We start from the raw sequence: 55,450 nt of genomic DNA on the forward strand, positions 1-55,450 counted from the left end.
TCGGGCTGTGCGCGAGCACCAGCGTGGGCGACTTGCCGAACTCGCGCGCCAGCACCAGCTTCTGCGCATTGCCGCCCGACAGCAGCGCCGCCTTCTGCGCCACCGAGCGCACGCCCTGCACGTCGAAGGCGCGCACCGCTTCCTGCGTGTCGGCCTGGATGCGGCCGCGCCGCAGCCGCCATACCGGGCCGTAGCGGCCCGTGTGCACGCGGCCGATGGCGTAGTTCTCGGCCACCGACAGCCCGCTCGCGAGCGCGAGCCCGTAGCGGTCGGCCGGGATCGCCGCGATGCCGAGCCCGCGGCGCGCCGCGGCGGCCATCGCCTTCAGGTCACCATGGCCCTCGAGCCGGATCTCGCCCTCGACGGCCTCGCCCGGCAGGCCGAGGATCGCGCCGGCCAGCTCGCCCTGGCCGTTGCCGCCGACGCCGGCCAGGCCGTAGATCTCGCCCGCGTGCAGCGCGAGGTCGACGCCGTCGAGCACGCGGCGTCCCTCGGGCGAGGCAGGGGTGCGCAGGCCGCGCACCGACAGGCGCACCGCGCCGCGCGCCGAGGGCGCGGGCCGGAAGGCCGAGGCCGCGACCGCCTCGCCCACCGTGAGCTTCACGAGCTCGGCGACCGACGCGTCCTGCGGGCGCAGCGTGGCCACGGTACGGCCGCCGCGCATCACAGTCACGCGGTCGGCATAGGTCTTCACGTCGGCCATCTTGTGCGTGACCAGCACCACCGCGGCGCCGCCGCGCGCGAGCCCTTGCACGGTCTGCAGCAGTCGCGCGGCCTCCTGGTCGGTCAGCACGGCGGTGGGCTCGTCGAGGATCAGGATGCGCGCGCCCGCGAGCAGCACCTTGAGGATCTCCACGCGCTGCTGCTCGGCGATCGAGAGCGTGTCGACGCGGCGCATTGGGTCGATGTCGAAGCCCAGCGCCGAGGCCTTGTTGCGGATGTCGCGCGCGATGTCGCGCAGCTGCTCGCCATGGCTTCGGAATTCGGCCGAAGGCGGCGCGGTCAGCAGGATGTTCTGCGCCACGGTGAAGGGCCGCACCAGCTTGAAATGCTGGTGGACCATGCCGATGCCCTGGCGCGCCGCATCGCGCGGGCCCGCGAAGCGCACCGCGTTGTCGTCGACCAGCAACTGGCCCGCCTCGGGCGCATAGAGGCCGGCCGCGATGTTCATCAGCGAGGACTTGCCCGCGCCGTTCTCGCCGAGCAGCGCATGCACCTCGCCCCAGCGCGCGGCGAAGTGCGCGTCGGTCAGCGCCGCGAAGCCGTCGAAGGATTTGCGGATGCCGGTGAGTTCGAGCGCGTTGGGCATGGGGGCGGAATTCCTCGCGGCCTACTTCTGCGTGACCACGCCCTTGACGAACCAGTCCATCTTCCAGAGGTCGGCATCGGACAGCACGGCGCCCTTGGCCACGCGCTCCTTGCCGTCGCGGTCGGCCAGCGGGCCGGCGTAGATCTGCTTGCCCTTCATGAGCGCGTCGCGCTCGGCCGTGATCAGCGCGGCCTTGTCCTTGGGCACGGCCGGGCCGAAGCCCGCGATGTCGGTGCCGCCGTCCTTCATCGAAATGAAGGCGCCGTACTCGGCGGGCTTCCAATTGCCGGCCATGATCTTCTTGAGCTCGGGCGTCAGGAAGCGGTCCCACACCCAGACCGAGGAGCACAGCGTGGCCTTGGGCGCGAACTGGCGCAGGTCGCGGTGGTGGCCGGTGCCGTAGACGCCGCGTTCCTGCGCGACGATCTGCGGCGTGGGGCTGTCGACGTGCTGGCCGATCACGTCGGCACCCTGGTCGATCAGCGCGGCGGCGGCCGCGCGTTCCTTCACGGGGTCGTTCCACGCGCCGGTGTAGATCACGTTGACGGTGGCGTTGGGGTTCATCTTCTGCGCGCCGAGCGCGAAGGCGTTGATGGTCCAGTTCACCACGCCGAAGGGATTGGCCGCGACGAAGCCCAGCTTGCCGCTCTTGGAGGCCGCGCCCGCGGCCATGCCGCACAGGTACTGGCTCTCGTAGGTGCGGCCGTAGAAGGATTCGAGGTTGCGGCCGTTGGTGGTGCCCGAGCCATTGAGGAAGGCGACGTCGGGGTACTTGGCGGCCAGGTCCTTGAAGCTGTCGGAATAGCCGAAGGCCGTGCCGATGACGATGTTGGCACCGCGCTGGATGAACTTCTCGGCCGCGGGCTTGATGGCCGAGGCGTCCTCGGGCACGTTCTCGACGAACTGGATCTTCTGGCCGAGTTCCTTCTCGATCTTCACGCGCGCCTCGTCGAAGGCCTGGGTCCAGCCGCCGTCGTTCTTCGGGCCGAAGTAGAGCATCGCGATCTTGGGCTTGTCCTTGAGCGTGAAGCCGTCGGCGGCGGCCGCGGGCAGCGCCGCGAGGGACGCCGCGCCCGCCGCGAAGGCCAGGGCGAGGCAGGAAACGGGAGTGCGCGACATGGAGCAACCTTTCGAGAGAGGCATGGCGGAAGGGGCCGGAAAGAAGAAGGAGAGCGAGCAGGCGCGAGGAGGCCGCGGGCGCGTCACAGCATGAAGTTGATGCGGAACACGTTGCCCTCGGGATCGAGCAGCACCGACTGGTACCAGTCGTAGTAGGTGCGGTAGGGCGGCTTGACGAGCGTGGCGCCGGCCTCGAGCGCGATCGGCACCATCCGGTCGACCTCGTCCTGGCTGTCGACGTCGATGTTGAGCAGGAACTTCACGCCGCGCGTGTCGGAGAACTCGGCGAGCTGCAGCAGTTCGTAGGCATCGAGCGCGTTGAAGCCCAGGCTCGACTTGCCGGTGTCGAGGCCGCGGAAGATCGGCGAGCGGATCGCCTCGATCTCGGGGAAGCCGAACACGCGCTGGTAGAAGCCGCTGAGCGCGACCACGTCCTTCGCGAAGACGTTGACGTAGGACAGGTGAGCCATGTTCGCTACGCCGTCACCTTGGTGCCGCCGAAGGTCGTCTGCTTGACGAACTTCGAGGTCAGGTGGTCGCCCGAGGAGATCGGCGCGTACTTCGGCTGTTCGCCGGGCGCGAGGCAGCTCGGCAGGCACTCGACCATCGCGTCGTAGTTGGGCTGGTGGAAGAACACCAGCGACTGCCGGCGGTTGGTGCTCGCCACCTCGAAGGGCGGGTTGATCACGCGGTGCAGCGTCGACACCCACTGGTCGTTGGTCCACTGCATCATCAGGTCGGCGATGTTGACGACCAGTCCACCCTCGACCTGCGGCACGTCGACCCACTGGCCGGCCTTGTTGAACACCTGCAGGCCCTTGTCGTCAGGCAGCACGATCGTGAGGCTGCCGTAGTCGCTGTGCGCGCCCGCGCGCAGCTGGCCCGGCAGCGGCTGCTCGCGCTGCGGCGGATAGCTCAGCACGCGGAACATGCTGATGTGGCGGTCGATCTTGTCGTCGAAGAAGCGCTCGGGCAGCGCGAGGCCGAGCGCGAACACGCGCATCAGCGAACGCGAGAGATCGCTCATCGCCTCGAAGTAACCCTCGTAGGCTTCGCGGAAGCCCTCGATCGGCGGCCAGCTGTTGGGCTCGAAGTGCGGGCCGGCCGCGGGACCGCGGTGGTAGTTGTCGTCGGGCACGTTCGAGGGGCCGATCGAGAACGACTCCTTGAGGTCGCCCGGTGCCGCTTCCTCGAGGCTGTACGAGAGGCCTTCCTCGCCGACCGCGCTGTAGCCGCGCACCGCGTCCTCGCGCGGGCGGTCGACCTTGCGCTTCTCGGCCAGGGGCAGCTCGAAGAAGCGCCGCGACAGCGAGGCCACGCGCGCGATCAGCTCGGGTGCGATGCCGTGGTTGGTGATCACGAGGAAGCCGATGCTGCGGCAGGCTTCGTCGACTTTGTGCGCGACCTCGGCCTTGCCTTCGGCGGTGCCGGCGAAGTACGGTGCGAGATCGATGATGGGAACGGACAGCAGGGTCATGGCGAATGGCTCCATGGGCTTGGCATGCCTTTCGCCATGCAACGTCTGTGCCAGTTGGACCAAATGGACAAATCGCTTTCGTCGCGTCAGCATGGTGCGCCGCGAGGCCCTAGCGAACACCGGCGCGGCGCAGTGCGATGCATCGCGGCCTTACAGTGGTGCGCGTTCCGAACCAACGACCGACGAAGACAGAAAGAGCGAGGGAAGATGCCGAAGACCAAGGCGCTGGCCGCGGCCAGCCACAGCGAGAAGCCGAGCCGCAAGCCCGCCGTGCGCAGCGCGTCGGCGGTGAACCGGCGGCTGCGCCAGATCGAGAACAAGCGCAGCGCGATCCTGGGCGCGGCGCTCGGGCTGTTCTCGCGCTTCGGGCTGCATGGCACCTCGATCGACCAGGTGGCCGCGCGCGCCGACGTGTCGAAGAGCAACCTGCTCTACTACTTCGCGAACAAGGAGGAGCTCTACGTCAACGTGCTGCGCGACCTGCTCGCGCTGTGGCTCGAGCCGCTGCGCGGCTTCAGCGCCGAGCAGGATCCGCGCGAGGCGATCGGCGACTACATCCGCCGCAAGCTCGTGATCTCGCGCGACCGGCCCGATGCCTCGCGCCTGTTCTGCCTCGAGATGATCCAGGGCGCGCCGCTGCTGCGCGACGAACTCGATCGCGAGCTGCGCACGCTGGTAGAGAAGAAATCCGAAGTGATCCGCGCCTGGGTCGAAGCTGGCAAGCTCGCGCCGGTCGATCCGCCGCACCTGATTTTCGCGCTGTGGGCGATCACGCAGCACTACGCCGACTTCGGCGTGCAGGTGCAGGCGCTGTCGGGTCACACGCTGGAAGACGAGGGCTTCTTCGAGCGCACCGTGGAGAACGTGCAGCGCATCGTGCTGCAGGGCATCGAGCCGCGTTGAGTTCGCGGCTTCAGTGCGGCGGCGCCGCGATCTCGTGATAACGCCGATCGAAGTAGATCAGCCCCTGCGCCGCGCCACCGATGGCGATGGCCACGGCTTCGCAGAACAGCACGTCGTGCGTGCCCGCGCTGGTGGCGTGCATCACGCGGCAGTCGAAGGAGACGGCCGCGTCCTCGAGCATCGGAGAGCCGGTGGCATCGCGGCGCCAGCGGCCGGCGGCGAAGCGCTCGTCCATCGGCGTGCGGCCGCCGAACAGCGCGGACAGCGACTGGTGGCCCGCGGCGAGCACGTTCACGCACAGCACGCCATTGGCCTTGAAGGCCGGGTACACCGAGGCCGAGCGGTTCAGGCACACGAGCAGGGTCGGCGGCTCGTCGGTCACGCTGCAGACGGCCGAGGCCGTGAAGCCGGCGCGGCCCGCGGGACCGTCGGTGGTGATGATGTTGACGGCCGCGCCCAGTCGCGCCATTGCGTTGCGATAGTCGCTTTTCTGCAGACCGGGCGGCAACCCGGCGGGCGTCGGAATGGAGGCCATGGCGTGTTGCATGCCGAGGGCTTTCAGGCCAGCACGCAGGCCTCGTCGAAGCCCAGGCGCGGCAGGCGCCCGAACAGCTTCGACGCGTCGCCGTGGCCGAGGTTGATGAGGAAGTTGACGGTCCAGTCGCTGCCCTCGAAGAAGGCGGCGTCGACCTTGGCCTTGTCGAAGCCCGACATCGGGCCCGCGTCGAGCCCGAGCGCGCGCGCCGCCAGCAGCAGGTAGCCGGCCTGCAGGCTGGCGTTGCGGAAAGCCGTCTCGTGCGCGGCCTCGGGGCTGCCGGTGAACCAGCTGCGCGCATCGGCATGCGGGAACAGCGTGGGCAGCCGGTCGTAGAACCTGCGGTCCCAGGCGGCGATGACGGTGACGGGCGCGCTCATCGTCTTCTCGAGGTTGCCCTTGGACAGCGCGGGCGCGAGCCGGGCCTTGCCCTCGGGCGTGCGCACGAACACGAAGCGCGCGGGCGAGCAGTTGGCCGAGGTCGGCCCGAGGCTGGCGAGCGCGTGCAGCTGGCGCAGCTGCGCGTCGGAAACCGGTTCGGCGGTCCAGCCGTTGTGGCTGCGCGCGGCGGTGAAGAGCAGCGCGAGCGCCGCGTCGTCGAGCGAAGAGGAAGTGGTCATGCGATGGCTGCGGGTGCGGCGACCCGCGAGAGGAAATCGAGCAGGCCGCGGTTGAAGGCCTCGGCCTGGGTCACGCTGTGGGCATGGCCGCCGTGCGCGACGAAGTCGAGCGTGACGTCGCGCAGGCCGTCGGCGAGATGCTGCGAGCAGGTCCAGGGCACGAGCACGTCGTCCTTGGCGGCCGCGATCAGCGCGGGCGCGGCGATCTCGCCGAGGCGCGCGGCCACGTCGAAGGCGCGCAGCGCGCCGATGCGCGCGCGCATGTTGGCCTCGCCCGGAAAGTGCGCGAAGGCATGGTCTACCTCGTCGGCCACGCGCTGCGCATGCTCGGCGGCCCAGGCCGCGGGGTACAGGAAGATCGGCTGCGCCTCGACGTAGGCGCGCGCACCGCAGGCACCGAGCAGCGCGAGCCGTGCATCGAAGCAGCGCGCCGAATGCGGATTGGGTCGGGCCCACGCGTTGACGAGCACCAGGCTCGCGATGCGCGCGGGTGCGTCGAGCGCGAGCTGCAGGCCCACGAGGCCGCCGAGCGCGTGGCCCGCGAAATGGCACTGCGCGGTGTGGGTGGCATCGAGGATCTCGAGCACGTCGCGCGCCATGTCGGCGATCGCATAGGCCTCGGGCAGCGCGGCGGGGCTGCGACCGGTGCCGCGTTGGTCGTAGGCGATGACGCGGTGGCCCGCGGCGACCAGCGCGCCGAGCTGCGGCTGCCAGAAGCCGGCCGAGCCGCCGAGGCCCGACGACAGCAGCACGGTGGCCGCGGCATCCGAAGGGCCATGCACCTCGTAGTGCAGGGTGCTCATCGAGCTCAGGCCTTCCGGCCCACGTGCGCGATCGAGGCGATCTCGATCAGCGCGTCGGGCTTCACCAGGCCGCACTGGATGCAGAAGCGCGCCGGCTTGGTGCCGGGGAAGAACTCGGCATAGACCGCGTTGATCTTCGCGTAGTCGGCCCAGTCCTTGATCATGATCTGGTTGAAGGTCACGTCGTCCATGGTGCCGCCCGCGGCCTCGACCACGCCCTGGATGGTGGCGAGCACATGGCGCGCCTGCGCGGCGGCGTCGCCGACATGGACCACGTTGTTGTCCTGGTCGAAGGGCAGCGTGCCCGAGACGTAGAGCACGCCGTCGGCGAGCGTGCCGGGCACGTAGGGGGCGAGCGGCACGCCGGTGCCGGGCGGGATGATGGCTTGCTTGGGCATGGAAAGGCTCCTGGAGAAAAGAGGATCAGGCGGTGGCCGTTTCGGCCGGGGCGGGTTGCGACAGCGCGGCCGGCGCGAAGCTGCCGCAGAAGTGGTCGACCGAGGAAACCCAGCCGAAGAAGGTCTCGATGTTGTAGACCGAGGCCTGCTGGATCGCGGGCCCGCCGAGCTCGTGCGTGGCGTCCTCGAGCATCACGGCGAAGTACTCGAGGTGGAAGGCGTCGCGCAGCGTGGATTCCACGCAGACGTTGGTCGCGATCCCGGTGAACACGAGGTGGCGGATGCCGCGCGAGCGCAGCGTGCTGTCGAGCGTGCTGTTGAAGAAGCCGCTGTAGCGCGTCTTGGGCACGACGATGTCGCCGGGCTGCGGCTTCATCTCGTCGATGAGCTCGTAGTCCCAGCCGCCCTTGGCGAGGAAGCGGCCCTGCAGCTCGGGCCGCGCGCGCATGGTCTTGAGCGCGTTCGACTTGTGCCAGTTGGGCGAGCCGGGGCCGCCGGCCTCGACATAGCCGGCGTCCCAGCCGTTCTGCAGGAACACGACCAGCAGGCCGGCCGCGCGCGCCGCGGCGATGGCGCGCACGATGCCGGCGATGGTGCCCTGCGCGCCCGAGATGTCGAAGCCGGCCGAATCGACGTAGCCGCCGAGCGAGGCATAGGCGTTCTGCATGTCGACCACGACGAGCGCGGTGTCGCTCGCATGCAGCGCGAGCGGCTCGGGGCGCGCGGGCAGGATCAGCGGGGCGGGCGCGCCCGCGGCGCGCGGCGCGCCGACGGGCGTGGTCGAGGTGAGGGTGGCGTTGCGGGCCGGTGCGTTCATGGCGTGCTCCGGGTCAGGCCGCGAGGCGTTCGGGTTCGACGCGCGAGGGCACCGGGCTCGGCACGTTCGCGCGGCTCTTCATCAGCGGCTGGATGCGCTCGCCGAAGGCCTCGACGCCCGCGAGGAAGTCGTCGAAGGTCAGCAGCACGCCCTCGGTGCCGGGCACCTCGGCCACCTCGTCGAGCAGGCGCGCCACGGTCTCGTAGGAGCCCACGAGCGTGCCCATGTTGATGTTCACGGCCGAGGTCGGGTCGGCCATCTGCCGCACGTTGGTGTCGGCACCCGATTTGGTGTCGGCTGCGCCCTGCGCGCCGAGCCAGGCGATGGCCTCGCTGTCGGCGCCGGCCTTGTAGTGCTCCCACTTGGCGCGCGCGGCCTCGTCGGTCTCGTCGGCGATCACCATCATCAGCACGTAGCTGGTGACGTGGCGGCCCGTGGCGGCGCTGGCCTCGATCAGCTTCTCGGCCGCGGGCGCGAAGGCGCGCGGTGTGTTCACGCCCTTGCCGAAGCAGAAGTTGTAGTCGGCGTACTTGGCCGAGAACGCCATGCCGGCGTCGCTCTGGCCGGCGCAGATCACCTTCATGTCGGCCTGCGGGCGCGGGCTCAGGCGGCAGTCGTCCATCTGGAAGTGCGCGCCCTTGAAGTCGCAGCGGCCCGTGCCCCAGAGGTCGCGCAGCACCTGGATGTATTCGGACAGGTATTCGTAGCGCGTGCCGAAGAACTGGTCGCCGGGCCACATGCCCATCTGCGAGTACTCGGGGCGCTGCCAGCCGGTGACGAGGTTGAGGCCGAAGCGGCCGTTGGAGATCGAGTCGATGGTCGAGGCCATGCGCGCGACGATGGCCGGCGGCATGACCAGCGAGGCCGCGGTGGCGAACAGCTTGATCTTCGTGGTGACGGCCGCGAGCCCGGCCATGAGCGTGAAGGACTCGAGGTTGTGGTCCCAGAACTCCGTCTTGCCGCCGAAGCCGCGCAGCTTGATCATCGACAGCACGAAGTCGACGCCGTAGTGCTCGGCCTTCAGCGTGATCGCCTTGTTGAGCTCGAAGCTGGGCTTGTACTGCGGGGCGTTCTCGGACAGCAGCCAGCCGTTGTTGCCGATGGGAATGAAGATGCCGACGTTCATGGAAGGGCTCCGGTTGCGGGATGGCGAGGCTCCTTGCATGCGGCGTGCCAGTCGAAAAAGTCCTTTCAAATCAATGGTTTGATGATTTTTGTGGTCGTTGTTTTGTCCAAATGGTCCAAAGTGGAGCGGTCGATCGCCCGGGGCTGCGGCGGCACGGTGCGCGCCGTGCCAAAGCAGTGCAGCGCCCGCGTCACGCACGGCGCGGCAGAATCACGCCCATGCCCAAGTCCCCACTCCGCACCGCCGCGGCCATCGGCGGCACCGCCGACGACATCGAGGCCGCCTTCTACGAGGCGCTGCAGCGCGGCGACATCGACGCGCTGATGGCCTGCTGGGCCGACGAGGACGAGGTGTTCTGCGTCCATCCGGGCGGTCCGCGGCTGGTGGGCACGGCGGCGATCCGCTCGGCGTTCGAGCAGATGTTCGGCAACGGCGCGATCCACGCCACGCCCGCGCACGTGCGCAAGATCGACTCGATCGCGAGCGCGGTCCACAACGTGCTCGAGCGCATCGAGGTGCTCACGGTCGAGGGGCCGCGCCATGCCTTCGTGCTGGCGACCAACGTCTATCACAAGACCGCGCAGGGCTGGCGCATGGTGGCGCACCATGCGAGCCCGGGCAGCGCGCGCGAGCCCGACGACGCGAACGAGCTCCCGCAGATGCTGCACTGAGCGCCGGCGTCCTCTTCCTTCGTTCGATGTCCGCGTTCCTTCCTTCTTCCTTTCCCTCCGGCACGCCCGACGCGCCGACGCCGTCCGCGATGGACTACCTGGCGCCACGCTGGCTGCCGGGCGGCAACCTGCAGACGATCTGGGGCGCGCTCTATGCGCGCCGCTTCGAGGGCGCGGCGCCGGTGTACCGGCGCGAGCGCTGGACCGCGCCCGACGGCGACTTCGTCGACGTGGACTTCGCCGATGCGCCCGGTTCGCGGGGCGAGTCCGGCGGCCGGCCCCTGCTGGTGCTGTTCCATGGCCTCGAAGGCTCCTCGCGCAGCCACTATGCCGAGGCCTTCGCCGACTTCGCCGCCGCGCGCGGCATGGACTTCGCGGTGCCGCATTTCCGCGGCTGCAGCGGCGAGATGAACCTCGCACCGCGCGCCTACCACTCGGGCGACTTCGAGGAGATCGGCTGGATCCTGGCGCGCATGCGCGCGAGCCGCAAGGACGGCGCGCCGGTGCTCGCGGCCGGCGTCTCGCTCGGCGGCAACGCGCTGATGCGCTGGGCCGGCGAGGCCGGCGAGAGCGCTTCGCGGGTGGTGAGCGCGGTGGCCTCGGTGTGTTCGCCGCTCGATCTCGCGGCCGGCGGCGACGCCATCGGCCGCGGCTTCAACCGGCTGGTCTACACCCGCATGTTCCTCGCGACCATGAAGCCCAAGGCGCTGGCCAAGCTGGCGCAGTTCCCGGGGCTGTTCGATGGCGCCCGGCTCGCGGCCGCGCGCGACCTGCGGACCTTCGACGATGTCTTCACCGCGCCGCTGCACGGCTTCGTCGACGCGGACGACTACTGGCGGCGCGGGTCGGCCAAGCCGCACCTGGGCGCGATCCGCGTGCCGGCGCTGGCGGTGAATGCACGCAACGACCCCTTCATTCCCGCGGCCAGCCTACCGCGGCCCGGCGAGGTCGGCCGCCACGTCACGCTGTGGCAGCCCGCGCACGGCGGCCACGTGGGCTTTCCGATGGGGCGGCCGCCGGGCCATGTGCGCGGCATGCCCGAGCAGGTCGGGCGCTGGCTCTGCCGCCAGGCCGGCGTGCCGGCCGACGCGGTGCGCGCCGTGCCGCGGGGACAATGAGGCCATGGACGACATCGTCAGACAGGCCCTGGCCAAGTGGCCCCACGTTCCGCACTGCTACGGCTGGCTCGGCCTCGACGCGCGCGGCAACTGGTACATGCGCGACGACCGCACCCAGGCCCAGGGGCCGTTTCCGGCCGCCAAGGGCTCGATGCTGCGGCACGACAAGCTGATCGACTTCATCCACCGCAACTACGAGCACGACGACGAGGGCCAGTGGTTCTTCCAGAACGGGCCGCAGCGCGTCTACGTGGAGCTGGAGGCGGCGCCGCTGATCTGGCGCATCGCCGAGACCGGCTTCGCGGTGACGGCGCACACGGGGCAGGCCGTCGAGGTCACGGGCTGCCTGCTCGATGAGCACGGGCACCTCTATCTGTCGGCGGCGCCCGGGCTGGGGCTGGTTCACACGCAGGACGTGGGTCTCGCGGCCGATGCGATCGAGCAGGGGCTGTGGACGCCCGAGACGGTAACGGCGGCGGAACTGCCGGCGCGCTTCGGGCATGTGCTGAGCCCGGCCGAACGCCATGCCACGCAAGCCTGAATTGCTATCTAAAGCGTAGCAAGCGAACGCAAAAAAGCCGGCGCGAAGCCGGCTTTTTGCTGGGCGGACGCGGCGCGCGGGCCGCGATCCTCTGCGAAGAATTATTTGCTGGCGCTGGCCGCCGGAGCGGCAGGCGCCGCGCCAGACGCTGCGGGGGCCGCGCCCGAAGCCGCGGGTGCCGCGGCCGCCGAAGCGCCATCGGCCGGGGCTGCCGCCGCCGGACGGTCGGGCACCGGGAACTTGGCGCCGCCGGCATTGGCCATGTAGACCACGGCACGGCCGATCTCGAGGTCTTCGAAGTCGCCGCCACCCTGGGCCGGCATCGCGCCCTTGCCCTTGAGCGCATGCTCGAGCAGCGTGGCGTAGCCCTGGCCGATGCGCGGGCCCCAGGCGGCCGCGTCGTTCAGGTGCGGTGCGCCGGGAATGCCGGGCGCGCCGTGGCAGGTCACGCACTGGGCCTTGAACACCGCTTCGCCGGCCGCCAGCGGGCGGTTGGCATCGCGGATCTCGATCGCGCCGATCTTCTTCAGGCGATCGGCCACCTCGCGGTCGCGCGCTTCCTGGGTGACGCCGTAGAGCGCCATGTTGTCGCCCTCGGCGGTACCGGCCGGCTTGTTGCCGGACACCACATAGGCCACGAGGCCCACGATGATGAAGATGGGTGCGAGGAAGGAGAAAAAGACCGCCAGCAGCAGTTGCTTGGGATTCTTGATCGGACCGGTGTGGGCTTCTTCGGTGGCCTGGTAATGCGGGTCTGCGCTCATGGCGTCCTCAAAATCGGGGGCTCGTCGGGGGGCGTTTTTCGAATCAACCGACGATTATAGAGAGGCCCTTCGCCGCAAGGCGAAGGGCCGGTCGCATGAGCGTGCGCGGATTTGCGCGCAAACAACCTTCGAAGCGGGTTCAGCCCTTGCGGCGGATGACGACGGCGGGCGGCGTCGAGGCCGCGCCGGTCGTGGCCGCGGGGGCCGCGCCACCGCTCGTGCCGCTGGTCGCGGTGCCGGCCGCGGCCGCATCGCGCGAGGCCCAGCCGCCGCCCAGCGTCTTGTACAGCGTGACCTGGTTCTGCAGCAGTTGCAGCTGCGTGGTCACGGCCGACTGCTGCGCCGTGAACAGCGAGCGCTGTGCGTCGAGCAGGTCGAGCGCGCTGGCCACGCCGTTGCGATAGCGCAGGTCCGAGAGCTTGAAGCGCACCGCCTCGGCATCGGCCTGCGCGCGCTGCGCGCGTGCCTGCTCGCCGAAGGTGGCGCGACCCGCGAGCGCGTCGGCCACTTCGCGGAACGCCGTCTGGATCGACTTCTCGTACTGCGCCACCGCGATCTCGCGCCCGGCCTTGGCCGAGTCGAGGCCCGCGATGTTGCGGCCCGCGTCGAAGATCGGCAGCGTGACCGTGGGCGCGAAGCTCCAGGCCTTGGTGCCGCGGTCGAACAGGTTCGAGAACTCGCTGCTCGCGGTGCCGATCGAGGTGGTCAGCGAGACGCGCGGGAAGAAGTTCGCGCGCGCCGCGCCGATGTTGGCGTTGGCGCCGATCAGCTGCTGCTCGGCCGCGCGGATGTCGGGCCGCTCGGCCAGCAGGTCGGAGGGCAGGCCCGCGGGCACGTCGGGGATCGGGCGGATGCCGCCCAGGCCCTTGGCGCCCGCGAAGGCGCTGGCCGGCACCGGCGCGCCCAGCAGCAGCGCGAGCGCGTTCTCGTCCTGCTGGCGCGTGCGCAGCTGCTGCGCATAGGCGGCGCGCGCGGTCTCGGCCAGCGAGTTGGCGGCCTGGAAGTCGAGCTCGGACGACACGCCGTTGTCGAAGCGCAGCTTGGTCAGCCGCACCGATTCCTCGCGCGTGCTCAAGGTCTGGCGCGTGATCTCGAGCAGCTCGTCGTCGGCCAGCACCGTGAGCCAGCCGTTGGCGACCGCGGCGATCAGGCTGATCTGCGCGGCCTTGCGCGTTTCGTCGGTCGCGAGGTACTGCGCCAGCGCCTGGTCCTTCAGCGCGCGGATGCGGCCGAAGAAGTCGATCTCCCAGGCGGTGATGCCGAGGTTGACCGAGTACTGCGACGTCACGCTGCCCTGGCTGCTGTCGATCGCCTGGTACGGGTTGGGGCTCGAGCGCGAGCCGTTGCCCGACAGGCCCAGCGCGGGGAACAGGTCCGCGCGCTGGATCTGGAACTGCGCGCGCGCCTGCTCGATGTTGAGCACCGAGACGCGCAGGTCGCGGTTGTTGGCCAGCGCGGTCTGGATCAGGCCCGCGAGGCGCGGATCGGTGAAGAAGTCCTGCCACGGGATCGACGAGGCGGCCGGCCCGGCCGGCTGCGCCGGATCGCCCGGGTAGGTGGTGGGCACCGGCGCCGCGGGGCGCTCGTAGGTCGGGATCAGCGAGCAGCCGGCCAGCAGCAGCGCGGCCGCCAGCGCGGTGGGAATCAGTTTGTTATTGAGGTTCATGTTTTTCCTCCGTGATGCCGGCGGCTTGCGCATGCCGCTTGTTGGCTTCGCGCTGGCGCTCGCTGCCCTTGAACAGCGTGCGCACCACCACGAAGAAGACCGGCACGAAGATCACCGCGAGCAGGGTGCCCGTCACCATGCCGCCGAGCACGCCGGTGCCGATCGCGCGCTGGCTCGCCGAGCCGGCACCCGAGGCCGTGAACAGCGGCACCACGCCGAGGCCGAAGGCCAGCGAGGTCATGATGATCGGCCGGAACCGCAGGTGCGCGGCCTCGAGCGCCGACTCGATCACGCCGCGGCCCTGCGCCTGCAGGTCCTTGGCGAACTCGATGATCAGGATCGCGTTCTTCGCCGACAGGCCGATGATCGTGATCAGGCCCACCTGGAAGTACACGTCGTTCGAGTACGAACGCAGCAGCGTCGCGAGCAGCACGCCGATCACGCCGAGCGGCACCACCAGGATCACCGACAGCGGGATCGACCAGCTCTCGTACAGCGCGGCCAGGCAGAGGAACACCGCCAGGATCGCGAAGCCGTAGAGGATCATGGCCTGCGAGCCGGCGAGCTTTTCCTCGCGCGACTGGCCGGTCCACTCGAAGCCGAAGCCTTGCGGCAGCTGCGCGGCGAGCTTTTCCATCTCGGCCATCGCGGCACCGGTGCTGTAGCCGGCCGCCGCGTCGCCGCTGATGCGCATCGCGGGATAGCCGTTGTAGCGCACCGTCTGCGTCGCGCCGTTGACCCACTTGGTGGTCGCGAACGCGCCCAGCGGCACCGGCTGGCCCTGCGTGTTGGTGGCATTGAGCTTGAGCATGTCCTCGGGCTGCATCCGCGCCGGCGCATCGGCCTGCACCACCACGCGCTGCAGGCGGCCGCGGTTCGGGAAGTCGTTGATGTAGCTCGAACCCAGCGCGGTCGACAGCGCGCCATTGATCGCGTCGAAGGTCACGCCCAGGGCGTTGGCCTTGTCGCGGTCGATGTCGATCTGCAACTGCGGTGCGTCTTCCAGGCCGTCGGGACGGACCTGCGACAGGATCTTGCTCTGCGAGGCCATGCCCAGCAGCTGGTTGCGTGCGTTGACCAGTGCCTCGTGGCCCGCGCCCGCGCGGTCCTGCAGCCGGAAGCTGAAGCCGCTGGCGTTGCCCAGTTCGGGAATCGGCGGCGGGCTCAGCGGATAGATGAAGGCGTCGCGGATGCCCGAGAGCGCGCCGAAGGCACGGCCGGCGAGCGCGCTGGCCGAGTTGCCCGGGTCCTTGCGCTCGTCCCAGTCCTTGAGCGTCACGAAGGCGAGGCCCGCGTTCTGTCCCTGGCCCGAGAAGCTGAAGCCCATCACGCTCACGATGCTCTGCACTTCGGGCTGCTTCATGATGAAGCCCTCGACCTGCTGCATCACCGACAGCGAACGTTCCTGCGTCGCGCCCGGGGGCAGCTGCACGTTCACGATGATGTTGCCCTGGTCTTCCTGCGGCAGGAACGAGCTCGGCAGATGGGTGTAGAAGTACACCACCGCGCCGATGATCGCCGCGTAGATGATCAGGTAGCGCGCGGCGCGGCGCAGGATGCGCGCGACGATGCCTTCATAGCCCTTGGCGGTGCGCGAGAAGCCGCGGTTGAACCAGCCGAAGAAGCCGCGCTTCTCGTGGTGGTGGCCGGCTTCCACCGGCTTGAGCAGCGTGGCGCACAGCGCCGGCGTGAGCGACAGCGCCATGAAGGCCGAGAAGCCGATCGAGGCCACCATCACCGCCGAGAACTGGCGGTAGATGTTGCCGGTCGAACCCGCGAAGAAAGCCAGCGGCACGAACACCGAGATCAGCACCACGGTCACGCCGATGATGGCGCCCGAGATCTGCTGCATCGCCTTGCGCGTGGCCTCCAGCGGCGAGAGCCCTTCCTCGCTCATGATGCGCTCGACGTTCTCCACCACCACGATCGCATCGTCCACCACGATGCCGATCACCAGCACCATGCCGAACATGGTCAGCACGTTGATCGAGAAGCCTAGAGCGAGCAGGGTGGCGAAGGTACCGAGCAGCGCGATCGGCACCACGATGGTCGGGATGATCGTGTAGCGCCAGTTCTGCAGGAACAGGAACATCACGAGGAACACCAGCGCGATGGCTTCGAACAGGGTCTTCACCACCTCGGTGATCGAGATCTGCACGAAGCGCGAGCTGTCGTAGGGGATGTCCCATTTCACGCCCTTGGGGAAGTAGCGTTCGAGCTCGCCCATCTTCGCGCGGATGGCCTTGGCCGACTTCAGCGCGTTGCCGGTCGGCGTGGGCTGCACGCCGACGCCCACCGCGGGCACGCCGTTCAGGCGCGCCGAGGTGGCATAGCTCTGGCCGCCGAGCTCGACGCGCGCCACGTCCTTCAGGCGCACGGTCGAGCCGTCGGTGTTGGCGCGCAGCACGATCTCGCGGAACTGCTCGACGCTGGTGAGCTGGCCGTTGACCGTCACCGTGGCGGCGATGGCCTGGCCCGGCACGTTCGGCAGGTCGCCGAGCGTGCCCGAGGACACCTGGGCGTTCTGCGCGCGGATCGCGTTGTTGACGTCGGCCGGCGACAGGTTGAAGCCCTGCAGCTTGGCCGGATCGATCCAGATGCGCATCGCGTTCTCGGAGCCGAACAGCTGCACCTGGCCCACGCCGGCGATGCGCTGCAGTTCCGGCACGATGTTGCGCGCGGCATAGTCGCCGAGCGCCACCGGGTCGACGTCGGGGTTGTCCGACGAGAGCATCGCGAACAGCAGGAAGTTGTCGCGCGACTTGTCGACGCGCACGCCCTGCTGCGTCACCGCCGAGGGCAGCCGCGGCGTGGCGCGCGAGAGCCGGTTCTGCACGTCGACCTGCGCGAGGTCTTCATTGGTGCCGGGCTCGAAGCTGATGGTGATCGCACCGGTACCGTCGGCCTGCGCCACCGATTCCATGTAGATCAGGCCGGGCGAGCCGTTCATTTCGCGCTCGATCACGGACAGCACGCTGTCCTCGAGCGTCTGGGCCGAGGCGCCCGGATAGGCCACGTTGATCACGATGGCGGGCGGCGCCACCGGCGGGTACTGGGCGATCGGCAACTGCGTGATGGACACGCCGCCGAGCACGAGGATGAACAGCGCGATCACCCACGCGAAGATGGGTCGATCGATGAAGAATTTGGCCATTGCGGGCGCGCTCCTTGATTACTTCTTCTCGGCCGGAGCCGAGGCTGCCTTCTGGGGGGCGGGTGCCGCGCCAGAGGCTGCCGGCGCGGCGGCGGGCGCCGCACCGTTGGGATTCGGTTTCGTCCACGGGACCGCCTTCACGGGCGTGCCCGGCGGCATCATCTGCAGGCGCTGGAAGCCGTCGACCATCACCTGTTCGCCGGCCTTCAGGCCTTCGAGCACCACCCACTGGTTGTCCTTGGCGGCGCTGATCTTCACCGTGCGCTGGCTCAGCTTTCCGTCGGCGCCCACCACCGTGAGGTGGTCACCCTGCTGGGTGCGCGTGACCGCCTGCTGGGGCACCGTGATCGCGTTGCTGGCCTGCGCCTGCTCGAGCTTCACGCGCACGTACAGGCCCGGCAGCAGTTCGCCCTTGGGGTTGGGGATCTCGGCGCGCAGCGTGACCTGGCCGGTGGTGGCGTCGACCGTGAGGTCGGAGAACAGCAGCTTGCCGTCCTGGCCGTACTCGGTGCCGTCCTCGAGCACCAGCCGGATGCTGGCGGCGTCCTCGCCGCCGGCGCGCTTGTACTGGCCCGCGGCGACCGCGCGGCGCAGCTTCAGCACGTCGGAGGCCGACTGCGTGAAGTTCACGTACAGCGGATTGATCTGCTGCACCACGGCCAGCTCGGTGGCATCGCCCTGGCCGACCAGCGCGCCCTCGGTGACCAGCGCGCGGCCGATGCGGCCCGCGATCGGCGAGGTCACGTCGGCGTAGCCCTGGTTGATCTTCGCGGTCTGCAGCGCGGCGCGGCTGGCGGCCACGTCGGCCTCGGCGGTCTTCTGCGAAGCCACCGCGTTGACGTATTCCTGCTTGCTCACCGCATTGGCCTCGACCAGCGGCTTGTAGCGGTCGGCCAGTGCCTTGGCCTGCGCGGCATTGGCTTCGGAGCGGGCCAGCGCGGCCTGCGCGTTCTGCGTGGCGGCCACCAGCGGTGCCGGATCGATGCGGAACAGCAGCTGGCCGGCCTTCACGTCGCTGCCTTCGCGGAACTCGCGCTTGAGCAGGATGCCGGCGGCGCGGGCGCGCACCTGGGCGACGCGCGAAGCCTCGAGGCGGCCCGGCAGTTCGGTCACCAGGCCGACGTCGGTCGGGGTCGCGACGATCACGCCCACTTCGGGGGCGGGATGGGCGCCGCCACCGCCGCCCGCGCCGGCACCGGCGGGGGCATCGCTCTTCGAACAACCCGCGATGACCAGCAACACGACGGCAGCCACGGTCGCGAGGCGCGGCGAAAGAAACGATGGGCGCGAAACATGCAGGAGAGGCATGCGATTCCTTTGAAGCGAAGACGGGAGACGGCGATTTCTGCGGCCGCGCCGGAAAGCCAGCACGGCCAGGTGGGCCATCGGGAAGGGCGACAGTTTACATACATTCATGGATGTATAGTGACATCCACGCAATGGCCCCACGATATGCAAAGGGCGTTGCCTTTACAAATCAGGAGACTTGGTGGCACGTCGTACGAAGGAAGAAGCACTGGCGACGCGGAATCGACTGCTCGATGCCGCGGAACTGCTGTTTCAGGCGCAAGGGGTCTCCCAGACCACGCTGCAGCAGATCGCGCAGCAGGCCGGGGCGACGCGGGGCGCCATCTATTGGCACTTCAAGGACAAGGCCGATCTTTTCAACGCGATGATGGAGCGGGTCATCCTCCCGCTCGAGGCACCGCCGAAGGCCGCGGCCGTCGGCCACGACGACCCGCTGGCCGAGATCGAGGAGGGCATGGTGCATGCGCTGACCCTCATGACCACCGACCCGCAGGTGCGCCGCGTGTTCGACGTGGCGACCCACAAGGTCGAATACACCCACGACATGGCCTCGGTGCAGCAGCGGCATCTCGATGCGCGCAATGCCTGCGTGGGCGATTTCGAGAAGGCCCTGCGGCTGGCCGCGCGCCGCGCCCGCATCAGGCTGCCGGTGCCCGGCAGCGTGGCGGCGCAGGGGCTGCATGCGCTGATCAGCGGACTGATCCAGAACTGGCTGCTCGATCCCGCAGCCTTCGACCTCGTGCCCACGGGCCGGCGCACCTTCCGGGTGTATCTCGCGGGCCTCGGTTTCGCGCGGCAGACGGGGGCGAATGGCGCGGCCGCGCACGAAGCCGAAACGGCGGCCGCCTGATAGGCGATAATGCGAGGCTCCGGTTCGACCGGAAACCCATTTCTCGCTGTATTTCAACGGATAGAATTCGGCCCTCCGAAGGCTGAGATCCAGGTTCGATTCCTGGCGGCGGGACCAGACACACGGCAAAAAGGCCGGAAGCTCCAAGGGGCTTCCGGCCTTTTTCATTGGGAATGCGGCCCGATCGATGGCTGCTTCAGACCCGGCAGTCGGGCGCCAGCCGGTCGAGCGTCTGCACGATGCGCATCGACAGCCGCTGCGAATAGGCGCCGGCCGGATGCAGGATGTCGGCCATCTCGGCGGCCCTGAATTCTTCCGCGCCCCAGTCCGCGAAGCCCGCGCCGGTCTCCAGCGCCACCTTGCGGATGGCCGCGTCGTACTGGTCGCGGCCCGGCACCGGGATGCGCTGGCGCGACAGCCCCGTGACGATCACGACCCGGCCTTCGCGCACCGCGGTGGCGATCATGCTGCGCAACGGTGCCTCCACCGGCAGCGAGAGCGCCGCGTCGTTGAGGCCGTGGGCGATGACGACGAAGCGCGCGGCGCGCTTCTCGTTCGCGAAGCCCGCCGCGCGCGCGGTGGCCGTCTCGCCGTTGGCGCTGCGGTCGTCGACCGTGTAGCGCGGCCGCAGCCGCTTGAGCGCCGCCGCCGGCGGCTCGGCCAGCCGCAGGTTGCCGCCATAGCCGCCGTGCAGGATCGAGTCGCCATAGAGCACCACGCTGCAATGGGAGGCCGCGGCCGTGGCGCCAGGGAGCGCGGCGGCTGCCGCCGCTGGAGCGGCTGGGGCGGCCGGCGCGGTCGCCGTCGGGGGCGGCGGCACGGGAGCGCGCGGGGTGTCGGGCTTCAAGAGACCGCAGGCCGCGAGCATGCCAATGCACAGGAAGGCGATGACGCTTCGCGGCGCGCGCGAAGCTTCGCGCGCACCGCGATGCGCTGCTTGAAAAGGGGGCATGGGGAGGGAGGGGAGTCGGGTTCCGTGAGCCCCGATCTTGCGAGCGCAATGTGGAGCAACTGTGAAGATCGTACCGCCGGCATGGCCTTCCTTGCTTTTGCGGGCCGCGGCGCAGCCAATGGTCCCGGACCCGCCACGGGCGCCGCCGCGCGCGGCATCATCGGCATTCATCATGAGAATCGGCATCCGGACCAAGCTCTTCTTCTTCGTGCTGGTGGCCTGCGCCGCCGTGGTGGTGGTTCAGGCCAGCGCCATGCGCTTCGTGTTCGCGCGCGGCTTCCTCGGCTACCTCAACCAGCAGGGCCGTGCGCATGTCCAGGAGATGGTGCCGCGCGTGGCCGCGGCTTATGCGGCGCACGGCGACTGGCAGTTCCTGCGGCAGGACTTCCGCAACTGGATGGAGCTGGTGCTGCCGATCGCGCGCGAGCCCGGCGTGGATCCGGCGCCGCAGCTCGCCTCGTCCGACCAGACCGGCGCCCTCGCGCGCATCGGCCTGCTCGATGCGCAACTGCGCCGCGTGGTGGGCAATCCCTCGGTCGGGCCGGACTCGATCCGGCTGCCGGTGTCGGTCGACGGGCGCATCGTCGGCTGGGTGGCGATGGTTCCCTTCGAGGACGTGCTGCCCAAGGACGACGCGCGCTTCCTCGAGCGGCAGTTCAAGGCCCTGACGCTGATCGGCCTGGGCTCGATCGCGGTGGCGGCGCTGCTGACCTTCGTGCTGTCGCGCGCGCTGCTGCGGCGGGTGCGCGGCATGGCCGGCGCCACGCAGCGGCTGGCGGCCGGCGACTACGCCTCGCGCATCGAGGTCGGCTCGAACGACGAGCTCGGCCATCTCGCGAAGGACTTCAACCGCATGGCGCAGACGCTGGAGCACACCGAGCGCGCGCGCCGCACCTTCATGGCCGACATCTCGCACGAGCTGCGCACACCGCTGGCGGTGCTGCGCGCCGAGCTCGAGGCGATCCAGGACGGTATCCGTCCGACCACCGCGCAGTCGGTCGATGCAATGCACGCCGAGGTCGGCCGGCTGGGCAAGCTGGTCGACGACCTGCACGACCTCTCGCTGACCGACATCGGCGCGATGACCTACCGTCGCACGCCGATCGACGTCGCCACGGTGTTGCGCACGGCGGTCGGCGGCATGCAGGGCCGGCTCGAGGCCGAGGGCCTCGAGCTGCGCGTGCATGTCGCGCCGTCGCCGCTGTCCATCAGCGGCGACGAGCGGCGGCTGCAGCAGCTGATCGCGAACCTGCTCGAGAACTCGCTGCGCTACACCGATCGCGGCGGCGTGGTGCAGCTGCGCGCCGATCGTCACGAGAGCGGCGTGCGCATCGTGGTCGAGGACAGCGCGCCCGGCGTGCCGCTCGACAAGCTCGAGAAGCTGTTCGAGCGCTTCTACCGCGTCGAGGGATCGCGCAACCGCGCCAGCGGCGGTAGCGGGCTGGGCCTGGCGATCTGCCGCAACATCGTCGAGGCGCACGAGGGCCGCATCCAGGCCCAGGCCTCGCCGTTCGGCGGGCTGCGCATCGTCATCGACCTGCCGGGGATCGATGCATGAGCGCCGCGCCGGGCCGCCCCAGGCAAGCTCGCACCGCAGTGCGAAGCACGAAGGTCTTTCAATGAGCACCGGCCTTCCGGCCCAGGGCCATGTGCTCGTCGTCGAGGACGAGCCGCGGCTGGCGGCCGTGCTCGGCGACTACCTCGCGGCGGCCGGCTACACGCACCACTGGGTCGCCGACGGCAACGCGGCGCTGCCGGCCTTCCATGCGCAGCGGCCCGACCTCGTGCTGCTCGACCTGATGCTGCCCGGGCGCGACGGCGTCGAGATCTGCCGCGACCTGCGGCGCATCGGCACGGTGCCGGTGATCATGGTGACCGCGCGCGTCGAGGAGGTCGACCGCCTGCTGGGTCTGGAGATCGGCGCCGACGACTACGTGTGCAAGCCCTTCAGCCCGCGCGAGGTGGTGGCGCGCGTGGGCGCGGTGCTGCGGCGGCATCGCGCCGCGAACGCGAGGCCCTCGGCCGCGCCCTTGCCCGCGCAGGCCGCATTGCTGGTGGTCGATGCCGCGGGCCGTGCCAGCGTGCGCGGCTGCGAACTCGACCTCACGCCGGTCGAATTCCGCCTGCTGGCCGTGCTGCACGGCGCGCTCGGCCGCGCCTTCTCGCGCGACCAGCTGCTCGGCCGCATCTACGACGACCGGCGTGTCGTGACCGACCGCACCATCGACAGCCACATCAAGAACCTGCGCCGCAAGCTCGCCGAGGCCGGCGGTTCGGAGGACTGGATCAAGTCGATCTACAGCGTCGGCTACCGCATGGAGCTCTGAGCGCCGGCATCCGCGAAGTGCGAGGGCGGGCGGCCCAGCGCGCGGCGGAACATGGTCGAGAACGCCGCCGGACTGTCGTAGCCCAGGTCGAGCGCCACCGCCGTCACCGTGTCGCCGGACGCCAATCGCGACAGCGCCAGCAGAACGCAGGCGCGCTGGCGCCACTGGCCGAAGGCCATGCCGGTCTCGCGGCCGAAGCGGCGACTGAAGGTGCGTTCGCTCACGTGCAGCCGCGCGGCCCATTGCGCCGGCGTGGCATGGATGTCGGGCGTGCGCAGGAAGTCCAGGCACAGCGTGGCCAGCGCCGGCTCGCGCGGCAGCGGCAGATGCAGCGGCAGCGCCTCGGCGCGCGCCAGTTCGTGCAGCGCGAGCCGCATCAGCAGGCCGTCTCGGCCCTGGCGTTCGTATTCGGCGGGCACCTCGACGGCCGCCAGCAGCAGCTGGCGCAGCAGCGGCGACACCTCGAGCACCTCGCACTGGCGGCCATGGCGCGGCGCCTCGCGCGGCTCGATGTAGAGGCTGCGCGTGCTCACGCCCAGCATGCGCACGCGGTGCGGCTGGCCCGCCGGTATCCACACGCCGCGCTGCGGCGGCACCACCCAGGCGCCGTCGTCGGTGCCGACCTCCATCACGCCGGTCGCGCCGTAGAGGAACTGCGCGCGCCGATGGCTGTGCGTGGGCAGCAGCTGGCCCAGCGGGTAGTCGGTGCCGATCGCCAGCACCGGGCGGGCGATGGCGTCGACGGCATCGATCGGGACATTGCGCATGAGGGAAAGAAGTGGCCTGGCCGGAACGAAAACATCATTGTCCGGCTTGCGCGGGCGCGCCGCACGGCAGCGGCCTATCTTCGAGGCCTGTCTTCGTTCTCCTGGAGTGCCTCTCGTGTGGATCTATCTCCTGCTCGCGGTCTTCGGCGGCCTCGCGGGCGTCACCACCGTGCTGTTCGGTTTCGGTGGCGGCTTCGTCGTGGTGCCGCTGCTCTACCGCGTGCTGCTGCTCGCGCATGGCGAGCACAGCGCCACCGGCCGCGCGGCCATGCACATCGCCGTGGCCACCTCGACCTGCGTGATGATCGCGAGCGCGCTGCTCGCCACGCGGCGCCACCAGCGCGCCGGCACCATCGACTGGCCGCTGATCCGGCCGCTGCTCGGTTTCATCGGGCTCGGCGCCATCGTCGGTGCCGCGGCCGCCGTGCGGGCCGATGGCGAATTCGTGCGGCTGGCCTTCATCGTCTACCTGGGCGTCACCCTTCTCGACTGCCTGTTGCGCCCGGGTTTCATCGTGCGCCGAGCCGCGGCGACGGCGGCCATCGCGCCGCTCTCGCGCGGCATCGCCACCGCGGGCAGCTTCGTCATCGGCCTGATCGCGGCCTTCCTCGGCGTCGGCGGCAGCGTGATGACCGTGCCGCTGATGCGCCGCCGCGGCATCGACATGACGCGCGCCACCGCCATGGCCAATCCGCTGTCGCTGCCCATCGCGCTGGCCGGCACCGCCACCTACATGGCGCTGGCCTGGCGCTCGGGCGCGGCGCTCGAGGGCTGGCACCTCGGCTACGTGGACCTGCCGGCCTTCGCCGCGCTGGTCGCGGGATCGCTGCTGGGCGTGCGCGCCGCCGCCCCGCTGATCGGCCGCCTGCCCGACCGCGTGCATGCCTGGGGCTACCTCGTGCTGCTGGTGGCGGTGCTGCTGGGCATGCTGCTGCGCTGAGCGGTTTCGCCGAACGCGCGCCTCCTTGTCATCGAAGTTCCACAGTTCGCTGCCGGCGGTTGCGGCGCCGCGCCGGGCCTGCCACCATGGCCACATGCCTTACCAACTTCACTACTGGCCCACCATCCAGGGCCGCGGCGAATTCGTCCGGCTCGCGCTCGAGGCCGCCGGTGCCGACTATGTCGACGTGGCGCGCGAGCGCGAGGACGAGGGCGGCGGCGAGGGCGCCCTCGGCCGTCGCCTCGCCGATCCGCTCGCGACGCGGCCGCCGTTCGCGCCGCCCTTCCTCGTCGATGGCGACATCGTCGTCGGCCAGACCGCCGCGATCCTGCTCTACCTGGGCCCGCGCCTGGGCCTGGCCGGCGTCGGCGAATCGGACGGCCTGTGGACGCACCAGCTGCAGCTCACCATCGCCGACGCGGTGGCCGAGGCGCACGACACGCACCACCCGATCTCGACCGGCGACTACTACGAGGACCAGCGCGACGCCGCGCTGGCGCGTGCGAAGGCCTTCCGCGAGCAGCGCATCCCGAAGTTCCTCGACTGGTTCGAGCGCGTGCTGCGGCGCAATCCCTCGGGCGACCTGCACCTGGTGGGCGACGTGCTGACCTATGCCGACCTGTCGCTGTTCCAGCTGGTCGACGGACTGCAGTACGCCTTTCCCAAGGCCACCGCGCAGGCGCTCGCGAAGACGCCGGCGGTGGCGAAGCTGCATGCCAACGTTCGGCGCCGCCAGCGCGTGCACGACTACCTGCAGAGCCCGCGCCGCATCGCCTTCAACGAGGACGGCATCTTCCGGCGCTATCCCGAGCTGGACGCCTGATTCAGCGCACCAGCGCCGCCGCATCGCGCCATGCGGGCAGCGGCACCAAGCCGGCCATGGCCACGGGCCTGGCCTGCGGGCCGAACAGGTAGCGCTTCGGCACGATGCCTTCGAGATGGCCCAGCACGTCGCTGCGGTCGTCGATGAAATGCGTGATGCCCAGTTCGCGGCAGTGGTCGGCCTTCTGCGGACGCTGCAGGCAGAAGCGCAGGTTGCCGGGCGCCATGCCCGTGCGTTCGAAGAAGCGGTGGTGCGCGAGCCAGGCGCGGCTCTTGGCCTGCACGCTCGGCCCGCACTTCGACACCAGCCAGACGCGGCCCTCGAAGCGATCGACCAGCGGCGCGACGGCCTCGAACATGCCTTCGTAGGGCGGCGTGTCGAGCGCGTCCCGCAGCGAGCCGCCGATGAAGGCGGTGTCGCCGCCGTCGGCCCGTTCGGCCGCGATCAGCACGCGGCCGATGTCGATGCCCAGGCGCGGGAAATGTTGCGATGCGTTCTTCATGTCGTGTTCCTTTCTCTTGTGTGCGGTGGATCGTAGGAACGAAGGCCATCACCAGGAACTACCGATATGCGATGGGCTATCCATAGAATGGATAGGTGGACATCCCCCGCACCAACCTCGACGCGCTGCAATCCTTCGCCGTGTTCGCCGACACGCTGAACTTCAGCGAGTCGGCGCGCCTGCTGCACATCAGCCAGCCGGCCCTGCATGCGAAGGTGCGAAAGCTGTCGGAGCAGCTCGACGCCAAGCTCTACCTGCGCGTGGGCAGCGCGCTGCAGCTCACGAGCGCGGGCGAGCAGGTGGCGCGCCATGCGCGCGAGTTGCTGTTGCTCAACCAGCGCTTCGTGAAGGGGCTCGCGCAGGGGCAGGAGCAGGCGGTGGTCAGCCTCGCGGCCGGCGAGGGCGCCTACCTCTACCTGCTGGGCAAGGCGCTGTCGCAGTTCTCGGGGCCGGGTGCCTCGCCGCACCTGCAGCTGCTCACGCGCAACCGCGACGCCTCGGTGCAGGCGGTGCGAGCGGGCCAGGCCCAACTGGGCATCGCGCCTCTGGGCGCCGTGCCGGCCGATCTGCATGCGGTGCGGCTCACGGTCGTCGGCCAGGTGCTGGTGCTGCCGCGCGCGCATGCGCTGGCCTCGCGCCGTTCGGTGCGCCTGCGCGATCTGCAGGGGGCGCAACTGATCGTGCCGCCCGCGGGTCGGCCGCACCGCGAACTGCTCGGCCGGCTGTTGCAGGCCGAGTCGGTGTCGTGGCAGCCCTCGCTCGAGGCCGATGGCTGGGAGCTGATGCTGCGCTTCGCCCAGCTCGGCTTCGGGCTGACGGTGGTGAATGCCTGCTGCCGCATTCCCAAGGGGCTGGTGGCGGTGCCGCTGCAGGGCTATCCGCCGCTCGAGTACCACCTGTTCCGCGCGGCCGACCGTCCGCCGTCCGTGCATGCGCAACGCCTGTGGAACGCGCTGCTCGCGCAGGCCGATCATTGGAAGAGCGCATGACGCCCGAGGACGCGAGCCGGTTCATCGCCTACGTGCTGCGTCATGCGCCCGAATCCATCGGCCTCGCGCTCGATGCCGAGGGTTGGGCCGAGATCGATGCGCTGGTGACCGGCGCTGTGGCCTCGGGCCGCGCGCTCACGCATGCGCAGGTCGTGCAGGCGGTCGATGCCGGCGCGAAGAAGCGCTACGCGCTGTCGGCCGACGGCCGCTGCATCCGCGCGCTGCAGGGCCATTCGACGCCGCAGGTCCGCCGCAGCTTCGAGCCGGCGGAGCCACCGGCCGTGCTCTTCCATGGCACGGCCACGCGCTTCCTCGCATCGATCCGTGCCGAAGGCTTGCGGCCCGGCACGCGGCAGCATGTGCACCTGTCGGCCGACGAGGCGACCGCCGTGCAGGTCGGGCAGCGCCATGGCAAGGCGCATGTGCTGCGCGTTGACGCAGGCGGAATGCAGGCGCTGGGCCATGCCTTCCATCGCGCGGAGAACGGGGTCTGGCTGACGGAGGCCGTGCCGCCGCGATTCCTGTCGGGCTGGCCTTCGTCCGTCTGAGCTACGCGCCCGAGCGCTGGGTGGTCGAGCGCGAACGCGAGCGCTTGCGGGTGCTTCGGGGTTCGGCGGCGGGCTGCGCCGCGGCGCTGCGCAGGTCCTGGTTGCGCTGGTGCGCGCCCGCGATCACGCGGCGCAGGCCGCGCTCCATCGACTCGAGCTCCGAAGCCGTCATGTGCTCGTTGAACATCTCGTGGATGAGCTTCTGGTAGGGCGGCCACATCCTGCGGCGCAGCGCGCGGCCCTGCTCGGTCAGCACCGCGACGCGGCCGCGCCCGTCGGTCTCGTCGACCTCGCGCACCACCAGGCCCTCGGCCTCGAGCGTGGTGACGATGCGCGAGATGAAGCTGCGGCTGTAGACCGCGCGCTCCGCGAGCTCGTGCATGCGCATGCGGCCGTTCGGCGAGGCGTCGAGCAGCCACAGCACGTCGTACCAGGTCAGCGGCGGCAGGCCTTCCTTGCGGAAGCTGTCCTCCATGAAGTCGAGCACCAGCACATAGGCGCTGATGAAGGAGGCCCAGGTGGAGGTGCCGCGCACGGCGGTGGAACGGGGCGTTGCCATACGGGGGAGAGCGTTTTCGAGAGTGGACCTCGATTCTCTCTCCGCCGCCACGGCGCGCATCGTCAGGGCAGCGCCGCGTACCTGGCTTCGGGGTCGATGCCGTAGAGCGACAGGGCCCGCGCCGGCAGTTCCGCGTCGACCGTGCCGTCGTCGGCCAGTGCCTTGAGCGCCGCGAGCGCGACGTGATGGCGGTCGACCTCGAAGAAGGCGCGCAGCGCTTCGCGCGTGTCGGAGCGGCCGAAGCCGTCGGTGCCCAGGGTCACGAAGCGGCGCTCCCCGACGAAGGGGCGGATCTGGTCGGGCACGATCTTCATGTAGTCGGTGGCGGCGATCGCCGGCCCGTCCTCGCCAGCCAGGCACTGCGCGACGTACGAAGCGCGCGGCGCCTGCGCCGGATGCAGGCGGTTCCAGCGCTCGGCTTCGAGGCCGTCGCGGCGCAGCTCCGAGAAACTCGTGACGCTCCAGATGTCGGCGCTCACGCCGAAGTCGCGCTGCAGCAGCGCAGCGGCCGCGATCACCTCGGAGAGGATCGCGCCGCTGCCCATCAGCTGCACGTGCGGCGCGCCGGCGGCACGGGCGCCCCGCTTCAGGCGGTACATGCCTTTCACGATGCCTTCCTCGGCACCCTCGGGCATCGCCGGATGCGCGCTCTTCTCGTTGATCAGCGTGAGGTAGTAGAAGACGTCCTCCTGCGGCTCGCCGTACATCCTGCGCAGCCCGTCCTGCACGATGACCGCAATCTCGTACGAGTAGGCGGGGTCGTAGGACACGCAGGACGGGATCACCGACGACAGCACGTGGCTGTGGCCGTCGTCGTGCTGCAGGCCCTCGCCCTCGAGCGTGGTGCGGCCCGAGGTCGCGCCCAGCAGGAAGCCGCGCGCGCGGATGTCGCCGGCCGCCCAGGCCAGGTCGCCCACGCGCTGGAAGCCGAACATCGAATAGAAGATGTAGAACGGGATGGTGGCGACGCCGTGCGTGCTGTGCGCGGTCGCCGCCGCGATCCAGGACGACATCGCGCCCGACTCGTTGATGCCCTCCTGCAGGATCTGCCCCTGGCGGTCCTCCTTGTAGAAGCTCAGCTGGTCGGCGTCCTGCGGCGTGTAGAGCTGGCCCACGTGCGAGTAGATGCCGACCTGGCGGAACATGCCGTCCATGCCGAAGGTGCGCGACTCGTCGGGCACGATCGGCACCACGCGCGGGCCCAGCACCGGGTCCTTGAGCAGTTGCGCGAGGATGCGCACGAAGGCCATGGTGGTGGCGTACTCGCGCTCGCCGCTGCTTTGCAGGTGGCTCGCGAAGGCCGCGAGCGCGGGCGTTGCCAGCGGGCCCGGTCCGCGCGAGCGTGACGGCAGGAGCCCGCCGGCGCGCTGGAGGCCAGCCTCGAGGCAGGCGGCTTCGGGGCTGCCGGGCGCGGGCTTGATGTACGGGATCTCCTCGAGCCGTTCGTCGGGCACCGGGATCGCGAAGCGGTCGCGGAAGGCACGCACGGCCGGGTCGCCCATCTTCTTCAACTGGTGGTTGATGTTGGCCGCTTCGCCGGCCGCGCCCATGCCGTAGCCCTTCACCGTCTTGGCGAGGATCACGGTCGGCTGGCCTTGGTGGCGCACGGCGGCGGCATAGGCCGCATGCACCTTGAGCGGGTCGTGGCCGCCGCGGGCGAGGGCGCCGATCTGCGCGTCGCTCAGGTGCGCGACCCGCTGGCGCAGCTCGGGGTCCTTGCCGAAGAAGTGTTCGCGCACGTAGTCGCCGCCGTGCGCCTTGAAGGCCTGGTACTCGCCGTCGACGCATTCCATCATGCGCCGGTGCAGCCGGCCGTCGTGGTCCTGCGCCAGCAGTTCGTCCCAGCCGCTGCCCCAGACGACCTTGATCACGTTCCAGCCCGCGCCGCGGTAGACGCTCTCGAGCTCCTGGATGATCTTGGCGTTGCCGCGCACCGGGCCGTCGAGGCGCTGCAGGTTGCAGTTCACCACGAAGATCAGGTTGTCGAGCTTCTCGCGGCCCGCCATCGCGACCGCGGCCAGGGTCTCGGGCTGGTCCTGCTCGCCGTCGCCGAGGAAGGCCCAGACCTTGCGGCCCTGCGCCGGGATCAGCCCGCGGTCCTCGAGGTAGCGCATGTAGCGTCCCTGGTAGGCCGCCATCAGCGGACCGAGGCCCATCGAGACGGTCGGGAACTGCCAGAAGTCCGACATCGTGCGCGGATGCGGGTAGGAGGCGAGGCCGCCGCCGATCTCGCGCCGGAAGCGGTCCATCTGCTGCTCCGACAGGCGCCCCTCGAGATAGGCGCGCGCATAGATGCCGGGCGAGGAATGGCCCTGGATGTAGAGCATGTCGCCAAGGAACCCGGGCGTGGCGGCGCGGAAGAAGTGCCGGTAGCCGGTCTCGTAGAGCGTGGTGGCCGAGGCATAGGTCGCGATGTGGCCGCCGACGCCCGAGTGCTTGCCCGCGCGCAGCACCAGCGCCATCGCATTCCAGCGCAGGTAGGCGTCGAGCCGCAGCTCGATGTTCACGTCGCCCGGAAAGGCCGGCTGGTCGGCGACGCGCACGGTGTTCACGTAGGGCGTGGTGCGCGGCGCGGCATAGCGGCCCGCGGCCGCGTGGTCCTGCTCGATCAACTGGTCCAGCAGGTAATGGGCCCGGTCGCGGCCTTCGTGGATCACCACGGCGCGCATGGCGTCGAGCCATTCGCGTGTCTCTTGCGGATCGATGTCGTCCGCGCTCGCCAAGTCGTTCATTCGTTGCTCCTTCGTTGTGCGGTTCGTTGTTCGAACGTCGTTCGCATCGCCTTTAAATTTCATTATGTGGATATGAATCGTGCAATGCGCAACGACAATGTATCCCCAGTTGATTGCAAATGCAATCAGTTGTGCTGTAACCTGCCTGGCGTGGATCGAGGCGATGTGGGCGATGAAGAAGGCTGAATTGGCCATGATTCGCCGCCATGACCTCGATCTCGGCGGATCTATCTGCATGCGATAGCAACTATTGGTGTGGCAGATCCGTACCCATGCCCATGGCGCCCGCCGGGGCCGAAGACAACCCCTCGAGAACCCAAAGGCATCCATGCCGCCCTCCGACCCGTCATCCAGCTTTCCCACGCCCGCGCAGTTGCGCGACCTCGATCCCGCGGACCTCGTCGAAGTGGCCACCGATCTCCGAAGCGCGCTGCTGCGCAGCGTGTCGCGAACGGGCGGCCATCTCGCCTCGAACCTCGGCGTGGTCGAGCTCACCCTTGCCTTGCACCACGTCTTCGACACGCCGCGCGATGCGCTGGTCTGGGATGTCGGCCACCAGTGCTATGCGCACAAGATCCTCACGGGCCGTGGCCCGGCGATGGCCACTTTGCGCAAGGTCGGCGGCCTGTCGGGCTTCACCTCGAGGGACGAGTCGCCCTACGACCCCTTCGGTGCCGGCCATGCGGGCACCGCCGTCTCGGCGGCGGTGGGCATCGCGATGGGCATGCGGGACGACGGCAGGCATGCCGTCGCCATCGTCGGCGACGGCGCGCTCTCGGCGGGAATGACCTTCGAGGCGCTCAACCATGCGGGCAGCTTCGCGACCTTGCCGCTGGTCGTGGTGCTCAACGACAACGGGATGTCGATCTCGCCCGCGCTGGGCGCGCTGCACCAGCATCTGCGCGGCCTGGTCGAGCGGGGCGCATCCGCTCGCGCCGACCACCGCTCGCTGTTCGAGCTGCTGGGCCTGCGCTACACCGGCCCCATCGACGGCCACGATGCCGAGGCGCTCGTGGCCGCGTTCCGCGCCGCGAAGCGATCGCGCGCGCCGCAGGTCCTCCACGTCGTCACGCAAAAGGGCAGGGGCTATGCGCCGGCCGAGGCCGACCCGACCACCTACCACGGGCCCGGCCCCTTCGACCTCGCCGTGGGCGTGGCCGCCAAGGCCGCGAGCCGCCCGAGCTTCAGCCAGGTCTTCGGCCAATGGGTGTGCGACGCGGCGGCCGACGACCCGGCCATCGTCGCGATCACGCCCGCGATGCGCGAGGGCTCCTGCCTGGTCGATTTCGAGCGGCGATTCCCGGCGCGCTTCGTGGACGCCGCCATCGCGGAGCAGCATGCGGTGACGCTGGCCGCGGGACTCGCCGTGGCCGGCATGCGGCCGATCGTGGCGATCTATTCGACCTTCCTGCAGCGCGGCTACGACCAGCTCGTCCACGACGTCTGCCTGCAGAACCTGCCGGTGCTGTTCGCGATCGACCGCGCGGGAATCGCGGGCGGGGACGGTGCCACGCACCTGGGCGCCTTCGACGTGGCGGCGCTGCGCTGCGTTCCGAACCTGCTGCTGATGACGCCGGCCGACGGGCACGAGTGCCGGCGGATGCTCGCGCTGGGGTTGGATCACGACGGGCCGTCGGCGGTGCGCTACCCGAGGGCCGTCGTCCCCGCGGACGACGGCGTTCGCACGGACCAGCCCTTGGCACTCGGCCGCGGCGTGGTCGTGCGCAGGTCGACGGGCAACAGTCCCGCCAGGGTGGCGCTGCTCGCCTTCGGGCCCTTGCTCCATGCCGCGATGGAGGCCGCCGAGGCGCTCGACGCGAGCGTCGCCAACATGCGCTTCGTCAAGCCGCTCGACGAGGCGCTGCTGCTCGACCTGGCCGCGACGCACGAGGTGCTCGTCACGCTCGAGGAGGCCTCGGTCATCGGTGGCGCGGGCGCGGCCTGCGCGGAGCGCATCGCGATGGAAGGGCTGCCGGTGCGGCTGCTGCGCCTGGGCCTGCCCGATGTCTTCATCGGGCATGGAGATCGGGGCGAACTGCTCGCGTTGCAGGGCCTCGATGCGGCGGGCATCGTCGGAGCGATCCGGGCGTTCGTCGAGCGGCACTGACGGCCGGTGCAACGGGCCGGTGTAGGGCAAACGCGCCTCTTGCCCCGCCGGCATGGCGCGGCGCCGGGGCTCTGCCCGACAATTCGCGCCGAATCCTCCGCATCCGGCGCGCCTTGTTCTCCAAAAACGCTTCCACCGACGTTCGCCGCGAAGGCGAGGGGCCCCTGGCCCGGGCGAAGGCACGCCTGCCGTCGCCGATCGCCTGCCTGGTGTTCGTGGTGTCGGTGGCGCTGCTGGTGGCCATGGGGGCCTTCTTCGGCGACCACTCGGGCGGCAAGTACCCCCCGGGCGCGACGCAGCACATCACGCGGGCCGACTGGCAGGTGCAGCGCGCGAACGGTTTCATGGCGCCGCCGCTGATCTTCAGCGGCCAGCAATTGCCCGATGCCTGGCAACCGGTCGAGCTGCCGCTGGCGCTGCCGATCGCGCTGCTCGACCAGGCCGACGCCAACACGATCTCGGACCCGGGCAAGGAGACGCGCACCACCTGGCTGCGGCTGAAGGTGCCGCCCCATCCCGGGCTGCGCGGTCCGCTCGCGCTGTACGGCTCGCGCGTGAAGACCGACGGCACGATCGCGATCTATGCCGATGGCCGGCTGGTGTATCGCGCGCAGGAACTGGGACCGCTGTGGAACAGCACGCGCACGCCGCTGTGGGTGGTGTTCGAGCAGCGCGACGACGGCTCGGCCGCGCGGCCGGCCGAGATCCTGATCCGGCTCGAGCACACCCGCGCCGCGCAGGTGGGCATCGCCTCGCTGTGGCTGGGGCCGGTCGACGCGCTCAAGGGCCGCTACCAGATGCGCCAGTGGCTGCAGCAGGAGCTGCCCGCGATGCTGAGCGCGGCCTTCATGGCGGTGGGCGTGTTCGCGCTGTTCGTGTGGCTGTGGCGCCGCCACGAGACCGGCTACCTGCTGTTCTTCAACCTCGCTACCACCTCGTACCTGCGCGGGCTGCATTTCTACGTCTCGCTGCCGATCGCCAACGACTGGTTCGCCTGGCTCACGGTCAATGCGCTGTTCTGGCTGGTGGCGGTGGTGCACTACGCGCTGCGACAGCTGCACGAGCGGCCGCTCACGCTGCTGACCTGGGCCGTGACGACGATCACCTTGCTGGTCAGCGTGCTGACCCTGCCCGGCATCGCGCTGCTGCCGAACACGCCGCAGGTCACGCCGCTGATCTACCTGGTGGTGGCGGGCATGGCCACGGTGGTGGGGCTGGTGGGCGGCATCAGCGCCTGGCGCCGTTCGCCCGAGGGGCGGCTGGTGGCGGCCGGCATCGGCGTGTGCGTGCTGCTCGGCGCCACCGACTGGATGGTGCAGAACAACATCGTGAGCCCCGAGGGCTGGTACCTGGGCGCCTACACCAACGCCGTCACCTTCGCCGTCTTCGGCATCCTGCTGTATCGGCGCTACGTGCACGCGATCGGCGAGGTGGAACGCGTCAACGCCAGCCTCGCGCAGCGGTTGCAGGCGCGCGAGAGCGAGCTCGACCTGAGCCATCGCCGGCTGCGCGAGGTCGAGCGGCAGAAGACCATCAGCGACGAGCGCCAGCGGCTGATGCAGGACATGCACGACGGGCTGGGCTCCTCGCTGATCAGCGCGATCCGCTCGGTGGAGGAGGGCCGGCTCAGCGACCAGAAGGTGTCGCAGATCCTCCAGGGCTGCCTCGACGACCTGAAGCTCACGATCGACTCGATGGAGCCGATCGACGCCGACCTGCTGCTGCTGCTCGCCACCCTGCGCTACCGGCTCGGCCCGCGGCTCGAGGGCATGGGCGTGTCGCTGACCTGGGAGGTGCAGGAGATCCCGCCCTTGCCGTGGCTCGATCCGTCGAGCGCGCTGCACGTGCTGCGCATCGTGCAGGAAAGCATCTCCAACACCCTGCGCCACACGCGCGCCACCACCATCCGCGTGGCGACCGGCACGGATGCCGCGCACGTGTGGGTGCGCATCGAGGACAACGGCCAGGGCTTCGACGTCGAGCAGGCCCTGACCGGCGGCCGGGGCCGCGGCCTGCAGAACATGCAGCGCCGCGCGCTGGCGGTGCAAGGGCACGTGGCGTGGGAGTCGGATGCGGCGGGCACGCGCTTCCTGCTGTGGCTGCCGCTGGTGCGGGCCGAGCGCCCTTCGGGGGCATGAGCCGTCGGGTACAGTGACGGCCCCTTGCCGCCGCACACCGACCCCTCCTCCGCCGACCACGGCATCCGTCTCGAATCCGTCGTGCTGGAGCGCGGCGCACAGCGCGTGTTCGATGGCCTCTCGCTCGAGCTGCGCGATGCGCGCATCGGCGTGATCGGCGACAACGGCGCCGGCAAGAGCAGCCTGTTCCGGTTGATCAGCGGGCTGGAGCCGCCGGGCGAAGGCCGGGTGCGCGTGCATGGCTGCGACACGGTGGCCGATCGCCGCCAGCTCTCGCAGCACGTCGGCCTGATGTTCCAGAACCCCGACGATCAGATCATCTTTCCGACCGTGGCCGAGGAGCTGGCCTTCAGCCTCACGGCGCGCGGCGAATCGCGCACCGAGGCACGCCGGCAGGCACGCGACTTCCTCGCGCGGCGCGGCCTCGCGGGCTGGGCCGAGCGCGCCATCGGCGAACTGAGCCAGGGCCAGCGCCAGCAGGTGTGCCTGCTGGCATTGCTGATCAGCCGGCCCGCCACCTTGCTGCTCGACGAACCGTTCGCGAGCCTCGACCTGCTGAGCCAGGCCCGGCTCTCGGCGCAGCTCGCCGCGAGCGACCAGCAGGTGCTGGTGTCGACGCACGTGCTCGAGCACGTGCACGACTTCGAGCGCGTGCTGTGGCTGGCGCAGGGCCGGGTGCGCGCCGACGGCCCGGGCCGCGAGGTCTGCGAGGCCTATGCGCAGGACGTGCGGCAACGCGCGGCGATGGACCTGCCGCATGCGTAGCCTCTATCTCGACAGGCGCACCTGGATGCACGCGGTGCCGGCGTGGCTCAAGCTCGCGCTGCTGTCGGCCGGCGGCACCGCGCTCGTGCTGACCAACCGGCCTGCGCTGCTGGACGCGGCCTGCGGACTGTCGCTCGCGCTGTTCGCCTCGCTCGGGCGGCCCGCGTGGGGCCGGGTGCGCACGCTGTTCGGCATCGCGATCGCCTGCGCGCTCATCGTCGGCTTCCATGCACTGCTCGGCACCACGCTGCTCGGCGTGGCGAGCGCGCTGCGCATCGCCACCGCCGCGGTGCTCGCGCTGATGCTGACGCTGACCACGCGCTTCGAGGACCTGCTCGCGGTGCTCGAGACGGTGCTGCATCCGCTGCGCCGCCTGGGCGTGCCCACCGACCGCATCGCGCTCGGCCTCGGGCTCACGCTGCGGTTCGCCGAGAACTTCTACGTGCAGTGGCAGCGGCTCGACGACGCGCACCGCGCGCGCGCCGGCCATGGCGGCGGACTGCGGCTGCTGGCGCCGCTGACCATCCGCACGCTGCAGACCGCGGAGCGCGTGGCCGATGCGCTCGCGGCGCGGCTCGGGCGCTGATCAGCAGGCTGCGCGGCGGAAGTTCGTGAGGCTCACGTAGTCCTTGCGTGGACCGCGCACGGTGTGGCGCAGCGTGAAGCTGCCATCGTCCAGGAAGCGGTAGAGGCTGTCGTAGAGGTCGGCGGCGCACAGGTGCGCGGCGGTGCCGGTCCAGGCCGTGTCGCCGTCGTCGCCCGGCAGCAGCGCGATCTCGTGGAACAGGCGTGGCGGCCGTTCAGCGAACAGCACCGCGAAACCGCCGGGACTGCCCTGGTACAGGTACTCGCGGTGGGCGTCGAAGCTGCGGCCGTCGAGCAGGCGCAGCCGGCCTTGCTCGCGATAGTGCAGGGTCGCGGGTATCGCGTCGGGCATGGCATGGAAGACAGCGGTACCGTGCATCGAGGCCTGGCCTTCGATCGCGCGTTCGAAGGTCCAACTGCCCGCGAGACGGCGCCAGACATCGTCGGCTTCGCCCCATGGCGAGAGAGAAAGGGTGGGGTTGGCCGCACGCATGGGGCGACTCTATCCCTCCGGGGAAAGCCCCTCCATGTCGGACGCGGACCATCGATTGTTTCCTTCCCGTGAACGCCGCGGTTCCATTTGCCTAGGGTTTTTACCTAGATTCGAGGCGCACAATTCGTCTCACGGACCAGCCGCCGACTCCAAGACAAGCAGAAGGCAGCGACTGATCTGGGTGAACAGGCACTGACGAGGTGGCCGCCCCCGAAGGGACGGCGCCCCACCAAGACCGGTTCGAATCATCCAAAGTCAAGTCACAAGAATTGAAGGAATACTCAAAATGAACGCCTCGAAGCTCCTCTCCGCCGTTGCCCTCTCCCTGCTCGCCGCTGCCGGTGCAGCCCATGCAGAAACCTATGAGGGTGTGCATCCCCTGACCTCGGCCGCCAGCCGCGCCGAAGTCGCCGGCCAGGCCGTCATCGCCGCTCGCAGCGCCGACCCCTATGCCGAAGGCGCCAACGCCGGCCCGGCCCAGGTGGTCGCCTCGGATACCAGCCGTGCCGCCGTCCGTGCCGAAGCCGTTGCCGCGGCACACAGCGACAACCCCTACGCCGAAGGCGCTTCGTCGGGCGTGGCGCCGCTGGTCGCCAGCACCGTGGACCGCAATGCGGTGCGCGCACAAGCCCGCGCCGCTGCCCGCGGCGACTCGCTGCCGCTGTAATCGGCGCCCAGAACTCGGTCGCATCGCGGGGCTCGCTCCCGCGGTGAGTCGAGTGGTTTAGCCACCCGGAGGCCGGCCCTTGCGAAAGCAGGGGCCGGCCTTTCGCTTGGATGTCGGTCAATCCAAAGCATTAACGGCGGATGCAGCGCACTTCGCGGCCGATGCGGCCGTGAAACCGAGTCTGTCGCGCAAATCGCACAGAGCCGCATGCGGCATATCGAGCGCTTTCGGCCTCCATGCCGTCGCGTGCGAACCCGCGCGGTCGCTGGGACACCGCGACACGCCACTGCAACGTTGCACCGCCGCGGTGCGCTTCGCTCTCCCATTCGGCCGATCGCACGAGCCGTCGTCCGCCGAATGGCGCATTGCCATGCTGCAATGCATGATCGATGATGTTGCTCGCGGCTCGATGGACCGCACAACGTCATGCTTTCGGCCTACAGCGCCATTGTGGTGCGGGCACGCGAAAATGTACGGGCGCTTCTGCCACGACAAAAGCAAGCACGACCCCGCCGCCGAGCGCGGCTGACCCATTACGCATGGCCCTCACTCTCGACACCGAAGACACGCGACAAAGGATCCACGATCTCGTGTGGTCAGGCTTTCATCACGACGCCGACGTCGAATGGATGATCACCGACGAGTACCTCGATCCCGACGAGCTGACTTCCGATGACCGGGCCTGGGTCAAGGCCGAGACCGCGCGCGCCTGCGCCGCCAAGCATGCGGCCGAAGCCGAGTGGCCCGCGCAGACCGAATACGACCGCCTCGAGACCGCGTTCGCGCAGCTGCGCGAAGAGAAGATCATCGCGCTGCACCGCGCGGGCAACACGCTGGCCGACGGCCAGGACGACGTGCGCGATGCCTGGCGCGCCGCCGGCCGCGACGCCTCGGGCATCGTGGGCTGCTGCTTCTATCACGCGCAGGACCTCGAGCGCGCGGTGCGCACCGGCCGGCTGCACCTGGCCTTCAGCGGCGGCCTGATTCCCGAGATCGCGCGGCGCGAGGCCAATACCGTGGCGGTCGGGCAGCGCATCGCCGCGCTGCTCCAGGGCGTCGGCTTCGCCGTGCACTGGAGCGGCAACATCGACGAACGCATCGAGGTCGACCTCGGCCAGTGGCGCAAGCGAGGCCCATCGGCGTGAGCGTGCAGGCCTGGCAGCCGCCGCGCCGCATCGATGCGATCGATTTCTGGCTGCGCTCCCGGTTGCTGGCCATCGCGCATGGGTTGCGCGAAACCTGGCGTCCTTCCGCGCGCCGCTGGCCCATGGCCGATGCGCTGGCCGATGCGCCCGTGCTGGCGCGCTTCAGCAGCCCGCTGTGGACCGATGGCCGCGACGACGAATTCGCGCTGGTCGCCGGCAAGGTGCAGAACCTGCGCATGGCGCGCGCCGCCTTCGATGCCATCGAGGTGCCCGCGGGCGAGCTGCTGAGCTTCTGGCGCCAGCTCGGCCGGCCCAGCGCATGGCGCGGCTTCGTGCAGGGCCGCGAACTGCGCGGCGGCTGCGTGGTGCCGACACTGGCGGGCGGGCTCTGCCAGCTCTCGAATGCACTGGCCACGGTCGGCGCTCGCGCGGGACTCGAACTGGTCGAGCGCCATACGCACACCGCGCGCATCGAGCAGGCCGCGGCCGGGCCCGACGATGCGGTCGACGCGACCGTGTTTTGGAACTACGTCGACCTCAAGCTGCGCGCGCGCCATGCGTGGCGGCTCGAAGTCGAAATCACCGCCACCGAGCTGGTGCTGCGCATCCGCGCGCATGCGCCGCCGGTCGCGCCGCGCGTGATGTGGCGCGCGCCGCGCGATGCCGGCGCCGACGCGCTGGCGCCGCCCGTGGCGCGCGGCTGCCTGAGCTGCGACCGCAACGACTGCTTCCGTCACCGGCCCGCGCTGCCGGTCGCGGCCCAGGGGCGGACCGCCGTGCTGCTCGACGCATGGACGCCCGAGTTCGCGCGCTACCTCGAGGCCCGGCATCCCGAGGCCGACCGCATGCAGCGCGCGCCCGTGCGGCTGGCTTTCTGGCGGCCGATGAGGGACTGGCGTGGCGGTGAGGCCTCGGTGCACCGCCCCTGGCTGGCCAGCGTTCGCGGCGCGTTGTGGCGCCGCCTGTGGGCGCGCCGGGAAGGCGGGCGGCGGCAGGCCGGCGTGATCGATGCGCAGCGCTGGCTCGCGCGGGCCTTCGCGGCACGGCTTCGGCCCGAACACACGCAGCTGGTGGTCGACCAGGCGCTGCTGCCGCATCTGCAGCGCCTCGGCGCGCTCGACGGACGCGCGTTCACCGTGCTGGCCGGCGCGCTGCCGATGGCCGAGATCGAGGCACGTCTCGATGCGGCCGCGGCGCGCTGGCCCGACGACACCACGTTGCGCGACTTCCGTGCCGCGCCGTCGTTGGTGCGTGCCGAAGCCCAGGCATTCGCGCGCGCGGCCACGGTGGTCACCCCACATGCGGCGGTGGCGGACGCGATGGCCACCGCGGCGCCGCAGGCCACGCTGGAGCGGCTCGAATGGGTGCTGCCCGGCATGTCGCCGCGTGCGAATCGGGCACCGGACGATGGCGCGCCGCTGGTCGTGCTGCCCGCCAGCGCCCTCGCGCGCAAGGGCGCGCGCGAGCTGGCCGCGGCATTGCGCGGCAGCGGATGGCGCCTGCGCGTGCTCGGCTCGCCATCGGCCGATGCCTCGCTCTGGCGGGGCATCGCGCTGGATGCGGCCCGCGATCCGCGCGGCGACTGGCTCGACGGCGCCCGCGTGGTGGTGCTGCCCGCGCATGTGGAGCATGCGCCGCGCGCGGCGCTGCGCGCGCTCGCGGCCGGCGTGCCGGTGGTGGCCTCCACCGCCTGCGGCCTCGCGGGCCGGCAGGGCGTGCGCGAAGTGCGCGCGGGCGACATCGAGGGCCTGCGCGCCGCGCTGCGCGAGGCGATCGACGGCCAGTGCCATTCCAACGAACAAGACGACAACGACCAGCGCTTCCCATGACCATCGATCTCCAGACGCTCAAGTGCGGCGAATGCGGCAGCAGCGTGCTCAAGCGCACCGGCCTCAACGAATTCACCTGCCAGCACTGCGGCTCCGTCACGCTGGTGGAGGACGACATCTCCGACCGCCTCGACCGCGTGCTCGACCAGGTCAAGGATGCGGCCGCGCGCCGTCTCGCCGACGAGCAGGCGGCGCGGCAGAAGGTGGCGATGCGCACCGCGGGCTTCGCGGTCGCGGCCGTGGTCGGCATCACCCTGCTCGTGACGGTGGTGCAGATGTTCACGCGCAAGGACACGTCCGACGGCGGCCGCCGCGCCGCGGTCGCCTCGGTGGTCGACCGCAACATTCCCACCGATGGCCTCAAGCTCGGCGAACCGCGCCAGGTGCTGGTGGGCAGCGGCAGCTCGGCGCGGCCCAAGCTGCTGGTGGTGGCGCGCAACGAGACCGGCAAGCCGCTCGAGCGCGCGAGCGTCAAGGCCACCTACTACGACGGCGAGACGCGGCTCGAGGAGCGCGGCGAATCGCTGCCGATCTCGGTGCTCGAGCCCGGCGAGAGCGCGCCGCTGCTGATCGACCTGCCGAGCGGCAAGAACGTCACGCGCCAGGAGCTGCAGGTGCAGCGCCTGTCGGCACCCTACCGCTCGGCCGACGGCCCGCGGCTCGCGTTCACGCGCCTGCGGCTGGTGCAGCAGGGCGACCGCGTGCGGCTGGTGGGGCGCGTGGTCAACGAGCGCAAGGATGCGGCGATCGGCGGCGTCGAGGCGCTCGCCACGCTCTACGACGACGCCGGCAACGTGATCGGCTTCGGCCGCGGCTATGCGCAGGGCAACGACATCCCGCCCGGCGCGCGCAGCGCGATCGACATCGACCTTGCGCGCTTCGGCCGCGCCGCGCAGGTCGCGGCCTGGGACTACCGCATCGCCTACAGCACCATCGAAGCCGGCGGCTCGCGCAGCGCGGTGCGCAGCGCCGACCGCGTGATCCGCACCGTGGGCGCGCCCGAGGTCTTCCACGCCGACCTGCGGCTGAGCACCGAGGACCTGCTGGCCGACGACAGCGAGCGCTTCGACACCAAGGATCTCGAGCTGCTGCCGCTGGTGGCGGGCCGCAGCAACATCCAGCGGCCGCTGTTCCTGACCGAGCTCGTGAACCGCAGCAAGGAGGCGGTGGTGATCGCGCCCGGCGGCGTGATCTCGCGCTTCGGCGGCAGCAAGGCCGACGGCGCCACCGCCATCCAGGGCCTGGCCTATCTCTACCCGGGCGAGCGCTTCCCGATCCTGCTGGAGCCGCGCGATGTCGACCGCATCACCCAGACCCGCGTCGAGTGGAAGCCGATGCGCCGCGCCGCGCTGCCCGGTCCGCGCACGCCGCTCGAGGTGCAGGTGACCGGCACCAAGGCCGAGACCGGCAGCGTGCTGCTCAACTTCAGCCAGCGCTTCCTCTACAAGAGCGTGCAGGTCACGGGCAAGGTGAGCAATCCGGGCACGACCATCGTCGGCAAGGTGCGGCTGTGGGTCAGCCTGCGCGACCGCGACGGGCAGCTCAGCGGCTTCAAGCTGGTCGACAACCTGCCGGCCATCGCGCCCGGAGAGAGCGTGCCGTTCCAGGTCAACGTGGAGCAGAACGGCCGCGACTTCGCGAGCGTCGGCACGCTATACCAAACCGAATAGCCCCGTAGCCAGCGTTCGCGGGCGCTTCGCGCCATGATCGGCGGATGACCGATTTCTCGATCCTCGACCTCTCCCCGATCGTCGAAGGCAGCGATGCCGCGCAGTCCTTTCGCAACTCGCTGTCGTTGGCGCAGCACGGCGAAAAGCTCGGCTACCGCCGCTACTGGCTCGCCGAGCACCATGGCATGCCGGGCATTGCCAGCGCGGCCACCGCGGTGCTGCTGGCGCACGTGGGCGCGGGCACCTCGACGATCCGCATCGGCGCCGGCGGCGTGATGCTGCCCAATCATTCGCCGCTGGTCATCGCCGAGCAGTTCGGCACCCTCGAGTCGCTCTACCCGGGCCGCGTCGACCTGGGCCTGGGCCGCGCCCCCGGTTCCGACCAGCGCACCGCGCGCGCGCTGCGCCGCAATCTCGAATCGGACGCCGACCAGTTCCCGCAGGACGTGATCGAGCTGATGGACTTCATGTCGAAGAACCCGCAGCAGGCGGTGCGCGCCGTGCCGGGCGCGGGGCTCGAGGTGCCGGTGTGGATCCTCGGCTCGAGCACCTTCGGCGCGCAGCTGGCCGCCCACCTGGGCCTGCCCTATGCCTTCGCCTCGCACTTCGCGCCGCAGCAGATGATGCAGGCGATCCAGATCTACCGCGAGACCTTCAAGCCCTCGGCGCAGCTTGCCAAGCCCTACGTGATGCTGGGCTTCAACGTGTTCGCGGCCGACACCGACGCCGAGGCCGAGTTCCGCGCCACCTCGTGGCAGCAGGCTTTCGTCAACCTGCGCAGCGGCCGGCCCGGCCGGCTGCCGCCGCCGGTCGAGGGCTACCGGCAGAAGGTCGGCCCGGCCGAGAACGCGCTGCTCGACTCGGTGCTGTCGTGCTCGGCCGTGGGCTCTCCCGACACCGTGCGCGCGGGCGTGGAGGCCTTCATCGAGCGCACCGGCGCCAACGAACTGATGATCACCTCGCAGGTCTTCGACCACGCCTCGCGGCTGCGCTCCTACGAGCTGCTGGCCCGCATCCGCGACAGCCTGCGCGCCTGAACGGGCGCCCCCGATTTCCCCCACGCCGACCCCGCCTCGCCGGGGCTGGGACAATGTCGCCCCTATGGCAAAGCAACGGATCGTGGTCGGGCTGAGCGGCGGTGTGGATTCCGCGGTGACCGCGCACCTGCTCAAGCAGCAGGGGCACGAGGTGGTCGGCATCTTCATGAAGAACTGGGAAGACGACGACGACAGCGAGTACTGCTCGTCGAACATCGACTTCGTGGACGCCGCCAGCGTGGCCGACGTGCTGGGCATCGAGATCGAGCACGTGAACTTCGCGGCCGACTACAAGGACCGCGTGTTCGCCGAGTTCCTGCGCGAGTACAAGGCCGGCCGCACGCCCAATCCCGACGTGCTGTGCAATGCCGAGATCAAGTTCAAGGCCTTCCTCGACCATGCGATGCGCCTGGGCGCCGAGAAGATCGCCACCGGCCACTACGCGCGCGTGCGGCTCGACGAGGCTACGGGCCGGCACGAGCTGCTCAAGGGGCTCGACCCCTCGAAGGACCAGAGCTACTTCCTGCACCGCCTGAACCAGGCGCAGCTGTCGAAGACGCTGTTCCCGGTCGGCGAGCTGCACAAGACCGAGGTGCGCCGCATCGCCGAGGAGATCGGCCTGTCGAACGCGAAGAAGAAGGACTCGACCGGCATCTGCTTCATCGGCGAGCGGCCGTTCCGCGAATTCCTCAACCGCTACATCTCGAAGGAACCGGGCCCGATCAAGGACGACCGCGGCCGCAGGCTCGGCGAGCACCAGGGCCTGAGCTTCTATACGCTGGGCCAGCGGCAGGGGCTGGGCATCGGCGGCGTGAAGGAAAAAGGCGCGCAACGCGGCGCGGGCGACCATTCGCCGTGGTTCGTGGCGCGCAAGGACGTCGAGAACAACACGCTGTGGGTGGTGCAGGGCCATGACCATCCCTGGCTGCTGTCGACCTCGCTGCGCGCCGACGACGCGAGCTGGGTGGCGGGCGAGCCGCCGGTGCCGGGTGCCTATGGGGCCAAGTCGCGCTATCGGCAGGCCGACGCGGCCTGCGAGATGGTGGCCGGCGACGAAGCTCCGCGCGACGATGCCTTTGCATTGCGCTTCGGCCAGACGCAATGGGCGGTGACGCCGGGCCAGTCGGCGGTGCTGTACGACGGCGAACGCTGCCTGGGCGGCGGCGTGATCGTCTGAGCGCTGCTCAGCGCGGCTCTTGCCGCACCGAATCGTCGACGTGGATCAGGTCCAGCGGATGCCGTTGGCCGGCCAGGTGGTCTTCCACGCATTGCAGCAGCAGCGGGCTGCGATGCCGCGCCACGCTGGCGCGGATCTCGTCGGCCGTCATCCAGAGCGTGCGCACGATGCCGGTGTCGAGTGCCCGGCCCGCTTCGCGTTCGCCGAGCTCGCCGCTGAAGGCGAAGCGCATGTAGGTCACGGCGGGATCGTCGGCCGAACGCGCGAGATAGATGCCGACCAGCGCGGTCGGCACGAAGGCATGGGCTGTTTCCTCGAGCGCCTCGCGCGCGCAGCCTTCGGCCGGTGATTCGCCGGGATCGAGGTGGCCGGCCGGGGTGTTGAGGCGCAGGCCCTGCTCCGTGCGCTCCTCGACCAGCAGGAAGCGGCCCTCGCGTTCGATCACCGCGGCGACGGTGACGTTGGGTTTCCAGCGGACGGTGGTGTTCATGGGGATGGATTCCTTCGACGCTCGCGCGGAAGGCGGGCCATGGGCTGGCACGCCGCCGCGCGAATCATCCCCGTATTGGACGCGAACCCGCTCAGGAGCTGCGCGCTTCGCCCCCGCGTGCGCCGAGCTGGCCGGCTTCGACCGTTTCGAGCCGGTAGCCGAGCCCGTAGATCGCCAGCAGCAGGAAGCCGTTGGCGGGCCGCAGGTCGAGCTTGGTCCGCAGGCGCGAGATGTGGGTGTCGAGCGAGCGCGAGAGCGCCTCGACGCCCAGGCCCCATACCGCTTCGTGCAGGTGCTCGCGCGACAGCAGGCGGCCGAGGTTCTGGAACAGGAACAGCGCCAGTTCGTACTCGCGGTTCTTGAGCTCGACCGGCATGCCGCGCACCTTGAGCGTTCGCGAGGGTGGATAGAAATGGTAGGGGCCGAAGACCAGCTCGGTCTCGTGCTGCGCGGGGTACGAGCGCCGCAGCAGGGCGTTGACGCGCGCCTCGAGCTCGGTGGCCTGGATCGGCTTGCTCATGAAGTCGTCGGCTCCCGCGTTGAGCCCGGCGACCATGTCTGCGTCGTCGTGCCGTGCGGTGACGAACAGCACGGGCAACCGGCTCTTGAGGTCGTGGCGAATCGTCTTCACCACGTCGAGGCCGCGGATGTCGGGCAGGTGCCAGTCGAGAAGCAGCAGATCGAAGGTCTGTCGCCGCATCGAATGCAGCAGCGATTTTCCGTCCGCGTACTCATGGCACTCGTGCCCGAGCGACGCCATGGTCTGATGAATCAGTTTTCTCTGATGGGCCTCGTGGTCGAGGACAGCAATGCGCATTTTTTTACCCCCTTACTTCCTCCCATGGGCCGCCTCTGTGTACGGCTCCAAGTGAGGCGAAGTGTATCTATCTGCGTCTAAGGTAAGCAATCTGCCCTGCAACTAATGCACATGAACCCTTCTTTTAAATCAATCCATGGAAGAATGATTACAAAGGCCTACATCTTTGTCCTGTAGATGACACGAAGTTCGTGCAAACGCCGGCGTTGTTTTTGCGCCGCACGATGCCGCCGCGCCGGCGCCGCCTGAGACCGGTTTCCTTACAGCGCGTCAGAGGGAAAGGCCTCGATCCATCACCAATAAGCTATCAAATGGATAGCTAGATTTTCAGCAGCCACGGACGTTGGAGCATGGATACTTCGCCCCTTGCGCGACAGATCGGGCCGAATGTCTTGCTGTAAGCTTCGCCCGCATTTCGCGCTGCACCTTGCCCTGAGGAGAACTCTATGCTGATAGGCGTGCCTGCCGAGACAACGACAGGCGAAACCCGAGTGGCCGTGACCCCGGAGACGGCGAAGAAACTGGTGGCGTTGGGGCACACGGTGCGTGTGCAGAGCGGCGCGGGCGTGCCGGCCAGCGCGACCGACGCGGCCTACCAGGCGGCCGGTGCCGAGATCACCGACCAGGCCGGCGCCTTCGGTGCCGACATCGTGCTCAAGGTGCGCGCCCCGAGCGACGCCGAATGCGCGCTCGCCAAGTCCGGCAGCGTGCTCGTGGGCATGCTCAACCCCTTCGACGCCGCCGGCCTGCAGCGCGTGGCCGCCGCCGGCCTCACCGGCTTCGCGCTCGAAGCCGCGCCGCGCACCACCCGTGCCCAGAGCATGGACGTGCTCAGCTCCCAGGCCAACATCGCGGGCTACAAGGCCGTGATGATCGCGGCCGACAAGTACCAGCGCTTCTTCCCGATGCTGATGACCGCCGCCGGCACCGTGAAGGCCGCGCGGGTCGTGATCCTCGGCGTGGGCGTCGCGGGCCTGCAGGCCATCGCCACGGCCAAGCGCCTGGGCGCGGTCATCGAGGCCTCGGACGTTCGCCCCAGCGTCAAGGAGCAGATCGAATCGCTGGGCGGCAAGTTCATCGACGTGCCCTACGAGACCCAGGAAGAGAAGGACGCCGCCGAAGGCGTGGGCGGCTATGCGCGCCCGATGCCCGCGAGCTGGCTCACGCGCCAGCAGGCCGAGGTCGCCAAGCGCGTGGCGCTGGCCGACGTCGTCATCAGCACCGCGCTGATCCCGGGCCGTGCCGCGCCGACCCTCATCACCGAGGACATGGTCAAGTCCATGAAGCCCGGCAGCGTCATCGTCGACATCGCCGCCGGCAAGGGCCCGGATGGCGTGGGCGGCAACTGCCCGCTGTCCGAAGCCGACAAGACGGTGGTCAAGCACGGCGTGACCATCGTCGGCGAAACGAACCTCGCCGCGCTGGTGGCTGCCGACGCCTCTGCGCTGTACGCGCGCAACGTGCTCGACTTCCTCAAGCTCGTGCTGACCAAGGAGGGCACGCTGAAGATCGACCTCGAGGACGACATCGTCGCCGCCTGCCGTGTCACGCAGGACGGCCAGGTCACGAAGAAGTAAGCGAACACGCGAGGAGAAGAAACCATGGACATCGTCTCTCACACCGTCATCAACCTCATCATCTTCGTGCTGGCCATCTACGTGGGCTACCACGTGGTGTGGACCGTCACGCCCGCGCTGCACACGCCGCTGATGGCCGTGACCAACGCCATCTCGGCGATCGTCATCGTGGGCGCCATGCTGGCCGCCGCGCTCACCGAGACCGGCCTGGGCAAGACCATGGGCGTGCTGGCCGTCGCGCTGGCGGCGGTCAACGTCTTCGGCGGCTTCCTGGTCACGCGGCGCATGCTGGAGATGTTCAAGAAGAAGGAAAAGAAGGCCGCGCCCGCAGCCGCCGAGGGAGCTTCCAAGTGAGCATGAACCTCGTCACCCTGCTGTACCTGCTGGCCAGCATCTGCTTCATCCAGGCGCTCAAGGGCCTGAGCCATCCCACCACCTCGATCCGCGGCAACGTCTTCGGCATGACCGGCATGGCGATCGCCGTGCTGACCACCGGCGCGCTGATCTGGAAGCTGGCCAACGGCAACCCGGCCGGCTTGGGCTACGTGCTGGTCGCGCTGGTCGTGGGCGGGGGCCTCGGCGCCTACATGGCCAACAAGGTCGAGATGACCAAGATGCCCGAACTCGTGGCCTTCATGCACAGCATGATCGGCCTGGCGGCCGTGTTCATCGCGGTGGCCGCCGTGGCCGAGCCGCATGCCTTCAACATCGCGCTCAAGGGCGATCCGATCCCCGCGGGCAACCGCCTGGAACTGTTCCTGGGCGCGGCCATCGGCGCCATCACCTTCAGCGGCTCGGTGATCGCCTTCGGCAAGCTCTCGGGCAAGTACAAGTTCCGCCTGTTCCAGGGCGCGCCGGTGCAGTTCGCGGGCCAGCACATGCTGAACCTCGTGCTGGGCCTGGCGACCGTGGGCCTGGGCCTCGTGTTCATGGCGACGGAGAACTGGACGGCCTTCTTCGCGATGCTCGCGCTGGCCTTCGTGATGGGCGTGCTGATCATCATCCCGATCGGCGGCGCGGACATGCCGGTGGTGGTGTCGATGCTCAACAGCTACTCGGGCTGGGCGGCCGCGGGCATCGGCTTCAGCCTGAACAACGCGATGCTGATCGTGGCGGGCAGCCTGGTGGGCAGCTCGGGCGCGATCCTGAGCTACATCATGTGCAAGGCGATGAACCGCTCGTTCTTCAACGTGATCCTGGGCGGCTTCGGCGGCGACGCTGCGGCGGCCACGGGCGGCGCGAAGGAGCAGCGCCCCGTGAAGAGCGGCAGCGCCGACGACGCGGCCTTCGTGCTGGGCAACGCCGAGACGGTGGTGATCGTGCCGGGCTACGGCCTGGCGGTGGCCCGCGCGCAGCACGCGGTCAAGGAGCTCGCGGCCAAGCTCACCGAGAAGGGCATCACGGTGAAGTACGCGATCCATCCGGTGGCCGGTCGCATGCCGGGGCACATGAACGTGCTGCTGGCCGAGGCGGAGGTGCCGTACGACCAGGTGTTCGAGATGGAGGACATCAACGGCGAGTTCGGCCAGGCCGACGTGGCGATCATCCTGGGCGCCAACGACGTGGTGAACCCGGCCGCGCACACCAAGGGCAGCCCGATCTACGGCATGCCGATCCTGGAGGCCTACAAGGCCAAGACGGTGATCGTGAACAAGCGCTCCATGGCCGCCGGCTACGCGGGCCTGGACAACGAGCTGTTCTACATGGACAAGACCATGATGGTCTTTGGCGATGCTAAAAAAGTAGTGGAAGATATGGGCAAGGCCATCGAATAGGCCGAGGTTCCGTCCCGGCCCGCGCTCTGCGGGCAAACCCTTACGGCGCCGCTCAGGCGCCGTTTTCGTTTTCATCCCAATCCGACTCCGGAGGAGACACATCCATGACCGATCGTCCCTGGCTCTGCAGTTACCCGCAAGGCGTGCCTGCCGACATCGACCCATCGCAGTACGCGTCGCTGGTCGGCCTCATGGAAGAGAGCTTCTCGAAGTACGCCGACCGCACGGCCTACAGCTTCATGGGCAAGGACGTGAGCTATGCCGAGACCGACAAGCTCAGCAAGGCCTTCGCGGCCTACCTGCAGGGCCTGGGCCTCGCCAAGGGCGACCGAGTCGCGGCCATGATGCCCAACTGCCCGCAGTACCCGATCGCGGTGGCCGGCATCCTGCGCGCGGGCCTGATCCTCGTGAACGTGAACCCGCTGTACACGCCGCGCGAGCTCGAGCACCAGCTCAAGGACTCGGGCGCGAAGGCGATCATCATCATGGAGAACTTCGGCGTCACGCTGCAGCAGTGCATCGCGGCCACGCCGGTCAAGCACATCGTGCTGGCCTCGATGGGCGACCGGCTCGGCTTCCTCAAGGGCGCGCTCGTCAACTACGTGGTGCGCAACGTCAAGAAGCTGGTGCCGGCCTTCAACCTGCCGGGCGCGGTGCGTTTCAACGATGCGCTCGACCAGGGCGCGGGCCGCACGCTGCAGACGCCGGCCATCGGCGCCGACGATGTCGCGGTGCTGCAGTACACCGGCGGGACCACGGGCGTATCGAAGGGGGCGGTGCTGCTGCATCGCAACGTGATCGCCAACGTGCTGCAGTCCGAGGCCTGGAACGAGCCGGTGATGCGCAAGGTGCCCGCGGGCCAGCAGCCCACGAGCGTGTGCGCGCTGCCGCTCTATCACATCTTCGCGTTCACGGTCGGCATGATGCTGAGCATGCGCACGGGCGGCAAGCTGATCCTGATCCCGAATCCGCGCGACCTGCCCGCGGTGCTCAAGGAACTGTCGAAGCACACGGTCCACAGCTTCCCGGCGGTCAACACGCTGTTCAACGGCCTGGCCAACCATCCCGACTTCAACACCGTCGACTGGTCGAACCTCAAGGTCTCGCTGGGTGGGGGCATGGCGGTGCAGGCCGCGGTCGCGAAGCTCTGGCTCGAGAAGACCGGCTGCCCGATCTGCGAGGGCTACGGCCTGTCCGAGACCTCGCCCTCGACCACCTGCAACCCGACCGACAGCAAGGCCTACACCGGCACCATCGGCGTGCCGCTGCCGAGCACCTGGCTCAAGCTGCTCGACGACAACGGCAACGAGGTTGCGCTCGGCGAGCCCGGCGAGATCGCGATCAAGGGACCGCAGGTGATGGCCGGCTACTGGCAGCGCCCCGACGAGACCGCGAAGGTCATGACCAGCGACGGCTACTTCAAGAGCGGCGACATCGGCGTGGTCGACGAGCGCGGCTACTTCAAGGTGGTCGACCGCAAGAAGGACATGATCCTGGTGTCGGGCTTCAACGTGTACCCGAACGAGATCGAGGACGTGGTCGCGCAGATTCCGGGCGTGCTCGAATGCGCGGCCGTGGGCGTTGCCGACGAGAAGACCGGCGAGGCCGTGAAGCTCGTGATCGTGAAGAAGGACGAGTCGCTCACCGAGGCGCAGGTGCGCGAATATTGCAGAGCAAACCTTACGGGTTACAAGCAGCCGCGAATCGTAGAGTTTCGCACTGACCTGCCGAAGACACCGGTCGGAAAGATCCTGCGCAGAGAGTTGCGCGACGCCAAAAAGTAAGGGTTCGGCCCGGGTGGGGCCGCGGCATCGATCTTGCATATTGCGGGTCGATGTTTCGCTTCCTCCTCACGCGCGTGAGCTTGCTGGTGCCGACCTTCTTCGGCATGACGCTGCTTGCCTTCTTCCTCATCCGGCTGGTGCCGGGCGACCCCATCGAGACCATGGCCGGCGAGCGCGGGATCGACCCCGCGCGCCATGCCGAGCTGCTCACGGCCTACGGCCTCGACAAGCCGGTGATCGTGCAGTACGGCATCTACATCGCGCGCGTGCTGCACGGCGACCTCGGCAAGTCGCTGATCACGCAGGAATCGGTGATGAACGAGTTCCTCGCGCTGTTCCCGGCCACCATCGAGCTCGCGATCTGCGCCATCGCGTTCGCGCTGTTGCTGGGGTTGCCCGCGGGCATCCTCGCCGCGGTGCGGCGCAACTCGATCTTCGACCACGGCGTGATGGCCACCTCGCTGACCGGCTACTCGATGCCGATCTTCTGGTGGGGCCTGCTGCTCATCCTCTTCTTCTCGGTGCAGCTCGGCTGGACGCCGGTCTCGGGCCGCATCTCGGTGCAGTACTACGTCGAGCCCGACACCGGCTTCCTGCTGCTCGATGCCTTGCGCGCCGGCGAGATCGACGCCTTCTGGTCGGCGCTGCACCACCTCGTGCTGCCGGCCGTGGTGCTGGGCACGGTGCCGCTGGCGGTGATCGCGCGCATGACGCGCTCGGCCATGCTCGAGGTGCTCGGCGAGGACTACATCCGCACCGCGCGCGCCAAGGGCCTGTCGCGCTTTCGCGTGGTGGGCCTGCATGCGCTGCGCAATGCGCTGATCCCGGTCGTCACGGTGATCGGGCTGCAGGTGGGCGTGCTGTTCACCGGCGCCATCCTCACCGAGACCATCTTCTCGTGGCCCGGCGTCGGCAAGTGGCTGATCGAGGCCATCGGCCGGCGCGACTATCCGGTGCTGCAGGGCGGCATGCTGCTGCTCGGCGGCATCGTGATGCTGGTCAACCTGCTGGTCGACCTGACCTACGGCGTCATCAACCCCCGCATCCGGCGCTGAATCCATGGCCTCGACCCACACCCTTCCCAGCGCCACCTCCGGTGCCACGGTGCCGCCCAGCCCCTGGCGCGAATTCTGGAGCGCCTTCAGCGCCAACCGCGGCGCGGTGATCGGCCTCGCCACCATCGTCGTGCTGCTGCTGGTCGCGCTGCTCGCGCCGTGGATCGCGCCGCATGCGCCCAACCAGACCAACAGCGCCGTGTTCCTGCAGCCGCCGGCCTGGCAGCAGGGCGGCTCGCTCACCTACCTGCTGGGCACCGACGCCATCGGCCGCGACATCCTTTCGCGCCTGATGCACGGCGCGCGCCTGTCGCTGTCGATCGGCGTCGCGGTGGTCGCGCTCTCGGTGGTGGTGGGCGTGGTGCTCGGCCTGGTCGCGGGCTTCTTCCGCGGCGTGCTCGAGATCGCGATCATGCGGCTGATGGACATCATCCTCACGCTGCCGAGCCTGCTGCTCGCGATCGTGATCGTGGCCATCCTCGGGCCGGGCCTCATCAACGCGATGCTCGCCGTGGCCATCGTCGTGCTGCCGCACTACGTGCGCATCACGCGCGCGGCCGTCATCGCCGAGGTCTCGCGCGACTACGTGACCGCGGCGCGCGTCAGCGGCGCCGGCACCTTGCGCCTGATGTTCCGCGAGGTGCTGCCCAACTGCGCGGCGCCGCTGATCGTGCAGGCCTCGCTCGGCATCTCCACCGCCATCCTCGACGCCGCCGCGCTCGGCTTCCTCGGCCTCGGTGCGCAGCCGCCGTCGCCCGAGTGGGGCACCATGCTGGCCGATGCGCGCGAGTTCGTGCTGCGCGCCTGGTGGGTCGTGACCTTCCCCGGCCTCGCCATCCTCGCGGCGGTGCTGGCCTTCAACCTGCTGGGCGACGGTCTGCGCGACGCGCTCGATCCGAAGCTCAAGCGCTGAAGCAAGGGAACGCATCGATGCCTTTGCTCGACATCCAGGATCTGCACGTCGAATTCCCGACCCAGGGCGGCGTGATGCATGCGGTCGACGGCGTGAGCCTCTCGCTCGAGGAGGGCGAGGTGCTCGGCATCGTCGGCGAGTCGGGCTCGGGCAAGAGCGTGACCATGATGGCGCTGATGGGGCTGATCGGCTTCCCGGGCCGCGTGCGCGCCGACCACATGCGCTTCGCGGGCCGCGACCTGCTCGGCATCTCCGACAAGGCGCGCCGCGCGCTGGTGGGCAAGGAGGTCGCGATGATCTTCCAGGAGCCCACCACCAGCCTCAACCCCTGCTTCACCATCGGCTTCCAGTTGATGGAGACGCTGCGCCTGCATCTCGGGCTCGACCGGCGCGCGGCCAAGAAGCGCGCCACCGAACTGCTCGAGCAGGTCGGCATCCCGGCCGCGTCGTCGCGCCTCTCGAGCTATCCGCACCAGCTCTCGGGCGGCATGAACCAGCGCGTGATGATCGCGATGGCGATCGCCTGCAACCCGCGCCTGTTGATCGCCGACGAGCCGACCACCGCGCTCGACGTCACGATCCAGGCGCAGATCCTCGACCTGCTGCGCGAGCTGCAGAAGGAGCGCGGCATGGCGCTGGTGCTGATCACGCACAACATGGGCGTGGTCAGCGAGATGGCGCAGCGCATCGCCGTGATGTATGCGGGCCAGGTGATGGAGCAGCAGCGCGTGGACCGGCTGTTCGCGACGCCGCAGCATCCCTACACCGAGGCGCTCCTGGCCGCGCTGCCCGAACGCGCGCCGCCCGACGGCCGGCTCGCCACCATCGCGGGCGTGGTGCCCGGCGTGCACGACCGGCCCGCGGGCTGCCTGTTCGCGCCGCGCTGCGGCTACGTGACGACGCGCGCCTGCCAGGTGCGCCCGGCCCTGCGCGGCGTCGAGGCGCTGCCCGGCGCGCAGGTGCGCTGCCACTTCCCGCTCGGCGAGCCCGGGCGCATGGCCGCGATCGAGCGCGACCGGCCGCGCCTGCCGCGCGTCGAGGAGGCCGCATCGTGAGCGCCGCGGAGATCGTGGTCGAGGCGAAGAACCTGCAGCGCATCTACGAGGTGCGCCGCGGTCTGTTCCGCCCGAGCGCGCAACTGCGCGCGGTGGGCGACATCTCGTTCCGGCTCGAGCGCGGCCGCACGCTCGCGGTGGTCGGCGAATCGGGCTGCGGCAAATCGACGCTCGCGCGCATGGTCGCGCTGATCGAGAAGCCGACGGCGGGCCAGCTCACGCTGGTCGGCCACGATGCCGTGAACCCGCCGTCCGAGCGGCGCCGCGAACTGCGCCAGGCCGTGCAGCTGGTGTTCCAGAACCCCTACGGCTCGCTCAATCCGCGCAAGAAGGTCGCGGCGGTGCTCGAGGATCCGCTCGCGATCAACACCACGCTCGGCAAGTCCGAGCGTGCCGCCAAGGCACGCGAGATGCTCGCGCGCGTGGGCCTGCGGCCCGAGCATGCCAACCGCTATCCGCACATGTTCTCGGGCGGCCAGCGCCAGCGCATCGCGATCGCGCGCGCCCTGATGCTCGAGCCGCGGCTGGTGGTGGCCGACGAGCCGGTGTCGGCGCTCGACGTGTCGATCCAGGCCCAGGTGCTGAACCTGCTGGCCGACCTGCAGGCCGAGCTCGGCCTGGCCTACCTGTTCATCTCGCACGACCTCGGCGTGGTGCGCCACATCGCGCACGACGTGCTCGTGATGTACCTCGGCCATGCGGTGGAGCAGGGGCCGAAGGCGCGCATCTTCGAGCGCCCGCTGCATCCCTACACGCAGGCGCTGCTGGCCTCCACGCCGGGCCTCAGCAGCCAGCGCATCGTGCTCAAGGGCGAGCTGCCGTCGCCGCTGTCGCCGCCCACGGGCTGCGTCTTCAGCACGCGCTGCCCGCATGTCACGCAGCGCTGCCGCGACGAGCGGCCCGTGCTGCGCGAGCTCGACCAGCGGCGCGTCGCCTGCCACTACGCCGAGCGTTTTCTCGAAGGCGCGCCGGTGGTACGCGCCGACCTGCCGTCGGCACCGCCGTTCGTCGCGCCCGTCGCGATGAATCCCTGAAACCCGCTTTCCGTTTTCTCCAACCCGTGTCTCAAGGAGTTCCCATGACGAACCGTTCCCTCCTCCCGCGCCGCGCACGACGGCTGGCGCTGCTGGCACCCGTGGCGATCGCGGCGCTGACCCTGGCCTGCGGCGCGGTGTCGGCCAAGACGCTGGTCTACTGTTCCGAGGGCAGCCCCGAGAACTTCTATCCGGGCATGAACACCACCGGCACCTCGTTCGACGTGACCACGCAGGTCTACAACACCATCGTCGAGTTCGAGCGCGGCGGCACCAAGGTCGTGCCGGGCCTGGCCGAGAAGTGGGACATCTCGGCCGACGGCACGGTCTACACCTTCCACCTGCGCAAGGGCGTGAAGTGGCACACCACGAGCAAGAGCTTCAAGCCCACGCGCGACTTCAACGCCGACGACTTCATCTTCATGATCGATCGCCAGTGGAAGGAGAGCGATCCCTTCTTCAAGGTCACGAGCCAGAACCACTCCTACTTCAACGACATGGGCATGCCCAAGCTGCTGAAGTCGGTGGACCGCGTCGACGACTACACGGTGAAGATCACGCTCAACCAGGCCGAGGCGCCGTTCCTCGCCAACCTCGCGATGCAGTACGCGGGCATCCAGTCGAAAGAGTACGCGATCGCGATGCTCAAGGCCGGCACGCCCGAGAAGGTCGACCAGGACCCGATCGGCACCGGTCCGTTCTACCTCGTGCAGTACCAGAAGGACGCGATCATCCGCTTCAAGGCCTTCCCGCAGTACTGGGGCGGCAAGGCCAAGATCGACGACCTCGTGTTCGCGATCACGCCCGACGCCTCGGTGCGCTGGGCCAAGCTGCAGAAGGGCGAGTGCCACGTCATGCCCTACCCGAACCCGGCCGACCTCGACGCGATCCGCAAGGATCCGAACGTGCAGGTGCTCGAGCAGCCGGGCCTGAACGTCGGCTACCTCTCGTACAACACGACGAAGAAGCCCTTCGACGACGTGCGCGTGCGCAAGGCCATCAACATGGCGATCAACAAG

53 protein-coding genes and 1 tRNA gene (2 of these 54 cut by a window edge) are annotated in these 55,450 nt (G+C 69.8%); 32 read left to right on the plus strand and 22 right to left on the minus strand.

Annotation, left to right across the window (positions count from 1 at the left end; translation table 11 throughout):
* The 4 genes from AC1HIL_RS06720 to AC1HIL_RS06735 form a co-directional block, all read right to left on the minus strand.
* Positions 1–1,309 carry the 5' portion of an ABC transporter ATP-binding protein gene (locus tag AC1HIL_RS06720; RefSeq protein WP_479671427.1) on the minus strand. 218 nt of this gene lie to the left of the window's left edge, so only the first 1,309 of its 1,527 coding nucleotides appear in the window; the start codon lies at positions 1,307–1,309; its stop codon lies off the left edge, out of view.
* Between the two features lie 21 nt (positions 1,310–1,330).
* A complete protein-coding gene (locus AC1HIL_RS06725) occupies positions 1,331–2,428 on the minus strand; it encodes a BMP family ABC transporter substrate-binding protein (protein WP_479671428.1) in 1,098 nt (365 codons plus the stop codon).
* Positions 2,429–2,511: 83 nt separating this feature from the next.
* Positions 2,512–2,898 carry a VOC family protein gene (locus AC1HIL_RS06730; RefSeq protein ID WP_479671429.1) on the minus strand — a complete coding sequence of 129 codons (387 nt, stop codon included), beginning with the start codon at positions 2,896–2,898 and terminating at the stop codon, positions 2,512–2,514.
* A 5-nt stretch (positions 2,899–2,903) separates the two neighbouring features.
* On the minus strand, positions 2,904–3,905 hold the full coding sequence (locus AC1HIL_RS06735) for an isopenicillin N synthase family dioxygenase (protein ID WP_479671430.1): 1,002 nt from the start codon (positions 3,903–3,905) through the stop codon (positions 2,904–2,906).
* A gap of 207 nt (positions 3,906–4,112) precedes the next feature.
* Between AC1HIL_RS06735 and rutR the strand changes: the two genes are divergently transcribed.
* Positions 4,113–4,808, plus strand: a complete 696-nt coding sequence (gene rutR, locus AC1HIL_RS06740; RefSeq protein WP_093350367.1) for an HTH-type transcriptional regulator RutR — start codon at positions 4,113–4,115, stop codon at positions 4,806–4,808.
* 10 nt (positions 4,809–4,818) lie between these two features.
* Here rutR and rutF read toward each other — a convergent pair whose 3' ends face one another.
* From rutF to rutA, 6 genes are read right to left on the minus strand one after another with little or no spacing between them, the layout of a single operon-like run.
* The gene (gene rutF, locus AC1HIL_RS06745; RefSeq protein ID WP_281081036.1) at positions 4,819–5,343 is read right to left on the minus strand and encodes an NADH-dependent FMN reductase RutF; all 525 of its coding nucleotides are present in this window, start codon (positions 5,341–5,343) and stop codon (positions 4,819–4,821) included.
* A gap of 23 nt (positions 5,344–5,366) precedes the next feature.
* Positions 5,367–5,963 carry a malonic semialdehyde reductase gene (locus AC1HIL_RS06750; protein ID WP_479671431.1) on the minus strand — a complete coding sequence of 199 codons (597 nt, stop codon included), beginning with the start codon at positions 5,961–5,963 and terminating at the stop codon, positions 5,367–5,369.
* Positions 5,960–6,766: a pyrimidine utilization protein D gene (gene rutD, locus AC1HIL_RS06755; protein ID WP_479671432.1), complete on the minus strand. Its 807-nt coding sequence runs from the start codon at positions 6,764–6,766 to the stop codon at positions 5,960–5,962. Before rutD ends, AC1HIL_RS06750 begins: the two co-directional genes overlap by 4 nt.
* A 5-nt stretch (positions 6,767–6,771) precedes the next feature.
* Entirely contained in the window at positions 6,772–7,164 is a 393-nt protein-coding gene (rutC, locus tag AC1HIL_RS06760; protein ID WP_431511195.1) for a pyrimidine utilization protein C, read from the minus strand.
* A 25-nt stretch (positions 7,165–7,189) separates the two neighbouring features.
* Positions 7,190–7,981 carry a pyrimidine utilization protein B gene (gene rutB, locus AC1HIL_RS06765; protein ID WP_479671433.1) on the minus strand — a complete coding sequence of 264 codons (792 nt, stop codon included), beginning with the start codon at positions 7,979–7,981 and terminating at the stop codon, positions 7,190–7,192.
* A gap of 13 nt (positions 7,982–7,994) precedes the next feature.
* Positions 7,995–9,107 (minus strand): pyrimidine utilization protein A, encoded by a 1,113-nt coding sequence (gene rutA / locus AC1HIL_RS06770; RefSeq protein ID WP_479671434.1) that lies wholly within the window; start codon positions 9,105–9,107, stop codon positions 7,995–7,997.
* Positions 9,108–9,325: 218 nt separating this feature from the next.
* Here rutA and AC1HIL_RS06775 point away from each other — a divergent pair, with 218 nt between their 5' ends.
* Genes AC1HIL_RS06775 through AC1HIL_RS06785 form a run of 3 tightly spaced genes read left to right on the plus strand, consistent with a single transcriptional unit; the run spans position 9,326 to position 11,437 of the window.
* Positions 9,326–9,778 carry a YybH family protein gene (locus AC1HIL_RS06775; RefSeq protein ID WP_057593960.1) on the plus strand — a complete coding sequence of 151 codons (453 nt, stop codon included), beginning with the start codon at positions 9,326–9,328 and terminating at the stop codon, positions 9,776–9,778.
* Positions 9,779–9,804: 26 nt separating this feature from the next.
* Positions 9,805–10,896 carry a YheT family hydrolase gene (locus AC1HIL_RS06780; RefSeq protein WP_479671435.1) on the plus strand — a complete coding sequence of 364 codons (1,092 nt, stop codon included), beginning with the start codon at positions 9,805–9,807 and terminating at the stop codon, positions 10,894–10,896.
* 4 nt (positions 10,897–10,900) lie between these two features.
* The gene (locus AC1HIL_RS06785) at positions 10,901–11,437 is read left to right on the plus strand and encodes a DUF2946 family protein (RefSeq protein WP_479671436.1); all 537 of its coding nucleotides are present in this window, start codon (positions 10,901–10,903) and stop codon (positions 11,435–11,437) included.
* 101 nt (positions 11,438–11,538) lie between these two features.
* Here the strand turns inward: AC1HIL_RS06785 and AC1HIL_RS06790 are convergent, their stop codons facing one another.
* The 4 genes from AC1HIL_RS06790 to AC1HIL_RS06805 all read right to left on the minus strand — a co-directional run bounded on the left by AC1HIL_RS06790 (position 11,539) and on the right by AC1HIL_RS06805 (position 18,329).
* Positions 11,539–12,201: a c-type cytochrome gene (locus AC1HIL_RS06790; protein WP_261215481.1), complete on the minus strand. Its 663-nt coding sequence runs from the start codon at positions 12,199–12,201 to the stop codon at positions 11,539–11,541.
* Between the two features lie 139 nt (positions 12,202–12,340).
* Positions 12,341–13,867 (minus strand): efflux transporter outer membrane subunit, encoded by a 1,527-nt coding sequence (locus AC1HIL_RS06795; protein WP_479671437.1) that lies wholly within the window; start codon positions 13,865–13,867, stop codon positions 12,341–12,343.
* Positions 13,854–17,021, minus strand: a complete 3,168-nt coding sequence (locus tag AC1HIL_RS06800) for an efflux RND transporter permease subunit (RefSeq protein WP_057593956.1) — start codon at positions 17,019–17,021, stop codon at positions 13,854–13,856. The genes AC1HIL_RS06795 and AC1HIL_RS06800 overlap by 14 nt, the downstream gene beginning before the upstream one ends.
* 18 nt (positions 17,022–17,039) lie before the next feature.
* A complete protein-coding gene (locus AC1HIL_RS06805; RefSeq protein WP_057593955.1) occupies positions 17,040–18,329 on the minus strand; it encodes an efflux RND transporter periplasmic adaptor subunit in 1,290 nt (429 codons plus the stop codon).
* 178 nt (positions 18,330–18,507) lie between these two features.
* Here AC1HIL_RS06805 and AC1HIL_RS06810 point away from each other — a divergent pair, with 178 nt between their 5' ends.
* Both AC1HIL_RS06810 and AC1HIL_RS06815 read left to right on the plus strand, forming a co-directional pair.
* Entirely contained in the window at positions 18,508–19,179 is a 672-nt protein-coding gene (locus tag AC1HIL_RS06810; protein WP_057593954.1) for a TetR family transcriptional regulator, read from the plus strand.
* Between the two features lie 42 nt (positions 19,180–19,221).
* A tRNA-Arg gene (locus AC1HIL_RS06815) sits at positions 19,222–19,296 on the plus strand.
* 79 nt (positions 19,297–19,375) lie between these two features.
* Here the strand turns inward: AC1HIL_RS06815 and AC1HIL_RS06820 are convergent.
* Positions 19,376–19,999, minus strand: a complete 624-nt coding sequence (locus AC1HIL_RS06820) for an SGNH/GDSL hydrolase family protein (protein ID WP_479671438.1) — start codon at positions 19,997–19,999, stop codon at positions 19,376–19,378.
* 304 nt (positions 20,000–20,303) lie between these two features.
* On the opposite strand from AC1HIL_RS06820, the gene baeS reads away from it, so the two are divergent.
* Together baeS and AC1HIL_RS06830 are read left to right on the plus strand one after the other, a co-directional pair.
* Entirely contained in the window at positions 20,304–21,689 is a 1,386-nt protein-coding gene (baeS, locus tag AC1HIL_RS06825) for a sensor histidine kinase efflux regulator BaeS (RefSeq protein ID WP_057597900.1), read from the plus strand.
* A gap of 61 nt (positions 21,690–21,750) precedes the next feature.
* Complete coding sequence (locus AC1HIL_RS06830) at positions 21,751–22,458, plus strand: response regulator (protein WP_479671439.1); 708 nt, start codon at positions 21,751–21,753, stop codon at positions 22,456–22,458.
* On the opposite strand, the gene AC1HIL_RS06835 is transcribed toward AC1HIL_RS06830, so the two are convergent.
* The gene (locus tag AC1HIL_RS06835) at positions 22,440–23,225 is read right to left on the minus strand and encodes an AraC family transcriptional regulator (RefSeq protein ID WP_057598342.1); all 786 of its coding nucleotides are present in this window, start codon (positions 23,223–23,225) and stop codon (positions 22,440–22,442) included. The genes AC1HIL_RS06830 and AC1HIL_RS06835 overlap by 19 nt on opposite strands.
* Before the next feature lie 115 nt (positions 23,226–23,340).
* Between AC1HIL_RS06835 and AC1HIL_RS06840 the strand changes: the two genes are divergently transcribed.
* Positions 23,341–24,165: a sulfite exporter TauE/SafE family protein gene (locus AC1HIL_RS06840; RefSeq protein ID WP_412179638.1), complete on the plus strand. Its 825-nt coding sequence runs from the start codon at positions 23,341–23,343 to the stop codon at positions 24,163–24,165.
* Between the two features lie 94 nt (positions 24,166–24,259).
* The gene (locus AC1HIL_RS06845; RefSeq protein ID WP_479671440.1) at positions 24,260–24,988 is read left to right on the plus strand and encodes a glutathione S-transferase; all 729 of its coding nucleotides are present in this window, start codon (positions 24,260–24,262) and stop codon (positions 24,986–24,988) included.
* A gap of 1 nt (position 24,989) precedes the next feature.
* Here the strand turns inward: AC1HIL_RS06845 and AC1HIL_RS06850 are convergent, their stop codons facing one another.
* A complete protein-coding gene (locus AC1HIL_RS06850) occupies positions 24,990–25,490 on the minus strand; it encodes a hypothetical protein (protein ID WP_479671441.1) in 501 nt (166 codons plus the stop codon).
* Positions 25,491–25,585: 95 nt separating this feature from the next.
* Here AC1HIL_RS06850 and AC1HIL_RS06855 point away from each other — a divergent pair, with 95 nt between their 5' ends.
* The gene (locus AC1HIL_RS06855) at positions 25,586–26,479 is read left to right on the plus strand and encodes a LysR family transcriptional regulator (protein ID WP_479671442.1); all 894 of its coding nucleotides are present in this window, start codon (positions 25,586–25,588) and stop codon (positions 26,477–26,479) included.
* A complete protein-coding gene (locus AC1HIL_RS06860; RefSeq protein ID WP_296739265.1) occupies positions 26,476–27,027 on the plus strand; it encodes an RNA 2'-phosphotransferase in 552 nt (183 codons plus the stop codon). The genes AC1HIL_RS06855 and AC1HIL_RS06860 overlap by 4 nt, the downstream gene beginning before the upstream one ends.
* Before the next feature lies 1 nt (position 27,028).
* On the opposite strand, the gene AC1HIL_RS06865 is transcribed toward AC1HIL_RS06860, so the two are convergent.
* Positions 27,029–27,586, minus strand: coding sequence for a MarR family winged helix-turn-helix transcriptional regulator (locus AC1HIL_RS06865; RefSeq protein ID WP_057597384.1), 558 nt, complete (start codon positions 27,584–27,586; stop codon positions 27,029–27,031).
* A 62-nt stretch (positions 27,587–27,648) separates the two neighbouring features.
* Positions 27,649–30,318 (minus strand): pyruvate dehydrogenase (acetyl-transferring), homodimeric type, encoded by a 2,670-nt coding sequence (aceE, locus tag AC1HIL_RS06870; RefSeq protein ID WP_479671443.1) that lies wholly within the window; start codon positions 30,316–30,318, stop codon positions 27,649–27,651.
* Positions 30,319–30,646: 328 nt separating this feature from the next.
* Between aceE and AC1HIL_RS06875 the strand changes: the two genes are divergently transcribed.
* The 4 genes from AC1HIL_RS06875 to AC1HIL_RS06890 all read left to right on the plus strand — a co-directional run bounded on the left by AC1HIL_RS06875 (position 30,647) and on the right by AC1HIL_RS06890 (position 35,914).
* Entirely contained in the window at positions 30,647–32,425 is a 1,779-nt protein-coding gene (locus AC1HIL_RS06875) for a 1-deoxy-D-xylulose-5-phosphate synthase (protein WP_479671444.1), read from the plus strand.
* Between the two features lie 242 nt (positions 32,426–32,667).
* Positions 32,668–34,563 (plus strand): sensor histidine kinase, encoded by a 1,896-nt coding sequence (locus AC1HIL_RS06880; protein WP_413764577.1) that lies wholly within the window; start codon positions 32,668–32,670, stop codon positions 34,561–34,563.
* Between the two features lie 24 nt (positions 34,564–34,587).
* The gene (locus AC1HIL_RS06885) at positions 34,588–35,328 is read left to right on the plus strand and encodes an energy-coupling factor ABC transporter ATP-binding protein (RefSeq protein ID WP_479671445.1); all 741 of its coding nucleotides are present in this window, start codon (positions 34,588–34,590) and stop codon (positions 35,326–35,328) included.
* Positions 35,321–35,914 (plus strand): energy-coupling factor transporter transmembrane component T family protein, encoded by a 594-nt coding sequence (locus AC1HIL_RS06890; protein WP_479671446.1) that lies wholly within the window; start codon positions 35,321–35,323, stop codon positions 35,912–35,914. Before AC1HIL_RS06885 ends, AC1HIL_RS06890 begins: the two co-directional genes overlap by 8 nt.
* Here AC1HIL_RS06890 and AC1HIL_RS06895 read toward each other — a convergent pair whose 3' ends face one another.
* Positions 35,915–36,406 carry a DUF6314 family protein gene (locus tag AC1HIL_RS06895; protein ID WP_479671447.1) on the minus strand — a complete coding sequence of 164 codons (492 nt, stop codon included), beginning with the start codon at positions 36,404–36,406 and terminating at the stop codon, positions 35,915–35,917.
* A 286-nt stretch (positions 36,407–36,692) separates the two neighbouring features.
* On the opposite strand from AC1HIL_RS06895, the gene AC1HIL_RS06900 reads away from it, so the two are divergent.
* The 7 genes from AC1HIL_RS06900 (at position 36,693) to mnmA (ending at position 43,931) form a co-directional block, all read left to right on the plus strand.
* On the plus strand, positions 36,693–37,073 hold the full coding sequence (locus AC1HIL_RS06900) for a hypothetical protein (protein ID WP_057598204.1): 381 nt from the start codon (positions 36,693–36,695) through the stop codon (positions 37,071–37,073).
* A 79-nt stretch (positions 37,074–37,152) separates the two neighbouring features.
* On the plus strand, positions 37,153–37,602 hold the full coding sequence (locus AC1HIL_RS06905; RefSeq protein WP_479672750.1) for a hypothetical protein: 450 nt from the start codon (positions 37,153–37,155) through the stop codon (positions 37,600–37,602).
* Between the two features lie 10 nt (positions 37,603–37,612).
* Positions 37,613–38,218, plus strand: a complete 606-nt coding sequence (locus AC1HIL_RS06910) for a DUF6891 domain-containing protein (RefSeq protein ID WP_057597604.1) — start codon at positions 37,613–37,615, stop codon at positions 38,216–38,218.
* Positions 38,191–40,047, plus strand: a complete 1,857-nt coding sequence (locus tag AC1HIL_RS06915; RefSeq protein ID WP_479672751.1) for a VanW family protein — start codon at positions 38,191–38,193, stop codon at positions 40,045–40,047. The genes AC1HIL_RS06910 and AC1HIL_RS06915 overlap by 28 nt, the downstream gene beginning before the upstream one ends.
* Positions 40,044–41,717, plus strand: coding sequence for an FxLYD domain-containing protein (locus AC1HIL_RS06920; protein ID WP_479671449.1), 1,674 nt, complete (start codon positions 40,044–40,046; stop codon positions 41,715–41,717). The genes AC1HIL_RS06915 and AC1HIL_RS06920 overlap by 4 nt, the downstream gene beginning before the upstream one ends.
* Before the next feature lie 44 nt (positions 41,718–41,761).
* Positions 41,762–42,754 (plus strand): LLM class flavin-dependent oxidoreductase, encoded by a 993-nt coding sequence (locus tag AC1HIL_RS06925; protein ID WP_057597607.1) that lies wholly within the window; start codon positions 41,762–41,764, stop codon positions 42,752–42,754.
* 64 nt (positions 42,755–42,818) lie between these two features.
* Positions 42,819–43,931 carry a tRNA 2-thiouridine(34) synthase MnmA gene (gene mnmA, locus AC1HIL_RS06930; RefSeq protein WP_479671450.1) on the plus strand — a complete coding sequence of 371 codons (1,113 nt, stop codon included), beginning with the start codon at positions 42,819–42,821 and terminating at the stop codon, positions 43,929–43,931.
* A gap of 7 nt (positions 43,932–43,938) precedes the next feature.
* Here the strand turns inward: mnmA and AC1HIL_RS06935 are convergent, their stop codons facing one another.
* Together AC1HIL_RS06935 and AC1HIL_RS06940 are read right to left on the minus strand one after the other, a co-directional pair.
* Positions 43,939–44,421 carry an NUDIX hydrolase gene (locus tag AC1HIL_RS06935; RefSeq protein ID WP_057597609.1) on the minus strand — a complete coding sequence of 161 codons (483 nt, stop codon included), beginning with the start codon at positions 44,419–44,421 and terminating at the stop codon, positions 43,939–43,941.
* A gap of 91 nt (positions 44,422–44,512) precedes the next feature.
* A complete protein-coding gene (locus AC1HIL_RS06940) occupies positions 44,513–45,238 on the minus strand; it encodes a response regulator transcription factor (RefSeq protein ID WP_261215433.1) in 726 nt (241 codons plus the stop codon).
* Between the two features lie 446 nt (positions 45,239–45,684).
* Here AC1HIL_RS06940 and AC1HIL_RS06945 point away from each other — a divergent pair, with 446 nt between their 5' ends.
* The 9 genes from AC1HIL_RS06945 to AC1HIL_RS06985 all read left to right on the plus strand — a co-directional run.
* Positions 45,685–46,815, plus strand: a complete 1,131-nt coding sequence (locus AC1HIL_RS06945; RefSeq protein WP_479671451.1) for a Re/Si-specific NAD(P)(+) transhydrogenase subunit alpha — start codon at positions 45,685–45,687, stop codon at positions 46,813–46,815.
* A gap of 24 nt (positions 46,816–46,839) precedes the next feature.
* Positions 46,840–47,169 (plus strand): NAD(P) transhydrogenase subunit alpha part 2, encoded by a 330-nt coding sequence (locus AC1HIL_RS06950; protein ID WP_057591510.1) that lies wholly within the window; start codon positions 46,840–46,842, stop codon positions 47,167–47,169.
* A complete protein-coding gene (locus AC1HIL_RS06955; protein ID WP_203204009.1) occupies positions 47,166–48,590 on the plus strand; it encodes an NAD(P)(+) transhydrogenase (Re/Si-specific) subunit beta in 1,425 nt (474 codons plus the stop codon). The genes AC1HIL_RS06950 and AC1HIL_RS06955 overlap by 4 nt, the downstream gene beginning before the upstream one ends.
* Before the next feature lie 104 nt (positions 48,591–48,694).
* Complete coding sequence (locus AC1HIL_RS06960) at positions 48,695–50,374, plus strand: long-chain-fatty-acid--CoA ligase (protein WP_479671452.1); 1,680 nt, start codon at positions 48,695–48,697, stop codon at positions 50,372–50,374.
* A gap of 50 nt (positions 50,375–50,424) precedes the next feature.
* Positions 50,425–51,429, plus strand: coding sequence for an ABC transporter permease subunit (locus tag AC1HIL_RS06965; protein ID WP_057593818.1), 1,005 nt, complete (start codon positions 50,425–50,427; stop codon positions 51,427–51,429).
* A gap of 4 nt (positions 51,430–51,433) precedes the next feature.
* Positions 51,434–52,342 (plus strand): ABC transporter permease subunit, encoded by a 909-nt coding sequence (locus tag AC1HIL_RS06970; protein WP_479671453.1) that lies wholly within the window; start codon positions 51,434–51,436, stop codon positions 52,340–52,342.
* 17 nt (positions 52,343–52,359) lie between these two features.
* Positions 52,360–53,397, plus strand: coding sequence for an ABC transporter ATP-binding protein (locus tag AC1HIL_RS06975; RefSeq protein WP_479671454.1), 1,038 nt, complete (start codon positions 52,360–52,362; stop codon positions 53,395–53,397).
* Entirely contained in the window at positions 53,394–54,431 is a 1,038-nt protein-coding gene (locus AC1HIL_RS06980; RefSeq protein ID WP_479671455.1) for a peptide ABC transporter ATP-binding protein, read from the plus strand. The genes AC1HIL_RS06975 and AC1HIL_RS06980 overlap by 4 nt, the downstream gene beginning before the upstream one ends.
* 44 nt (positions 54,432–54,475) lie before the next feature.
* A protein-coding gene (locus AC1HIL_RS06985; RefSeq protein WP_479671456.1) for an ABC transporter substrate-binding protein crosses the window boundary here: on the plus strand, positions 54,476–55,450 show its 5' portion. It continues 657 nt past the right edge of the window; the window shows 975 of its 1,632 coding nt (coding positions 1–975); its start codon is at positions 54,476–54,478; its stop codon lies beyond the right edge, outside the window.

The sequence above is a fragment of the Variovorax sp. ISS6 genome, assembly GCF_056523145.1.

Bases quoted from the DNA above. Each gene is read 5' to 3' on its own strand.
- rutB (WP_479671433.1), bottom strand. From the start codon at position 7,981: ATGAACGCACCGGCCCGCAACGCCACCCTCACCTCGACCACGCCCGTC.
- baeS (WP_057597900.1), top strand. From the start codon at position 20,304: ATGAGAATCGGCATCCGGACCAAGCTCTTCTTCTTCGTGCTGGTGGCC.
- AC1HIL_RS06780 (WP_479671435.1), top strand. From the start codon at position 9,805: ATGTCCGCGTTCCTTCCTTCTTCCTTTCCCTCCGGCACGCCCGACGCG.
- AC1HIL_RS06865 (WP_057597384.1), bottom strand. From the start codon at position 27,586: ATGGCAACGCCCCGTTCCACCGCCGTGCGCGGCACCTCCACCTGGGCC.
- AC1HIL_RS06920 (WP_479671449.1), top strand. From the start codon at position 40,044: ATGACCATCGATCTCCAGACGCTCAAGTGCGGCGAATGCGGCAGCAGC.
- AC1HIL_RS06925 (WP_057597607.1), top strand. From the start codon at position 41,762: ATGACCGATTTCTCGATCCTCGACCTCTCCCCGATCGTCGAAGGCAGC.
- AC1HIL_RS06950 (WP_057591510.1), top strand. From the start codon at position 46,840: ATGGACATCGTCTCTCACACCGTCATCAACCTCATCATCTTCGTGCTG.
- AC1HIL_RS06800 (WP_057593956.1), bottom strand. From the start codon at position 17,021: ATGGCCAAATTCTTCATCGATCGACCCATCTTCGCGTGGGTGATCGCG.
- AC1HIL_RS06795 (WP_479671437.1), bottom strand. From the start codon at position 13,867: ATGAACCTCAATAACAAACTGATTCCCACCGCGCTGGCGGCCGCGCTG.
- AC1HIL_RS06910 (WP_057597604.1), top strand. From the start codon at position 37,613: ATGGCCCTCACTCTCGACACCGAAGACACGCGACAAAGGATCCACGAT.
- AC1HIL_RS06730 (WP_479671429.1), bottom strand. From the start codon at position 2,898: ATGGCTCACCTGTCCTACGTCAACGTCTTCGCGAAGGACGTGGTCGCG.
- rutF (WP_281081036.1), bottom strand. From the start codon at position 5,343: ATGGCCTCCATTCCGACGCCCGCCGGGTTGCCGCCCGGTCTGCAGAAA.
- AC1HIL_RS06830 (WP_479671439.1), top strand. From the start codon at position 21,751: ATGAGCACCGGCCTTCCGGCCCAGGGCCATGTGCTCGTCGTCGAGGAC.
- rutD (WP_479671432.1), bottom strand. From the start codon at position 6,766: ATGAGCACCCTGCACTACGAGGTGCATGGCCCTTCGGATGCCGCGGCC.
- AC1HIL_RS06750 (WP_479671431.1), bottom strand. From the start codon at position 5,963: ATGACCACTTCCTCTTCGCTCGACGACGCGGCGCTCGCGCTGCTCTTC.
- AC1HIL_RS06890 (WP_479671446.1), top strand. From the start codon at position 35,321: ATGCGTAGCCTCTATCTCGACAGGCGCACCTGGATGCACGCGGTGCCG.
- mnmA (WP_479671450.1), top strand. From the start codon at position 42,819: ATGGCAAAGCAACGGATCGTGGTCGGGCTGAGCGGCGGTGTGGATTCC.
- AC1HIL_RS06945 (WP_479671451.1), top strand. From the start codon at position 45,685: ATGCTGATAGGCGTGCCTGCCGAGACAACGACAGGCGAAACCCGAGTG.
- AC1HIL_RS06965 (WP_057593818.1), top strand. From the start codon at position 50,425: ATGTTTCGCTTCCTCCTCACGCGCGTGAGCTTGCTGGTGCCGACCTTC.
- AC1HIL_RS06775 (WP_057593960.1), top strand. From the start codon at position 9,326: ATGCCCAAGTCCCCACTCCGCACCGCCGCGGCCATCGGCGGCACCGCC.
- AC1HIL_RS06935 (WP_057597609.1), bottom strand. From the start codon at position 44,421: ATGAACACCACCGTCCGCTGGAAACCCAACGTCACCGTCGCCGCGGTG.
- AC1HIL_RS06970 (WP_479671453.1), top strand. From the start codon at position 51,434: ATGGCCTCGACCCACACCCTTCCCAGCGCCACCTCCGGTGCCACGGTG.
- AC1HIL_RS06850 (WP_479671441.1), bottom strand. From the start codon at position 25,490: ATGAAGAACGCATCGCAACATTTCCCGCGCCTGGGCATCGACATCGGC.
- rutR (WP_093350367.1), top strand. From the start codon at position 4,113: ATGCCGAAGACCAAGGCGCTGGCCGCGGCCAGCCACAGCGAGAAGCCG.
- AC1HIL_RS06940 (WP_261215433.1), bottom strand. From the start codon at position 45,238: ATGCGCATTGCTGTCCTCGACCACGAGGCCCATCAGAGAAAACTGATT.
- rutA (WP_479671434.1), bottom strand. From the start codon at position 9,107: ATGAACGTCGGCATCTTCATTCCCATCGGCAACAACGGCTGGCTGCTG.
- AC1HIL_RS06845 (WP_479671440.1), top strand. From the start codon at position 24,260: ATGCCTTACCAACTTCACTACTGGCCCACCATCCAGGGCCGCGGCGAA.
- AC1HIL_RS06900 (WP_057598204.1), top strand. From the start codon at position 36,693: ATGAACGCCTCGAAGCTCCTCTCCGCCGTTGCCCTCTCCCTGCTCGCC.
- AC1HIL_RS06975 (WP_479671454.1), top strand. From the start codon at position 52,360: ATGCCTTTGCTCGACATCCAGGATCTGCACGTCGAATTCCCGACCCAG.
- AC1HIL_RS06895 (WP_479671447.1), bottom strand. From the start codon at position 36,406: ATGCGTGCGGCCAACCCCACCCTTTCTCTCTCGCCATGGGGCGAAGCC.
- AC1HIL_RS06875 (WP_479671444.1), top strand. From the start codon at position 30,647: ATGCCGCCCTCCGACCCGTCATCCAGCTTTCCCACGCCCGCGCAGTTG.
- AC1HIL_RS06805 (WP_057593955.1), bottom strand. From the start codon at position 18,329: ATGCCTCTCCTGCATGTTTCGCGCCCATCGTTTCTTTCGCCGCGCCTC.
- AC1HIL_RS06785 (WP_479671436.1), top strand. From the start codon at position 10,901: ATGGACGACATCGTCAGACAGGCCCTGGCCAAGTGGCCCCACGTTCCG.
- AC1HIL_RS06725 (WP_479671428.1), bottom strand. From the start codon at position 2,428: ATGTCGCGCACTCCCGTTTCCTGCCTCGCCCTGGCCTTCGCGGCGGGC.
- AC1HIL_RS06860 (WP_296739265.1), top strand. From the start codon at position 26,476: ATGACGCCCGAGGACGCGAGCCGGTTCATCGCCTACGTGCTGCGTCAT.
- aceE (WP_479671443.1), bottom strand. From the start codon at position 30,318: ATGAACGACTTGGCGAGCGCGGACGACATCGATCCGCAAGAGACACGC.
- AC1HIL_RS06880 (WP_413764577.1), top strand. From the start codon at position 32,668: ATGGGGGCCTTCTTCGGCGACCACTCGGGCGGCAAGTACCCCCCGGGC.
- rutC (WP_431511195.1), bottom strand. From the start codon at position 7,164: ATGCCCAAGCAAGCCATCATCCCGCCCGGCACCGGCGTGCCGCTCGCC.
- AC1HIL_RS06960 (WP_479671452.1), top strand. From the start codon at position 48,695: ATGACCGATCGTCCCTGGCTCTGCAGTTACCCGCAAGGCGTGCCTGCC.
- AC1HIL_RS06835 (WP_057598342.1), bottom strand. From the start codon at position 23,225: ATGCGCAATGTCCCGATCGATGCCGTCGACGCCATCGCCCGCCCGGTG.
- AC1HIL_RS06790 (WP_261215481.1), bottom strand. From the start codon at position 12,201: ATGAGCGCAGACCCGCATTACCAGGCCACCGAAGAAGCCCACACCGGT.
- AC1HIL_RS06735 (WP_479671430.1), bottom strand. From the start codon at position 3,905: ATGACCCTGCTGTCCGTTCCCATCATCGATCTCGCACCGTACTTCGCC.